The 55,989-nt window shown below is 41.2% G+C and carries 60 protein-coding genes, 4 tRNA genes and 3 pseudogenes (1 of these 67 only partly in view); 26 read left to right on the forward strand and 41 right to left on the reverse strand.

The features are described from left to right. Nucleotides 1-79: 79 nt before the first annotated feature. From RM049_RS25905 to RM049_RS25915, 3 genes are all read left to right on the forward strand, one after another. On the forward strand, nt 80-952 hold the full coding sequence (locus RM049_RS25905) for a bile acid:sodium symporter family protein (protein WP_322706190.1): 873 nt from the start codon (nt 80-82) through the stop codon (nt 950-952). A 112-nt stretch (nt 953-1,064) separates the two neighbouring features. Continuing rightward, nucleotides 1,065-1,946: a class I SAM-dependent methyltransferase gene (locus tag RM049_RS25910; protein WP_322706191.1), complete on the forward strand. Its 882-nt coding sequence runs from the start codon at nt 1,065-1,067 to the stop codon at nt 1,944-1,946. A 120-nt stretch (nt 1,947-2,066) separates the two neighbouring features. Next, nucleotides 2,067-2,756 (forward strand): SDR family NAD(P)-dependent oxidoreductase, encoded by a 690-nt coding sequence (locus RM049_RS25915; RefSeq protein ID WP_322706192.1) that lies wholly within the window; start codon nt 2,067-2,069, stop codon nt 2,754-2,756. A 42-nt stretch (nt 2,757-2,798) separates the two neighbouring features. On the opposite strand, the gene RM049_RS25920 is transcribed toward RM049_RS25915, so the two are convergent. From RM049_RS25920 to RM049_RS25950, 7 genes are all read right to left on the reverse strand, one after another. Continuing rightward, complete coding sequence (locus RM049_RS25920; protein WP_322706193.1) at nt 2,799-3,218, reverse strand: PIN domain-containing protein; 420 nt, start codon at nt 3,216-3,218, stop codon at nt 2,799-2,801. Beyond that, nucleotides 3,215-3,520, reverse strand: a complete 306-nt coding sequence (locus RM049_RS25925; RefSeq protein WP_322706194.1) for a hypothetical protein — start codon at nt 3,518-3,520, stop codon at nt 3,215-3,217. Before RM049_RS25925 ends, RM049_RS25920 begins: the two co-directional genes overlap by 4 nt. Nucleotides 3,521-3,635: 115 nt before the next feature. Continuing rightward, a complete protein-coding gene (locus RM049_RS25930; protein ID WP_322706195.1) occupies nt 3,636-5,921 on the reverse strand; it encodes an FAD/NAD(P)-binding protein in 2,286 nt (761 codons plus the stop codon). A gap of 409 nt (nt 5,922-6,330) precedes the next feature. Continuing rightward, complete coding sequence (locus RM049_RS25935; protein WP_322706196.1) at nt 6,331-6,675, reverse strand: type II toxin-antitoxin system PemK/MazF family toxin; 345 nt, start codon at nt 6,673-6,675, stop codon at nt 6,331-6,333. Further along, entirely contained in the window at nt 6,668-6,859 is a 192-nt protein-coding gene (locus RM049_RS25940; protein WP_322706197.1) for a hypothetical protein, read from the reverse strand. Before RM049_RS25940 ends, RM049_RS25935 begins: the two co-directional genes overlap by 8 nt. Before the next feature lie 224 nt (nt 6,860-7,083). After that, nucleotides 7,084-7,584, reverse strand: coding sequence for a hypothetical protein (locus RM049_RS25945; protein ID WP_322706198.1), 501 nt, complete (start codon nt 7,582-7,584; stop codon nt 7,084-7,086). A gap of 26 nt (nt 7,585-7,610) precedes the next feature. Then, on the reverse strand, nt 7,611-7,826 hold the full coding sequence (locus RM049_RS25950) for a hypothetical protein (RefSeq protein WP_322706199.1): 216 nt from the start codon (nt 7,824-7,826) through the stop codon (nt 7,611-7,613). A gap of 417 nt (nt 7,827-8,243) precedes the next feature. Between RM049_RS25950 and RM049_RS25955 the strand changes: the two genes are divergently transcribed. Beyond that, the gene (locus RM049_RS25955; protein WP_322706200.1) at nt 8,244-8,897 is read left to right on the forward strand and encodes a class I SAM-dependent methyltransferase family protein; all 654 of its coding nucleotides are present in this window, start codon (nt 8,244-8,246) and stop codon (nt 8,895-8,897) included. 3 nt (nt 8,898-8,900) lie between these two features. Then, nucleotides 8,901-10,124 (forward strand): glutathione S-transferase family protein, encoded by a 1,224-nt coding sequence (locus RM049_RS25960; RefSeq protein WP_322706201.1) that lies wholly within the window; start codon nt 8,901-8,903, stop codon nt 10,122-10,124. Between the two features lie 324 nt (nt 10,125-10,448). Here the strand turns inward: RM049_RS25960 and RM049_RS25965 are convergent, their stop codons facing one another. From RM049_RS25965 to RM049_RS25985, 5 genes are all read right to left on the reverse strand, one after another. Then, complete coding sequence (locus RM049_RS25965) at nt 10,449-11,246, reverse strand: class I SAM-dependent methyltransferase (protein WP_322706202.1); 798 nt, start codon at nt 11,244-11,246, stop codon at nt 10,449-10,451. Nucleotides 11,247-11,484: 238 nt separating this feature from the next. Further along, nucleotides 11,485-12,519: an aliphatic sulfonate ABC transporter substrate-binding protein gene (locus tag RM049_RS25970; RefSeq protein ID WP_322699985.1), complete on the reverse strand. Its 1,035-nt coding sequence runs from the start codon at nt 12,517-12,519 to the stop codon at nt 11,485-11,487. A 287-nt stretch (nt 12,520-12,806) separates the two neighbouring features. Further along, nucleotides 12,807-14,144, reverse strand: a complete 1,338-nt coding sequence (locus tag RM049_RS25975; protein WP_322706203.1) for an LLM class flavin-dependent oxidoreductase — start codon at nt 14,142-14,144, stop codon at nt 12,807-12,809. Beyond that, nucleotides 14,144-15,397 carry an MFS transporter gene (locus RM049_RS25980; RefSeq protein ID WP_322669631.1) on the reverse strand — a complete coding sequence of 418 codons (1,254 nt, stop codon included), beginning with the start codon at nt 15,395-15,397 and terminating at the stop codon, nt 14,144-14,146. The genes RM049_RS25975 and RM049_RS25980 overlap by 1 nt, the downstream gene beginning before the upstream one ends. A gap of 343 nt (nt 15,398-15,740) precedes the next feature. Next, nucleotides 15,741-17,729, reverse strand: coding sequence for a zinc metalloprotease HtpX (locus tag RM049_RS25985; protein ID WP_322706204.1), 1,989 nt, complete (start codon nt 17,727-17,729; stop codon nt 15,741-15,743). Nucleotides 17,730-18,135: 406 nt separating this feature from the next. Between RM049_RS25985 and RM049_RS25990 the strand changes: the two genes are divergently transcribed. Continuing rightward, nucleotides 18,136-19,443, forward strand: coding sequence for a glutamate-5-semialdehyde dehydrogenase (locus tag RM049_RS25990; RefSeq protein ID WP_322706205.1), 1,308 nt, complete (start codon nt 18,136-18,138; stop codon nt 19,441-19,443). A gap of 134 nt (nt 19,444-19,577) precedes the next feature. Here the strand turns inward: RM049_RS25990 and RM049_RS25995 are convergent, their stop codons facing one another. After that, the gene (locus tag RM049_RS25995) at nt 19,578-20,081 is read right to left on the reverse strand and encodes a GNAT family N-acetyltransferase (RefSeq protein WP_322684675.1); all 504 of its coding nucleotides are present in this window, start codon (nt 20,079-20,081) and stop codon (nt 19,578-19,580) included. Between the two features lie 101 nt (nt 20,082-20,182). Between RM049_RS25995 and RM049_RS26000 the strand changes: the two genes are divergently transcribed. Together RM049_RS26000 and RM049_RS26005 are read left to right on the forward strand one after the other, a co-directional pair. Next, a complete protein-coding gene (locus tag RM049_RS26000) occupies nt 20,183-20,470 on the forward strand; it encodes a hypothetical protein (protein ID WP_322706206.1) in 288 nt (95 codons plus the stop codon). After that, a complete protein-coding gene (locus tag RM049_RS26005; RefSeq protein WP_322706207.1) occupies nt 20,467-21,417 on the forward strand; it encodes an L-lactate dehydrogenase in 951 nt (316 codons plus the stop codon). The genes RM049_RS26000 and RM049_RS26005 overlap by 4 nt, the downstream gene beginning before the upstream one ends. A gap of 43 nt (nt 21,418-21,460) precedes the next feature. Here RM049_RS26005 and RM049_RS26010 read toward each other — a convergent pair. The 5 genes and pseudogenes from RM049_RS26010 to RM049_RS26035 form a co-directional block, all read right to left on the reverse strand. Further along, nucleotides 21,461-21,571, reverse strand: a pseudogene (locus tag RM049_RS26010) (chorismate-binding protein); the annotation flags it as partial. A 490-nt stretch (nt 21,572-22,061) separates the two neighbouring features. Next, a pseudogene (locus RM049_RS39405) lies at nt 22,062-22,172 on the reverse strand (chorismate-binding protein); the annotation flags it as partial. A 14-nt stretch (nt 22,173-22,186) separates the two neighbouring features. After that, a complete protein-coding gene (locus tag RM049_RS26025) occupies nt 22,187-22,522 on the reverse strand; it encodes a XisI protein (RefSeq protein WP_322684672.1) in 336 nt (111 codons plus the stop codon). Beyond that, nucleotides 22,510-22,926, reverse strand: a pseudogene (locus tag RM049_RS26030) (element excision factor XisH family protein). Before RM049_RS26030 ends, RM049_RS26025 begins: the two are co-directional and overlap by 13 nt. A 19-nt stretch (nt 22,927-22,945) precedes the next feature. Next, nucleotides 22,946-24,361, reverse strand: coding sequence for an isochorismate synthase MenF (locus RM049_RS26035; protein ID WP_322706210.1), 1,416 nt, complete (start codon nt 24,359-24,361; stop codon nt 22,946-22,948). Nucleotides 24,362-24,671: 310 nt separating this feature from the next. On the opposite strand from RM049_RS26035, the gene menA reads away from it, so the two are divergent. The 3 genes from menA to RM049_RS26050 are packed head-to-tail and all read left to right on the forward strand — an operon-like array spanning nt 24,672 to nt 28,004. After that, nucleotides 24,672-25,568, forward strand: coding sequence for a 2-carboxy-1,4-naphthoquinone phytyltransferase (menA, locus tag RM049_RS26040; RefSeq protein ID WP_322706211.1), 897 nt, complete (start codon nt 24,672-24,674; stop codon nt 25,566-25,568). 13 nt (nt 25,569-25,581) lie between these two features. Next, a complete protein-coding gene (locus RM049_RS26045) occupies nt 25,582-26,607 on the forward strand; it encodes an o-succinylbenzoate synthase (RefSeq protein ID WP_322706212.1) in 1,026 nt (341 codons plus the stop codon). After that, complete coding sequence (locus RM049_RS26050; RefSeq protein ID WP_322706213.1) at nt 26,592-28,004, forward strand: 2-succinylbenzoate--CoA ligase; 1,413 nt, start codon at nt 26,592-26,594, stop codon at nt 28,002-28,004. Before RM049_RS26045 ends, RM049_RS26050 begins: the two co-directional genes overlap by 16 nt. Here the strand turns inward: RM049_RS26050 and RM049_RS26055 are convergent. From RM049_RS26055 to RM049_RS26065, 3 genes are all read right to left on the reverse strand, one after another. After that, nucleotides 27,997-28,443 (reverse strand): thioesterase family protein, encoded by a 447-nt coding sequence (locus RM049_RS26055; protein ID WP_322706214.1) that lies wholly within the window; start codon nt 28,441-28,443, stop codon nt 27,997-27,999. The two genes, RM049_RS26050 and RM049_RS26055, sit on opposite strands and share 8 nt — an antisense overlap. A gap of 168 nt (nt 28,444-28,611) precedes the next feature. Continuing rightward, nucleotides 28,612-29,070: a type II toxin-antitoxin system VapC family toxin gene (locus RM049_RS26060; RefSeq protein WP_322706215.1), complete on the reverse strand. Its 459-nt coding sequence runs from the start codon at nt 29,068-29,070 to the stop codon at nt 28,612-28,614. Beyond that, on the reverse strand, nt 29,067-29,336 hold the full coding sequence (locus tag RM049_RS26065) for a hypothetical protein (protein WP_322706216.1): 270 nt from the start codon (nt 29,334-29,336) through the stop codon (nt 29,067-29,069). The genes RM049_RS26060 and RM049_RS26065 overlap by 4 nt, the downstream gene beginning before the upstream one ends. Before the next feature lie 3 nt (nt 29,337-29,339). Between RM049_RS26065 and RM049_RS26070 the strand changes: the two genes are divergently transcribed. The 4 genes from RM049_RS26070 to RM049_RS26085 all read left to right on the forward strand — a co-directional run bounded on the left by RM049_RS26070 (nt 29,340) and on the right by RM049_RS26085 (nt 31,924). Next, the gene (locus RM049_RS26070) at nt 29,340-29,570 is read left to right on the forward strand and encodes a hypothetical protein (protein ID WP_322706217.1); all 231 of its coding nucleotides are present in this window, start codon (nt 29,340-29,342) and stop codon (nt 29,568-29,570) included. A gap of 272 nt (nt 29,571-29,842) precedes the next feature. Beyond that, nucleotides 29,843-30,463 (forward strand): hypothetical protein, encoded by a 621-nt coding sequence (locus RM049_RS26075; RefSeq protein ID WP_322706218.1) that lies wholly within the window; start codon nt 29,843-29,845, stop codon nt 30,461-30,463. 73 nt (nt 30,464-30,536) lie between these two features. Then, nucleotides 30,537-31,502, forward strand: a complete 966-nt coding sequence (locus RM049_RS26080) for an NACHT domain-containing protein (RefSeq protein WP_322706219.1) — start codon at nt 30,537-30,539, stop codon at nt 31,500-31,502. A gap of 68 nt (nt 31,503-31,570) precedes the next feature. Then, nucleotides 31,571-31,924 carry a four helix bundle protein gene (locus tag RM049_RS26085; RefSeq protein WP_322706220.1) on the forward strand — a complete coding sequence of 118 codons (354 nt, stop codon included), beginning with the start codon at nt 31,571-31,573 and terminating at the stop codon, nt 31,922-31,924. A 51-nt stretch (nt 31,925-31,975) separates the two neighbouring features. Here the strand turns inward: RM049_RS26085 and RM049_RS26090 are convergent. Both RM049_RS26090 and RM049_RS26095 read right to left on the reverse strand, forming a co-directional pair. Further along, nucleotides 31,976-32,060 (reverse strand) — tRNA-Ser (locus RM049_RS26090). A 131-nt stretch (nt 32,061-32,191) separates the two neighbouring features. Beyond that, the gene (locus RM049_RS26095) at nt 32,192-33,112 is read right to left on the reverse strand and encodes a TIGR04168 family protein (protein ID WP_322706221.1); all 921 of its coding nucleotides are present in this window, start codon (nt 33,110-33,112) and stop codon (nt 32,192-32,194) included. A 149-nt stretch (nt 33,113-33,261) separates the two neighbouring features. On the opposite strand from RM049_RS26095, the gene nadA reads away from it, so the two are divergent. From nadA to RM049_RS26110, 3 genes are all read left to right on the forward strand, one after another. Beyond that, nucleotides 33,262-34,233 (forward strand): quinolinate synthase NadA, encoded by a 972-nt coding sequence (nadA, locus tag RM049_RS26100; RefSeq protein WP_322706222.1) that lies wholly within the window; start codon nt 33,262-33,264, stop codon nt 34,231-34,233. Between the two features lie 124 nt (nt 34,234-34,357). After that, nucleotides 34,358-34,443 (forward strand) — tRNA-Tyr (locus tag RM049_RS26105). 87 nt (nt 34,444-34,530) lie between these two features. Beyond that, nucleotides 34,531-34,602 (forward strand) — tRNA-Thr (locus tag RM049_RS26110). Nucleotides 34,603-34,775: 173 nt separating this feature from the next. On the opposite strand, the gene RM049_RS26115 is transcribed toward RM049_RS26110, so the two are convergent. The 8 genes from RM049_RS26115 to RM049_RS26150 all read right to left on the reverse strand — a co-directional run bounded on the left by RM049_RS26115 (nt 34,776) and on the right by RM049_RS26150 (nt 40,983). Further along, nucleotides 34,776-35,048: a hypothetical protein gene (locus tag RM049_RS26115; RefSeq protein WP_322706223.1), complete on the reverse strand. Its 273-nt coding sequence runs from the start codon at nt 35,046-35,048 to the stop codon at nt 34,776-34,778. A gap of 90 nt (nt 35,049-35,138) precedes the next feature. Then, nucleotides 35,139-35,294 carry a hypothetical protein gene (locus tag RM049_RS26120; RefSeq protein ID WP_322706224.1) on the reverse strand — a complete coding sequence of 52 codons (156 nt, stop codon included), beginning with the start codon at nt 35,292-35,294 and terminating at the stop codon, nt 35,139-35,141. A 186-nt stretch (nt 35,295-35,480) separates the two neighbouring features. After that, complete coding sequence (locus tag RM049_RS26125; RefSeq protein WP_322706225.1) at nt 35,481-36,569, reverse strand: site-specific integrase; 1,089 nt, start codon at nt 36,567-36,569, stop codon at nt 35,481-35,483. Between the two features lie 174 nt (nt 36,570-36,743). Then, entirely contained in the window at nt 36,744-36,965 is a 222-nt protein-coding gene (locus RM049_RS26130) for a hypothetical protein (protein WP_322706226.1), read from the reverse strand. 12 nt (nt 36,966-36,977) lie between these two features. Further along, on the reverse strand, nt 36,978-38,372 hold the full coding sequence (locus RM049_RS26135) for a hypothetical protein (RefSeq protein WP_322706227.1): 1,395 nt from the start codon (nt 38,370-38,372) through the stop codon (nt 36,978-36,980). 199 nt (nt 38,373-38,571) lie between these two features. Then, nucleotides 38,572-38,730 (reverse strand): hypothetical protein, encoded by a 159-nt coding sequence (locus RM049_RS26140; RefSeq protein WP_322706228.1) that lies wholly within the window; start codon nt 38,728-38,730, stop codon nt 38,572-38,574. Between the two features lie 70 nt (nt 38,731-38,800). Then, nucleotides 38,801-40,687, reverse strand: a complete 1,887-nt coding sequence (locus RM049_RS26145) for a hypothetical protein (protein WP_322706229.1) — start codon at nt 40,685-40,687, stop codon at nt 38,801-38,803. Nucleotides 40,688-40,740: 53 nt separating this feature from the next. Further along, the gene (locus RM049_RS26150) at nt 40,741-40,983 is read right to left on the reverse strand and encodes a hypothetical protein (protein WP_322706230.1); all 243 of its coding nucleotides are present in this window, start codon (nt 40,981-40,983) and stop codon (nt 40,741-40,743) included. 221 nt (nt 40,984-41,204) lie between these two features. Here RM049_RS26150 and RM049_RS26155 point away from each other — a divergent pair, with 221 nt between their 5' ends. Continuing rightward, the gene (locus tag RM049_RS26155) at nt 41,205-41,639 is read left to right on the forward strand and encodes a hypothetical protein (RefSeq protein WP_322706231.1); all 435 of its coding nucleotides are present in this window, start codon (nt 41,205-41,207) and stop codon (nt 41,637-41,639) included. A gap of 271 nt (nt 41,640-41,910) precedes the next feature. Here RM049_RS26155 and RM049_RS26160 read toward each other — a convergent pair whose 3' ends face one another. Both RM049_RS26160 and RM049_RS26165 read right to left on the reverse strand, forming a co-directional pair. Next, nucleotides 41,911-42,048, reverse strand: coding sequence for a hypothetical protein (locus tag RM049_RS26160; RefSeq protein WP_322706232.1), 138 nt, complete (start codon nt 42,046-42,048; stop codon nt 41,911-41,913). A gap of 83 nt (nt 42,049-42,131) precedes the next feature. Next, nucleotides 42,132-43,016 carry a hypothetical protein gene (locus RM049_RS26165; protein ID WP_322706233.1) on the reverse strand — a complete coding sequence of 295 codons (885 nt, stop codon included), beginning with the start codon at nt 43,014-43,016 and terminating at the stop codon, nt 42,132-42,134. Between the two features lie 346 nt (nt 43,017-43,362). On the opposite strand from RM049_RS26165, the gene RM049_RS26170 reads away from it, so the two are divergent. Further along, complete coding sequence (locus tag RM049_RS26170) at nt 43,363-43,563, forward strand: hypothetical protein (protein WP_322706234.1); 201 nt, start codon at nt 43,363-43,365, stop codon at nt 43,561-43,563. 305 nt (nt 43,564-43,868) lie between these two features. Continuing rightward, nucleotides 43,869-44,273 (forward strand): hypothetical protein, encoded by a 405-nt coding sequence (locus RM049_RS26175; protein ID WP_322706235.1) that lies wholly within the window; start codon nt 43,869-43,871, stop codon nt 44,271-44,273. Nucleotides 44,274-44,333: 60 nt separating this feature from the next. Here the strand turns inward: RM049_RS26175 and RM049_RS26180 are convergent, their stop codons facing one another. From RM049_RS26180 to RM049_RS26205, 6 genes are all read right to left on the reverse strand, one after another. Then, nucleotides 44,334-44,474 (reverse strand): hypothetical protein, encoded by a 141-nt coding sequence (locus RM049_RS26180; RefSeq protein ID WP_322706236.1) that lies wholly within the window; start codon nt 44,472-44,474, stop codon nt 44,334-44,336. A gap of 13 nt (nt 44,475-44,487) precedes the next feature. Further along, nucleotides 44,488-44,871 carry a hypothetical protein gene (locus RM049_RS26185; RefSeq protein ID WP_322706237.1) on the reverse strand — a complete coding sequence of 128 codons (384 nt, stop codon included), beginning with the start codon at nt 44,869-44,871 and terminating at the stop codon, nt 44,488-44,490. A gap of 85 nt (nt 44,872-44,956) precedes the next feature. Then, nucleotides 44,957-46,069 carry a site-specific integrase gene (locus RM049_RS26190; protein WP_322706238.1) on the reverse strand — a complete coding sequence of 371 codons (1,113 nt, stop codon included), beginning with the start codon at nt 46,067-46,069 and terminating at the stop codon, nt 44,957-44,959. Nucleotides 46,070-46,614: 545 nt separating this feature from the next. Continuing rightward, on the reverse strand, nt 46,615-47,010 hold the full coding sequence (locus RM049_RS26195; protein WP_322687629.1) for a hypothetical protein: 396 nt from the start codon (nt 47,008-47,010) through the stop codon (nt 46,615-46,617). Between the two features lie 24 nt (nt 47,011-47,034). Next, on the reverse strand, nt 47,035-47,721 hold the full coding sequence (locus RM049_RS26200; protein ID WP_322687630.1) for a group I intron-associated PD-(D/E)XK endonuclease: 687 nt from the start codon (nt 47,719-47,721) through the stop codon (nt 47,035-47,037). Between the two features lie 72 nt (nt 47,722-47,793). Further along, nucleotides 47,794-47,866: transfer RNA gene (locus RM049_RS26205), tRNA-Arg, on the reverse strand. 358 nt (nt 47,867-48,224) lie between these two features. Here RM049_RS26205 and RM049_RS26210 point away from each other — a divergent pair. From RM049_RS26210 to RM049_RS26220, 3 genes are all read left to right on the forward strand, one after another. After that, on the forward strand, nt 48,225-48,884 hold the full coding sequence (locus RM049_RS26210) for an Npun_F0813 family protein (protein WP_322669652.1): 660 nt from the start codon (nt 48,225-48,227) through the stop codon (nt 48,882-48,884). A 140-nt stretch (nt 48,885-49,024) separates the two neighbouring features. After that, nucleotides 49,025-49,876, forward strand: a complete 852-nt coding sequence (locus RM049_RS26215) for a hypothetical protein (protein ID WP_322706239.1) — start codon at nt 49,025-49,027, stop codon at nt 49,874-49,876. Nucleotides 49,877-49,897: 21 nt separating this feature from the next. Then, nucleotides 49,898-50,905: a transposase gene (locus RM049_RS26220; RefSeq protein ID WP_322669654.1), complete on the forward strand. Its 1,008-nt coding sequence runs from the start codon at nt 49,898-49,900 to the stop codon at nt 50,903-50,905. 75 nt (nt 50,906-50,980) lie between these two features. Here the strand turns inward: RM049_RS26220 and RM049_RS26225 are convergent, their stop codons facing one another. Further along, entirely contained in the window at nt 50,981-51,922 is a 942-nt protein-coding gene (locus tag RM049_RS26225) for an ADP-ribosylglycohydrolase family protein (protein ID WP_322706240.1), read from the reverse strand. Nucleotides 51,923-52,009: 87 nt separating this feature from the next. After that, entirely contained in the window at nt 52,010-52,951 is a 942-nt protein-coding gene (locus tag RM049_RS26230; protein WP_322706241.1) for an ADP-ribosylglycohydrolase family protein, read from the reverse strand. A 391-nt stretch (nt 52,952-53,342) separates the two neighbouring features. Here RM049_RS26230 and RM049_RS26235 point away from each other — a divergent pair, with 391 nt between their 5' ends. Next, nucleotides 53,343-53,882 (forward strand): outer membrane beta-barrel protein, encoded by a 540-nt coding sequence (locus RM049_RS26235; RefSeq protein WP_322706242.1) that lies wholly within the window; start codon nt 53,343-53,345, stop codon nt 53,880-53,882. 239 nt (nt 53,883-54,121) lie between these two features. Continuing rightward, nucleotides 54,122-55,989, forward strand: partial view of a sulfite reductase, ferredoxin dependent gene (gene sir / locus RM049_RS26240; RefSeq protein ID WP_322687633.1) — the 5' portion only. The gene runs 49 nt beyond the window's last position; the window shows 1,868 of its 1,917 coding nt (coding positions 1-1,868); it begins with the start codon at nt 54,122-54,124; the stop codon falls past the right edge of the window.

Consider the following 55,989-nt stretch of genomic DNA (forward strand, 5'->3'; position numbering starts at 1 on the left):
TCCCCTTGTCCCCTTGTCCCCTTGTCTCCCCTGCTCCCCTGCTCCCCTGCCCCTCCGCAACTCTGCGTGAAAAAAAATCATGAACGAAATCTTGTCACTAATCGATAAACTCGCACTTTTCACATTTATCGTGTTCACCATGCTGGGTGCAGGGTTAAGTCTAACCGTACAACAGATTTGGGAACCACTCCGCAACCTCCGCTTAGTTATCTCATCGCTGGTAACAAATTTTGTACTAGTGCCACTTTTTGTATATTTGTTACTACAAGTAGTACATTTAAGTGAACCACTAAGAGATGGCTTACTGATTATGGCAGTAGCATCAGGGCCTCCAGCATTACCGAAACTTGCCCACATAGTCAAAGGCAATATAGCTTTCTCAGTGGGATTAATGATGTTACTAATGCTAGGCACAATTTTTTATATGCCGATTGTACTACCAGTAGTGGTGGAAGGTGTACAAATTAACTCTTGGGACATTGCCAAACCCTTATTGTTAATGATGGTTAGCCCATTGATCGTTGGATTATTTATCAAAGCAAAATTGAGTGCGATCGCTCCCATTATCCAGCCAATTTTGTTCAAATTATCTAATGCTGGATTGCTTTTAGGTCTGGTAGTCAGGCTGATAGTTCACACTAACGATATCATTGGCTTATTACAAACAGGTGCAATTTTAGTTTGTGCCGTTTTCATAGTCTTCTCCTTCACCGTGGGTTATCTTTTGGGCGGCCCTGGTATCGATACCCAACGAGTGCTAGGAGTCGGAACAGCTCAACGCAATTTTGCCGCAGCATTATTAGTAGCTACAAGTAATTTTGAAGATCCCAGTGTAGTGAGCATCATCATGGTGACGAGTATTTTAATGATGATTGTAGTTCTGATCGCCGGGCCAAAGTTCATAGAACTAGACCAAGGAATGGGTGTAAAGATAGAGCAGGTAAAGGGTTGAAACTCTCCCTAAGAAATGTGCTTGGCAAATACGCTAAGTCAATGGTCTTACCGTATTATGTATTAGATACACAAATATTAGATCAGATAAAAAACTATATGTAAGGTAGCAGATGGTTCAATCACAAGCAAGCTCTTTTGATGCAATTAGTCCCACAGCTTTGATGGTAGCTTATACTAGGCAGTTTACTGATATCCCTTATGGCAAGGAATTAGCTCAATTAGTTAATGCCGAAAGCTTCATAGAACAACTGCAACAAAAAAATTTAAGTCAGCCGAGTGAAGTGTCTGTTCTTGTTGAGGCTCGTTACAAAGCTCTTAATCAAGTAATATCTCAACACTTGCAATTTGAGACTACCCAAATTATCGAGTTAGCATCTGGATTATTGCCTCGTGGTATGGCAATGTCTCAAAATCAAAATATCACTTTTGTTGAAAGTGATTTACCTGCAATGATTAGTCAGAAGCAGCAACTCGTAAAACGATTGATTGGAGAACGGCAGAATTTGTATTTTGAAGCAATTGACGCTACTAATCAACCTAGTCAGTTTCCTTTGAACGTAAATTATTTACATCAAAACCAACCTGTAGTTGTTTTATGCGAAGGATTGTTAACATACCTAACCTTAGCAGAAAAGCAAAAAGTGTTTGCTAATGTTCGTGAGATACTGCAAGTTTACGACGGTGTATGGATTACACCTGACCTAACCACTTTTGATGGCTTGAATCAACTACGGCAAATTAGTCCTGGGTTGCAAAGACTTAATCAAACTGCAAGTAATGTCTCAGGTCGAGCTATTAATAATTATCACTTTGAAAACATCGACCATGTGAAACAGTTCGCTTATGAACAAGGGTTTGATATTAAAGAATATAGTATGCTCGAAGTGATGAATCAAATTACTTGTTTAAAGCCTTTAGGGATTGAGCCAGAGGTTGTTAAATCAATGTTGGCTATTGGCTCTACTTTTGTTTTAACCCTTTGCAATTCTTGATGTCTTTACAGGTTTTTTTGTATGTACCCTCGAAAAGGGGGAATGTCCTAACTGCTTTTGAAGTATTTCGTGACCGTTTGGTCAAATTATGGTTCAAATCACAAGGGAGAACTTGAGGATATGACAAATATTGCATTGATTGTTGGGGCTGGTAGTGGACTCAGTGCCTCATTAGCCCGTTTATTAGCAAAAGAAGGCTTTACTATTGCTTTAGCAGCAAGACAAATTGATAAGCTCAAAGCATTGTCTGATGAAATTGGAGCCGTCAGTTTTACTGCTGATGCTTCTCAACTAGATGAAGTTGAACAACTATTTACAGATGTCGAACAAAAACTAGGAGTACCAACATTGGTTGTGTATAATCCTAGCTGGCGCGTTCGGGGTTCATTTGTGGAACTTGACCCAGCCGATGTTGCCAAAACACTAGAAATTACTGCGTATGGTGGCTTTTTAGTAGCACAAGCGGCGGCAAAACGGCAGTTAGCTGCGGGTGGGGGAGCGATCTTTTTTACAGGGGCTTCCGCCAGTGTTAAGGGTTATCCTCAGTCTGCACCATTTGCAATGGGTAAATTTGCTTTACGGGGTTTGGCTCAAAGCATTGCCCGTGAATTGGCTCCTCAGAATATCCATGTGGCGCATTTTGTGATTGATGGAGGAATTCGTTCTGCTACCTGCATAGAACCAGACGATCGGCCAGATAGTTTACTCGATCCAGATGCGATCGCTCAAACTTACCTGAGCATTCTCCGCCAACCTCGCAACGCTTGGACTTGGGAAGTGGAATTGCGTCCCTGGGTAGAAAAATTCTAATGAGTAAAACTGAAGTATTGGGCTGTTTACACTATAGAGAAACTACTCAATTGTCCCTAACTGTTGCAATACCTGATTTATCGACAGCACCGGAACCGAGGCGGTAAAAAAGTCAGCATCACGAGTAACGATCGCATCTAAGCCATAAACTAATGCACACGCAATCTGTACCGCATCTTCAAAATCTGATGTAGCCGATGCCAGAGCTATTTCTAATACAGATCGATCAACTGCACAATTTTCGATAGCTGCCAATGTAATTGCTACTGCTTGCCTTGCACATTCAATGTTTTGAGTATGTCGTCTTGCAATGTAAAAGATATCTGTTAGCGTTGTCGCAGTAGCATAACCAAGAATTTGTCTTGAGGCGATCGCCTGAAATAACAACTCTGCATCATGTAAAAACGGCTCTCTTTCTAGTAGAAAATCGAGAATGATATTCGTATCAACTAAAACTCTCATCGCAAATATTTTTCTACCAGTCGTTCCTCCAACATACCTTGGACTTCAGGATCTGTAGGAGCAGATTTATCTGTTTTTAAGAATCCGCGCATTCGACTAATTAAAGCTGTCCGTTCTTGTTCTGCACCTAACTTCCCCTTGATAGAACTGCCAGGAATATAAACAGAAGCTTGTTCTGTCTGTGTTTGGTTTGTTTGAAGACTTAGTTCAGCTTGGAGTGATTCAACAATGAAATTTACCAGAGCTAGTCGCTCATTGGGCGACAAATTGAAAGCTTGTTCTTTAACTTCTTGGAGTGACATAGGGGTATGTTAACTAAACTAATATCTAACATTCTAGAACTATTGCTCAAAAGATATAGTTTAACCCGAAAGCTAACAAGTTTCGATTAAGGTAAATTTATTACTAGAATTCATCTTAAATATACATAGCAAAGTAATCATTGTAGATTTCTGTATTAGTCATAACTGTGAGTTCTATTTGTTTCTGTTCTTCATCTGTTGCCGAACTCGTAGCCGAGTCTAAGCTTTCTTGAGGAATAAAATCACCACAGTATTCATTCGCAGGTACAGCTGCATTCATCTTTTGGGGATAACTTAATTTGAGATTATTCATGATGGTAATGAATTGACTACGACTGCGATCGCTAAATCTAGGATTAAGCCGCTTTTCTTCGCCAATGGTGGAAACTGTGCGTCCTTTATAGTCATGGGCAGGATATACCAAAGTATCATCTGGCAAGGTAAATAAGCGTTGTGTCACCACATCATATAAAGTTCCAGGATCGCCTCCCTGAAAATCTGTGCGTCCACAACCACGAATAAATAAGGCATCACCAGTTAACAGATGGGTTTTGTTCACCAAATATGCTATGTGACTGGCGGTGTGGCCTGGTGTGAAAATTGTTTCGATGATTACCGATCCCACCTCTAGAATTTCGCCACCGACAAGGGAGCGATCGGCTTTTGTCACAGCAGTATTCTGGGGAACGATTACTTGAGCGCCTGTTTTTTGCCTAAGTTTGCCAGCCCCTGTAATATGATCGGCATGGAGGTGAGTTTCTAGACAGTAGCGTAGCTTTAATCCCAATTCATCCAATGATTCCAAATCGCGGTCAACTTGCTCTAATACAGGATCGACTAGAACAGCATCTCCTGTCTGGCGATCGCCAATTAAATAAGTATAACTACTAGTTGCAGGGTCAAAAAATTGCCGAAATAGGAAAGTGGACTGCGGTATCTCTGCACTGCCATCGCTTAACAAAGGCATCGTCGGAATAGTCTGCACACGCATTGGTAGCGACTGCAACAACGCCTTGGATAGTTCCTGCGCCTGTCCCCGTAATTCTGGTACAGCGATAGTTTCCCACAAGTCACCCTTGCGCGGAGTTCCCAAGGTATAAAACAGCGTCGAAACATTACCGTCTGCTGCATATAATGCACCGTGGGTATCTGTATCTAATCCTAAACCGATGGTATTGGGGCGAATTAATTTCTGCGATCGCAAATCAGTAATCAAAGGATGAGGCGATCGGCGATAATCTGCTGCTACCCCTGTACAATTCACCACTCGGCGGACGTGCAAGATATTATTAGTTTGGGTTTTGCGCTGGCAGACGGTAACAGCTACACCATCCGGCAAAGCTTGATATTCCCGAATCCGCCCAGCAGAGATTGTGAGTTGACCAGAATCCAGCATTTGGGTTACAACATCCGCGACTTTTGGGGCAATGCGGTGACGATGCACATCCCAATAAGGTGTCAGATGACGCAAAAAACGCTGCTGTTCCCCAGTCGGTAGTTTTTGCCAGATTTTCTGAATCATGGGACGCAGAGAATCAATCACCGATCGCCAGTCGTAGCCTTGGGTAGCCGCAACTTCCACCTCGGCACGCAGCCGACGTAACCAACCACGTACACTTTTTGGTGAATTTTCTAGCGTCAAGAAGCAGGCATAAGGTTGAGCCGCTTGATGTTTTAGGGGAAATAATCCTCGTCGGGACACAGCATGAATTTTACCCCGATGTTGGCGATCGCTCAGAGATAAAACCATATCCACCATCGTCAGTCCCGTACCAATTAGCAACACAGGTGCATCAGCATCAAGGTCTGCTAAGGCATCGGCTGACCAAGCATTCCGTAGATAATCATCATTACTGTTTGCGTTTTGAATGGCGGGGGGTGCAGAAGGTGAGTTCCCCAATGCCAACACAACTCTGTCTGCGGCAAAACAGCGACCACTACGTAGAGAAATCATTGCGCCTTTTTCTTCAGGCTGTACCCCTACCACTTCATCGGTGAAGCGTTCTAGTCGCACATCACTAGGCGCTGTGGCTTCTGCTTCTGCTAAAACCGATTGAATGTATAAACCATAGACTTTACGAGGTATGAAGGTACTGGCATTGACTTCTTCTGAAAAAAATACTGTTAACTCATCGCGGTTGTGCTGAAGCCAACGTAACAAATGCCCTGGATCGTGAGCAAATGCACTCATATTGCCTGCCGATACATTCAGCAAATGACAGTTGGTATCTGTGCTGTAAGCGATTCCCTTGCCAATTTGATCGCTACGCTCAATCAGCTTAATGGTGAGGGGTTGACTGGCAGTTTTCAATAGGTGGGTAGCGACTAGAGAACCACTAAAACCTCCGCCAACAATAGCGATCGTGGTTGGAGTATGGGCAGTTAAAAAACTAGGGTTCATGGCAGTCTTAGTTAGAGTTAATAGTTACGCCTGTTTCATAAAGTCTATCTAACGGGACTAAACCCATTTCCCACCCTGCTAAAAGAATTAAGACTTTATTCCGTCTAAAGTCCTATAGTACCTGTTTTCAGGCATTAAATACATTTAATTGATAAATTAACCGTAGTTTTGAATTACGTGGTAATCATCCCTGAGCGGTAAACCAAATCAGCGATCGCCAAGATGAAATTAATGCTTATATTGAATGCGATCGCTAAACGAACAACTTTCAAGAACTGCTAAAATATACAACCAAAGCAGTAAAACCTTCCCAATGAACTACTACAAAAAACCTTGAAAGCTCACAGACAAACTCTTAGAGGTCAGGTGCATTGAGGTTGTTATGCTGTCGTCACAAGTAGTAGATTGACTAATCTTCGTCTTCTTTAGTATCAGCTTCTTCAAATCCTAACCAGAAAAGCAGCACCTTCTCAACTTCTACCATTTGCTCAGATGTCAAACTGCCCAATTTGCGTAAAAGCTTTGTATGAGGAATTGTGATGACGTTTTGCACGTCAAAGGCTCCTTCTCGAAGGAACTTCACTTTGATTTGCACCTCAAACCTTGAACCACGTGGACTTGTTGTATGTGGAATTAAACTTGCTAAGGCACGGTCTTGATTGAGGGCAGGAATACTGATTACTAAACACGGTCTGACTTTCGCTACATAACCCAAATCGACTAGCCAAACTTCACCACGTTCCGAGCTAATCATACAGGGCTTCCTGCTCGTCTAATTCTAAAAAAAGTTCCTCAGCGTTCAAAACTAAATTTTCATCCGACAACGGCGGAAAATCTAAGTCAACAGTCCGCTTTAGAATTTCTAGTACCAAATCTAATTGCTCCGCGTCTGTTAAGCGGTCGAAGGTATCTAAAAGTTCTTGTACTAAAGCAGTCATAGCTGTTTTTCTATACCTGCTGCTAGCATAACACAGGTTTAGCAAGGATCTCAGGCATCGCTAAGATGAAATTAATGCTTATATTGAACATAACCGAATCCCTGATGAATTGATTGATCCCTTGGTCGGGATTTATAAGTAACTTGTTTATTCGATTGTACTTAGATGAGAATTTTCTAAATTCTAAAGTTTTCCCTATAAAGGCTATGGCAAAGGTGAGCAATTTACATGGCAGCGATATATAAATATCCGTCCTGGTACTTCTTTTGTTTACTCTTCGTATACTTTGCTAGATAGTTACGTAACTCAATCACCTCTCTTAATCCTGAAATATCCGAGTTGATTTCCTCAGAAAGAAAATTATCTGGAGAAATCTTTGAGCAACATATCTGAAAATATTTTGTGAGTTCAGTGCAAAATTTTTCAAGAATCGCTTCATCTAGTTCTTTTGATTTGCAGATATATGCCTTACCAGAAAGTTCTTTCAAAGGAGGGTCTAAGGTAATTGACTTTGAATCAGATAGCTTCTGTTTATAAGCAACTTTAGTACCTTTATTTTCTTCCCGGATAGGTATTTTAGTGTTAGGTTTTTCAATAATGCCTACTTCATCACATGTTTCAATAAAATGCTCAAACATTATTACAATCTCAGGGACAGATATTTGAATTGGCTTTTCTGTAAATTCTTTCGAATTGTAAACAATAGATGAATTGTCCTGCTCCAACTTCAGCGCAAAATTTCAAGTGTATTTCATGAGTCTTGAGGAGTTTTTTCCCTGGCTACTATTGTGATTCTGATACTATACGAATCAACCGCTTCGTATATTGTTTTCGCGGCAGAACGACATCTAATAATAATTTCAGTTGCATCTGGGACGGCGCGAAGTTGAGCACCAACTATTTGATCCAACATTGGACGAGTTAGGTGGCGATCTTTGTACTCTAGAGCAATTTTCTGCCGAGCCATTAGTAGTCACCTTTGATAATAATATTTCTGACCCTAGTTGCTACATTGTTTGCACCTCTTTCGGTTTGAGCAACAATGTGGATCACGCAATCGATTCCACCATCCTTGCCAAAACGTTTTTTTATGCTCTCTGGTGTAAGTTGAATTAGAAATTTAAGATATACACGACATCCGAATTAGACAGGAAGATGATAAAAGTGACCTAGCTAAATATACTGTTTTTTATAAAAATAATTTGTATATATTTTATAAAATTTTACGTATAATTGCTATATTATTTAGAGTATTTGTACGGAGTAAGACTTGATTTTATATGAGTGTCTATGATAATCTGCCTTCATCCATAAATTACAGTTAGTTGATAAACTAACCGTAGTTTGTGATTACACAGTGTGCATCAAACGGGAATCACGCCTTATGCCAAAAGATTGGTATGAATGGCACGACCTATACGACACTGAGCCAAAATTGCAGCAGCGTCTAGAAATCGTGCAGGAATATATTGCTTACAGCTTGAATGCGTCGCCATCTGGAACTATCCGTGTCGTAAGTGTTTGCGCGGGTGATGGACGAGATTTATTAGGAACTTTAAAAAATCATCCCCGTGCGAAGGATGTTTCTGCACGACTGGTTGAAATAAATTCAAATCTAGTTGAGCGTGGACGAGCAACTATAGAGTCTTTGGGTTTAGCCAAGCAAATTGAGATTATCAATGGTGATGCAACTCTTGCCACTAACTATGTAGGAGCAGTACCAGCAGATATTGTGATTGTGTGTGGTGTCTTTGGCAATCTTGAGGAAGCTGAACTCAATCGCTTACTAGATAACCTGAGTTTTCTGAGTAAACCGGGTGCTTTTGTCATTTGGACTCGTGGACACTCCAACGGTATTACCTACTCTGACAATGTACGAAAAATTTTAAGTGCATCTGGATTTGAGGAAGTAAACTTCAAGCTTACGGCTACAGGAGATATGGGTGTTGGTCTTCATCGATACCTTGGTGAAAACTTGGCTGCACCTAAAGAGCAACAGTTATTTGTGTTTTCCGGCATTCCTAGTAAAGCGAGGTAAAAAATGTCTATTCAAAACACAGTGTCAACTTGGGAAGAAGTTTTAGAAACTGCTAGAAAAAATACCTCTGCGCGTAGGGTAAAGAGGACAGGACAATCTCCTTCTACTGCACCAATACCTAGCAGTTTAGATAAACTTCCGCCAAACACAGAACCGTCAGTCTTGCTTTATCGAGATACTAATTCCTGGTGTCCTTTCTGCGAACGAGTTTGGTTTGCTCTGGAAGAAAAGGAAATTCCCTTTGCAACGGAGTTTATTGATTTAAGTAATAAACCTAAATGGTACACTGACCTAGTTCCCACAACTCTTGTCCCAGCAGCCAAAATTGAGGGTAATTTAGTATATGAATCTAAAGATATTCTCTTAGCTTTAGAAGAAAGGTTTCCACATCCAGCATTATTGCCTGAGAATTCAGAGGAAAACGCTGTTGCTAGGCAGTTGGTTGAAGAAGCTGAGACTAACGGTTTTAGAGAGGTTGCTTACAAATTTCTGAGAGAAGCACCTGTAGATGCTGATGAATTGGCAAACTTCCAAACAGCATTTGAGGCGAAGTTAGATGAACTTGAGCAAGCTTTGGCTAAATACCCCGGCCCCTACTTTCTCAGTACATTTAGCTTAGTAGACATTCTGTATAGCCCCCATTTAGATAGATTGGCGGCTAATTTACCTGTGTATCGGGGATATCACCTTAAAGGAAATCCTCGCTTTCCTCGAATTAATGCTTGGTTTGATGCACTTAATCAGCGTCCTGCTTATCACAGGGTGAAGTCGGATAATATCACCAATAATTTACTGTTGCGTCGCAGATGGGGTGTAGAACCGATTGGAAATCCTTTACCTCTGGATGTGGCAGATAGTGAGAAAATTCAATATCGTGCCGAAGCGGCTGAGAGATTGAGCGATAATCGGGAAGTTGCGATCGCAGATATTATCAAAAATTCTGGAGTCCAAGCAATAGCCGCAGACGGTGATTTTACCACAGTTAAGGACGCTGTTGATTTTCACCTGCGACAACTAGCTGATTATCTCATTCATGGCAATGGTGCAACTTTACCAGGTGGAAGGACTGGTGGTAAAAATAGCAGCGTTGATTCCATCTTCGCTGCTGTGGGTGCTATTACTTTCGCATATTTAAGAAATCGCATCTGCGCTCCTCGTGATATGAGCGCTGGTGCAGCAACGGCGTTTCGGGCTGCGATCGATAAATTGTTGACTTCTGTTTATTAATTTTGTGGGCGTTGCTGAAGGCTGGATGCGATCGCCCTCACTTGCTCCTATAGCAATGAAATCGAACAGAGTTTGCAATTCCGACGAGTTAGCTGTGATAGGAGCCGAAAACTGAATATCCTACTCAAGGGGTTTAAAATCTCATATACAATAGGTGTTTGTGTTGGGCTAACAGTCCCCCTTACAAAACGTAACTGTTTAATCATATCTGCAAAATGATTTAGATAAGATTACAGGCGTTGCATAATTGCGGGATGATTTCGCAAGTTATAAAATCTCCCCCCCTGCCTGCCTAAATTCATCCCTCTGTTCTGCAACGCCAGATTACAATAAGTGGGCTACGTATAAAGTAGTTAAGTAACCTTTAGTAATTTGTCCATTGAACTTGGTATTAATTAATTCAGCGATCGCATCAAAAAAACGCGCTTTTGTAATGCGATCTAAATTTATATGACCGGAGTAAGTATTTAAGAGATTGAGATAACTTGCACTGTTGTATGTTGCATCCCATCGATAAGAGCGATAAATTACTTCACCAAACAAACCTGTTTGCTCAATCTCAGCTGTTTTATTAAAGACTTTCTGCTCGTGCAAAGGAGGCTCATCGTCTTTAACCAGTTGAGGAGCTAAAGTTTGATATAGCTCCTGTACTTCTTCAAAGAAGCCATTACTAGCATCACTATATACGTGTTCATTCCAAAATAGCGCGATCGCTCCTTCAGATGTGAGGGCAAGATCCGTTTTTTTGTAAGCAATACTTAGGTCAAGCCAGTGGAAAGCAGTCGCCGAAATCACTAAATCAAAAGCATTTTCTTGGATCGCCCAATCCTCAAAAGCGATGTTACGCACTTCTACTTGCGGATAAGCAGCCAGATTTTTTTGGGCAACCGTAGCAAGATTCTCACCCAACTCAATACAGAGTATACGATAACCTCGGCGGGCAAAGGGCACAGTTGCCTGACCAGTACCACAACCAATCTCTAATATCCTTCCGTTTGGAGTGATTTCTGAAAGAGACACCACATCGTCAAAAAGCGCTTCTGGATATCCTGGTCGAACTTGGTCATACAACAGTGCTACTCGATCGAAAGTGGTTCTTAACTGACTTCTTTCATCTGTCATTGAATTTTAGATTTTCATATTGATTCATAGTTAAGTAGGATGCGCTTATATAAATTAGCTCTAGTCACCACCAAGATTTGCGGTGCATAACGAGAACACCGATAATACACCCTACGAAACTGTTCCTCGTTTCCTTTTCCCCAATTACAAATTCCGCTTGAACTGGGGCAAAGTACAAGCTCCGTCTAGTGTCTTTCCCCCTGCCCCCTGCTCCCTTGCCTCTTTTGACTGCAAATGCTCAGGGCTTGATTTCTGCCGGGAGTATAGCAGCATATTCTTCAGGAGTAAGTGTTACATCCTTGACATTAATCTTTTTAGTGATGAATTTTTGCTTATAGAACAAGTCAGATATCTCTTGCTGTCCTGCTATAACCTTATCGGTAATCGGTCTGATGCCAAAACGCCGACGCTTGACTATTGTTTCTAAGGTTGGTAAATCAAGCTTGGTATCACGCCCGACAATTTCGGCAACTTCTCGCGTATTTGCTTTAGACCAATTGCCTAATTTGTAGACTTCTTCAAGGACAATTTTTATTAGCTCAGGGTTCTCTTTCACGAAGCTACGTGCAGCTATCCAATAGCCTCCTTGGGTTGAAAGTCCTTTAGCATTACGAAGAATCCGAACTTTTTCCGTTCTCTGAAATATAGCCAGGTGGGGGTCACTTAGCACAGCTGCATCAATGCTCTTACGCGATAATGCTGCACGAGTTTCTGGAGCTATCAGATTGAGATGTTTGACATCTTTTAGCTCTAGTCCTCCTTCTTGTAAAGCTTTAACCACAAAATATTGACTAGCAGTAGCTCTTTGAAAGGCAATTCCCTTACCTTTTAAATCAGCTATAGTTTTGATGGGGGAGTCTTCCGGTACTACGATCGCCGAACCTTCACCACTACCCGGTATAGTATTAGCAAGAAGAACAAAGGGAATACCAGTTGCTTGAGCAAATATAGGTGGAGTTTCACCAACAGCACCGACATCCAAACTGCCGACATTTATTGCTTCTAAAAGCTGTGGCCCAGCTGTAAATTGCGCCCACTGCACTTGAATACCCAAGGGATTCAAGCGTTTCTCTAAAACTTGTCTACTTTTGGTGATATCCGCAGCAGTAAAATAGCCAATTCTTAATAATTTTGTCTTAATGCCACTAGGAGCTGCAACTGCTGCCTTTTCTCGTGTATCTGGTGCTTTACAACTTACTAAAGTTGTGGAAAGAGTAAATATTCCAGCTACTAATAAAATTAGAAAGTTGCGTTTTCTAGATATTGCTACCATGATGTATTACCAATTTTCTGGGGTTTAAAATACAGGCTTTAATTAAAAAACTGATTTTGGAATGATGTAAAAGTTCAAGATGGGAAATTTTTTATTTTGCGGTTAGACTTTGTTTGCTAACTCTCTCATCTAAATAATCTACTGCAACCCGACCAAGTTACAGTAGATTATAATTGCACGAACTCTACCACAAGCTAATTTAAAAATCAAGCAGCGAGGATGACGGTGCTATTGATGCAAGTGGTAAAAAAAAGAAACAATAGGTGTGATACTAGCGCGATCGCAGCTTACACCAAACTAGTCTGGAAGAAGCGATTAGCAGGGCGTGCCAGTCCCAGATTTTCGCGCAGCGTCTTGCCCTCGTACTCTTGACGAAAAATCCCACGCTGTTGGAGTTCTGGCACAACCTTATCTACAAAATCGTTCAACCCTTCAGGAAGATAAGGGAACATGATGTTGAAACCGTCAGATCCTTCCTCTGTCAGCCATTGCTCCATCTCATCGGCGATGGTTTGGGGTGTACCAACGAAAGCCAGTCCGCCATAACTGCCAACACGTTGCGCCAGTTGTCGAATCGTCAAATTCTCGCGTTGCGCTAAGGCTATTACTCTTTCTCGTGAAGAGTGACCAGCGTTAGTCGGTGGGATTTCTGGCAAGGGGCCGTCTGGATCAAAACCTGAAACGTCGTAGCCAAGCGCACTATTTAAGCTGGAAATTCCACTGTCATAATGTACGAGGCTATCTAAATAAACACGCTTTGCCTGTGCCTCGGCAACGGTTTCCCCCACAACGACTAAAGCACCTGGAAGGATTTTTATACTGTCTGGGTCACGTCCAATTGTCCGCGCCCGTCCCTTAATGTCTGCAAATAAAGCTTTGCCAGCTTCCAGATTACCCGCAGGTGCAAACACAGCCTCGGCGGTTTCGGCGGCTAATTGCCGTCCGGCTTCGGATGCGCCTGCCTGAACGATTACCGGCCAGCCTTGGACAGGTCTGGCGATGTTCAATGGCCCTCGCACCGAGAGATATTTTCCCTGATGATTCAGAACGTGAAGCTTTGCAGGGTCAAAATAAATCCCGGCTTCCACATCTCGAATAAACGCATCGTCAGCAAAGGAATCCCAAAGACCCGTGACAACATCATAAAATTCTCTAGCCCGCCGATAGCGTTCATCATGCTCTATCTCTTCTTCTAATCCAAAGTTGAGCGCTGCATCTGGATTGGCTGTGGTGACGATGTTCCAGCCAGCGCGACCGCCACTAATATGGTCGAGAGACGCGAAGCGGCGAGCGATGTGGTAAGGCTGGTCATAGGTCGTGGAAGCGGTGGCTACTAGCCCAATGTGTTCGGTGACACTGGCGAGGGCAGAAAGCAGGGTAAAAGGTTCAAAGGATGTGACAGTATGGCTGCGCTTGAGTGCGTTGATTGGCATATTCAGCACCGCTAAGTGGTCAGCCATAAAGAATGCGTCAAACTTGCCTTGCTCTAATTTCTGGATGAATCGTTTCAGTGCTGGAAAGTTAAAATTAGCGTCAGGCAAAGCCCCAGGATAGCGCCAAGCGCCTGTGTGTATGCTTACTGGGCGCATAAAAGCACCTAGTTTTAATTGCTTCGATCTGCTCATCAGTCCTCCATATTAATGACATAGATTGGGTGCAATAAATTTTCAATTTCTGGTAACATATTGCAAAAAATAATTGAACCAAGAATACAACACAAGCCTCCAAAAATTAAAGCATTTGTTGCATTAAATATACTTGCTAATCCACTTATAAATAAATTGCCAAATGGAATGATTCCCATCACGGACATATTATATATACCCATGAGCCGACCTCTTTTTTCATTATCTGATATTATTTGTAAAACAGAATTACTAGATGAATACTCTAAAATATAGCTACAACCTATTATTGGAACTATCATTAAAGAAAACCAAAAGCTTCTCGACAATGAAAAGGTAATTAATGCTATACCAAATATAGCCGGAGCAAAGGCAATAATTTTACCAAGCCTAACTAAATTTGTTTGGGAACTTAAATAAATGCCACCACATAATGCCCCCAGTCCTGACGCTCCCGTTAATAAACCCAGAGTAGTGGAATCTCCTTGAAGAATTTGAATGGCAAAAACAGGCATAATTCTTAGATACGGCATTCCAAAAAAACTGAGTAATGCTATCAATAGTAAGATTGAGCGAATAGGCAAAAAATTATAAGCATATGTAAAACCTTCTTTTAAATTCCACCAAATGTTATTTTGATAATTCCGGCGTACTATTGTTAGTTTGTTAATTTTAATTGCTAATAAAGCTGTAATGATAGTAATGTAACTAATACCATCAATTAAAAAACAATGTCCAGGAGAAAGACTAGCAATTATAATTCCTGCGATCGCCGGAGCTATAATCCGCGAACCGCTAAGTAAAGAAGAATGGAGAGCGGTTGCATTACTAATGTCTTCTTTAGTTTCAATTATGTCCATTATGAAAGCATAGCGAGCAGGTATCTCAACGCTACTGAGTAAACCTTGTAATATACTTGCACAAATTATCTGCCAAATACTGATTATTCCTCTGAAAGCAAAAATTGCTAAAGCTAACGAGAGAATCATCATGATAAATTGCGCAGTAATTAAAATATTACGTCGATTAAACTGCTCTATCCAAATACCAGCTAAAGGGCTAACTATTAAATTAGGAACCTGGCTCAGAAAACCAATTAAGCCCAGTAAAGCTACTGATTCTGTTTGAGAATAAACTAGCCATGCACAGGTAGTTTCTGTCATAAAACTACCAATCATAGATAAACTTTGACCAGCAAAAAATAGACGGTAGTTTCTAGACTTAAAAGATTGCAAACTCTGGGTCACACTCATATTGAGTAGATACTTATAATATACCTAAGGACATCTTTGCTAAGACGACGGTATGAAATAGTAATGGCTTAACAGCTGCAATAATCTCGATAGAGTTTGTGGCTTCTGCCATCTATTTTTGCACCTAGAATAAATATACTGCAAATCGGTAGGCTTATAGTAGTAAACTATGAGATTTGCATAGGTGAGGATAAAAAACACTATGGTAAATCTATATATATCAGGGTTTTCGTGAATTGAATTTATAAGTGGCATTAAAAAAGGAGGCAGTTACTAACCACCTCCTGACAAATTAAAGCTTGGATGGACTGAGAAATGCTTTGACAGCAGCCTAGAAACTTTGCTAACTGCGGCTCAAAAACATAATCAAGACCACTCCCAGGATAATCGATCCACCGCCAAGGATGAATGACCAGAAGCGATGGTAACTGTTGACGATAGTGCCATTTTCGCTCTGGAGTTGAATTAAATCCATCCAAGGCGCAACACCTCGACGGAACCAACCTACAGCGCCAACTTGTTCGCCTATCAAGCTTTGGACTCGCTTCATCCCAAACAGGAAATTGCCGATAGGGCCAAAGCGTGAGGCGTAATGCAGATAAAGCATTCCGCTACGATCTTGAATTTTTAAATCGGAACCAAATTTATAACCAGCGTCGCCACGACCAATAAGTTGACCTTCAAGTTTTGCAGGTTGTCCGCGTAACGGACTGGCATAAGGGTCTGACATCAGGGTGAGAATATCGGTTTTTGGTGCTTGCTTGTAGTCGGGGAACATCACCAAAGCTTTGATGAGAATTCCGATTCCTAAGCCAATTAGTGGCGCACCCAATACTAAACCTGTGTTTGGCGAACTTGACAACAAAATCACACCTATTACTAAGCCAGCGAAGAAACCAATTGTTTCAGCACCGTACAATACAACATCTAAAAAGAAGTTGCCGTAAAGCCTACTTCTATTAAGAGTTTTTCCTTCTCCAATAACTCGCCCCATATCAAACTCAGTCGGTAAACCCAATTGTTCGGCATAGTTGCTCAATGCACGAACTCGTTTCCCTGTCAAGGGATGAGTGGAATTTAACTCCATCCACCAGCCCCAAGGGTTAAACATATCCCACAGAAAGACGCGACCGATTTTTTGGGTATCGGATGCAATGCGGTAGGCGGTTCCTGTGGAAGCGGCGGCTTTATGGTCATATATACCCAAGGCGCGAGTTCCTTCAATTAAACGGCTAGGTTCTTGTGTGCGCGAACCTTCTTCTAAAATTCCATAAGCAATCTTCACCAAAGCGCGGGACAATCCATTGGGATTACCCGTACTTTCGGCTGCAAAGTGGTCAGCAAAATATTCTCGTGTGCGGGAGAGGTACAGCACTAGATAAGTACCGACGACATAAAACACGTAGGCAACTAGGGCAGCAGTTTGCATCGCATCTTTGATTTTGCTATCACCACCACCACGCCCAAATCTTCTGGCTGTACTGTAAATCAGGTAACAAATTTGAACTAAAGTAGAAGCTACTGTCATCACTGCAAAGTCCCAGTGGACGATGTGCCCCAGTTCGTGAGCGTAGACGGTAGCAATTTCGTCGTCATCAAGGTATGTGAAAAGTCCCTGACTGACGACTAAACGGGCGCTGTTCGGTAATGAGCCATAAGTAAAAGCTGTGGGGTTTTGGTCGTCAATAATTCCCAAACGCGGCGTTTTCAGCTTTTTCTGCTCGCAGACTTGGCGAATAACTTTAGCTGTCTCTGGGCTGAGGGTTTCAACTTCTGCCAACTCTACCCAGCGAGTTTGGTAAAGCCAGCCTTGGGTTAAGTCCATGATGAATGGAGATATGAAAAAGGCGGCGATATTAAAAACTAGGGTAATACCAATAGCGATCGCTAATCCTTGGAGTGGATTATCGCTACCCAAAATAAATACTAAGCTCAAACCTAAAGCCAACACCATGCCAAACAGCAAGGTCATGGTGACACCAGAAGCTAACGCCAAACTACCACCCACTCCCCCCATCGCTAATTTCATCCCAGTCGTAGCAGCGCGACCAGCTTTTCGGCTAACGTTAGATGGTGTTTGGCCCAAGGATTGATTGGCTTGTTCTGCCCAACTGCGAACCTGGGGATTTTCGCTCATGATTAGCTTTTGACACACGGCCTTGGCTTTTTCGGTTTCGCCTATGGCTTGATAAGCTTTCATCAGCCACATCTGTGCTGAAAGATAATCTGAGGAATTGTGTTCAGCGCAATCGCGGCAGAATTGTTCGAGTAATTCAGCCGCTTCTTGATAACGTTTTTGGTTTAAGGCATTTAACGCAGATTGCAATGACATAGGATCTCCCTACTAAAGGAGTGGTATTTGATCTATCAATACTCAATAGATCCAGCGATGTCACTGCAATTTCGTAAAAATTTAATTAATAACAGTATAAAATATCTACTTAAGTAAAAGACTAGAGAAACATATATTACTATATCTCTCTAGCCTGGGGAACGCATAAATCATGTTTAAGACTTTCAAATAAAACCTGTAATAATACTTATAATATTTTTGCTGCGGTAAACTTACTACCTTTTTGTCCGTGTTGATATTTAGAGAATACATGTTTTCAACCCAGCCTTACTTCACCCGATTAGAGTAATTATTGATTACCCAAATGGTTCACCCGATTGGAGGAAGACGAATGATGAACATAACCTGAGATTGATAAGATGAGGAAAAAGTAAAGATTTGTACTATGACTATTTTTGATATTGCTTCTCCCCTAACTGCGATCGCCGGACAAACTCGCCAAGCTGCAAGTAAGCTAGCGATTCTCTCCACTGAGGCAAAAAATCAGGCACTTGTGGCGATCGCGCAAGCTTTAGAATCAGCTAGAGATGAAATTTTACAAGCAAATGTTGCTGATTGTAAAGCTGCTACTGCCGAAGGAATTCCTCAACCACTTTATAAGCGCTTGCAGTTGGATGAACATAAATTAAGAGATGCGATCGTTGGGGTACGAGATGTTGGTAAGCTAGCCGATCCAATTGGTAAAGTGCAGATTCACCGCGAACTTGACACTGGCTTAGTTCTGAAGCGTATCACCTGTTCTTTAGGTGTTTTGGGGATTATTTTTGAAGCCCGTCCAGAGGCAGCGATTCAAATTGCTTCCTTAGCAATCAAATCGGGAAATGGTGTGATTCTTAAATGCGGAAAGGAAGCAGTACGTTCTTGTGAAGCGATAGTTAAAGCTATTAAACAAGGATTATCGCAAACTGCTGTTAATCCAGATGCGGTACAGTTGCTCACAACTAGAGAAGAAACTCTAGAACTTTTGAAATTAGATAAATATGTAGATTTAATTATTCCTAGAGGTTCTAATTCCTTTGTCAGATTTGTACAGGAAAATACTCGGATTCCGGTACTAGGTCACGCCGACGGAATTTGTCATCTTTATATAGATAAAGCCGCCGATATTTCTAAAGCAGTTCCGATTACCGTCGATGCTAAAGCACAATATCCTGCTGTTTGTAATGCAATTGAAACTTTGCTAGTTCACCAATCAATTGCTACAGAATTTTTACCAAAAGTTGCTAAGGCTTTGGAAGAACGCCATGTAGAATTAAGAGGCGATCGACACACCTTGAAAATTTTACCTAACATCGTACCTGCAACAGAGATAGACTGGGAAACAGAATACAGCGATTTTATTTTATCGATAAAGATTGTAGACTCTATAGAAGATGCGATCGCACATATTAACGAATATGGTTCTCGTCATACCGATGCCATTATCTCTGAAGATTCAGTATCTGTTAAAACTTTCTTTGGACTGGTAAATTCAGCAAATATATTTCACAATTGTTCTACCCGCTTTGCTGATGGCTTCCGCTATGGTTTCGGCGCAGAAGTGGGAATTAGTACGCAACAAATGCCTCCCCGCGGCCCCGTTGGTTTAGAAGGATTAGTTACATATAAATATCAAATGACTGGCAATGGTCATATTGTAGCTACTTACACTGGGGCGAATGCTAAAGCTTTTACTCATCAGGATTTAGTGTAAAAGATTCTCCAAATTATGGGCTTTAGTAACGCTAAAAATACACCGATTTATCCGGTGTATTTTTATCGTTACTAGTTTATTTAAGTTATCAAAATTTTTAATTGAGACATGGCATCAATTATCATTTAAAAAAACTATCGTTTATGTGAGTTGTCAAACGTTTTAATTGGGCCATGCCATCGATCATCATTTAAGAAAACCTCTTTAAAGGCTCCATTAGTGTATTGACTAATTACTTTACCCCAAAAAGCTTGTGCGCCTAAGTTCAAAGCAGTCTGCCGTACTTCCCAACAGCCGGGAAACTGGTTGAAAATGTGAGTAGCTACCTGTTCACCAATACCCTGACTTCGATATTTTTTGAGGATAAAGAACTCAGCAATAGACATAGCATTGTTATCTTGATAAAGATAGGTGTGCTGATTAATAAGTATAAACCCTGCCAGTTTCTCGTCAACTTTAACTAGAAATGGATGTCGCTCAGGTTCTGTCCAATAGTAATCAAGATATTGATAACCAAACAAGCCGCAGCTATCTACATCTTTAGCTTCTATCTCACTCAGGTCATACTGGTATAGTTCCATTAAATTACACAGCACTGACTTCTGTTGTTGAGTAGCTTTTACCACTTCGATTTTCATAAAGCATCTACGATACTGAAACTAAAACATAATAAGCGCCAACGATTTGAACAATATCTCACATGCTAATTGGGAAGCATTGAAATCGATGTCAGATGTCGATGTTGATTATTCTGAATATTCCATTATTAAACGATGAGTTTTTCGAGAAGGCAATGTTGAGATTGCCAGCAACTGAAGCACAGAACTTAATTCAGATTGATCCAGATATGATAGCTTGGTTTCAATTCCAGGGTGTCGAACACAAAACACTTATCAATTCTCTCTTGCGTCAACATATCAAATCTTTGAGACGAAGCGATCGCTTCAAGAATCTTGACTCGAAACGGTTAGTTCTAGAGTTAACATTAACCTATCAGGCCAGTTACAAAAAAATAGATTTGGCATGAGTAGCAAAATATCCAAGGTCGGTATTATTGGTGCGGGTAATGTGGGTGCAAATGTAGCAAATGCTTTAGTGCTACTCGGTAAATGTGTAACAGTCGTCCTTTTTGACCGAACTTTATCAAAAGCTGAGGGGCAAGCATGGGATATTGAAGATACCATTCCTTTACTTAAAGACATGGAAATTATAGCGTCAAATCAGTATGAAGATTTAGCTGATTCTGATGTGATTGTCGTGACTGTTGGGGTGCGGCAAAAAGAAGGACAAAGCCGATTAGATATATTGAACGATAATGCAGAGATTGTGCGTTCGACGATGAAAGAATTGGATCGAGTTGCACCGAATTCAATCGTACTTATCGTTAGCAATCCAGTGGATGTACTAACACGGATTGCGATCGCCAGTTCTACTAGAGCAGAAAACCTAATTTTGGGTTCGGGAACCGTTCTTGATACTGCTAGACTAAGATATCAACTTGGTAAGCGACTGAACGTTAGTAAACAAGATGTTCGTGTTTATGTGATTGGAGAGCATGGAGACAGTGAGTTTGTCGTTTGGTCTAGTGCATTTATTGGGGGAATTTTGTTAGCTGAATTTCCCATACCACAAGGAGCAACGCTGGAAGAAATTCAGCAAGAGTACGCAGAGTTAACCCGTAAACGAGGTTATAACATTTCTAAACGTAAAGGAAATACTAGCTATGGCATATCAATAGTAGTTTGTCAGTTAGTTGATACCATTCTGCGAGATGAAAAGCAGATATTTCCAGTATCGGCCAGAGCAGATTTTAACTATGGAGTTGGCAGTGAAGTTGTTCTTGGACTTCCATGTATCATTAGCTCCCAAGGTATTGAGCGCCAACTGGTGTTACCAAGAAATGCTCATGAACAACGCTTATTAGAAGAGTCAGCCGCCAAACTGAATGAAGCCTACAATTCTTTGGATAATTAAAATCAACTTAAATAGTCTGTTTAAAAACTTCCTTTTTTGAATGTCAAACTAAGGCTTTAAGTAAAGCTTGAAGCTTAAGTTGCACCTCTGCAAACTCTTTGTCAGGATCGGAGCCAGCCACGATACCAGCACCAGCATACAATCTGGCGCGATCGCTAGATTTAAAGGTAAAAATGCGATCGCTCAGATACGTTTACTACGTGTTTCATAGTACCTTAAACTACGGACTCCGCCCCAAATCGCACCTAGAATGATTCCAGCCTGAATAAAACACACCCGAACAAAAAATAACTCTAGCCCCATCATCGCTAGACTTAGGCCACTCAGATCAGGATTTGAATACCTTGGATCAGTGAGTTTCCATTTATACCATAACCACCCCAGACAAAAGCCAGCAATAGCACCTAGTAAAGCAACAATAAATGACCACAAGAACGTTAATAATGCATATTCAATTGAGTCTAAACGCCATGTAGCAACAAAAAGAAATATTGCTGCTGTAAATGCTGCAACTATTACTGTTAATAAAATTATAATTAACATTAATGTTAAATTTACTTACTATTAAAGTGAGAATTCCTTAATATTTTAGCAGCGAATTTTGGTAAACATCTTTAGCTGGCATACAAGATTAGTAATTAACTTTAAACTAATGCTTTCAATAACGCCTGAAGCTTCATCTGCACCTCTGCAAATTCCTTATCAGGATCGGAACCAGCCACGATACCAGCACCAGCATACAATCTGGCGCGATCGCTAGATTTAAAATTTATGTAACAGCAAAATCAGTATACTTTCTTACTTCAGTAGGTTGAAAGGCTAGAACGATACGATCTCTAGGAATGCCGACACTGACGAATTCGTTAGCAATACCATCTTCAGTACCATCTCTTTGAATCCAAATTTTATCGTTGATAATATCAACGTGGACAAGGCACCCATGTACTCGTTGTTTGTTTTCCCAGCCAAGTGTGAGTAGTAGGTAATGGTTTGCATTTTCATCAATAATTAGCTGTCTTTCTAGTTCTCCATGAGCGTAAGGAAGTTGGGCATATTCAGTTAATATTTTTTCAATTATTTGGCGATAATTATCTAAGGTATCCATTTTAGAATCACCTCTAGTTCTGAATCGAAGACGAGTAAACAAAGACGCTGATTTTCTATCAATATCTTACCAATTGGTTCTTGAAATAATTCTAAGTATGTTTGTTGACGAATAGCAAGATACAAGCGGCGGTCTGGTTATAAGCGACTGAGAATATCGTAGTATAAAATATATTGTCCCAGAGCCTTTTCTAAATCGGTTACTGGAGAAGCACCGATAAAGCTTTTAACTTCTACTGCTATTTTCTGTCCGCTTTTCTCTGCTGCTATTAGCTTTTGGGCACCTAAATCAATATATAAATCTCTTGCACCCCATCTTAAGATAAATGGATCGTTGGTAATATGCCAACTCTCTTTTTCAAGAGCGTTTCTAACAGAATTGTAGTAAATATCTTTAGCTGGCATACAAGATTAGTAATTAACTTTAAACTAAGGCTTTCAGTAACGCCTGAAGCTTAAGCTGCACCTCTGCAAACTCTTTGTCAGGATCGGAACCAGCGACGATACCAGCACCAGCATACAATCTGGCGCGATCGCCATCAATCAATGCTGAACGAATTCCCACAATAAACTCACAGTTACCCTGAGAATCTATCCAACCCAGAGGTGCAGCATATAAACCTCTCTCGAAGCTTTCATAACGACGAATTTCGGCACAAGCTACATCTTGTGCTGCACCTGCAACGGCTGGCGTAGGATGCAATTGTCCGACAATCTTCAATGGGTGTATGTCAGCGGGAACCATAGCACTGATTGGTGTCCATAAATGCTGGATATTCGATAATTGTCGCAATCGGGGTGCTAATATTTGCGGTAATAAGCCTAGTTGGCATAGTCGTTGTGTAATGAAATTAAGCACTAGGGAATGTTCATGCTTTTCTTTTTCACTATTTAGTAAGCGATTGGCATTAGCTGCATCTTCAGCAGGGGTTTTACCTCGTGGTGCAGAACCAGCTAAAGCATCAGTGATTAACTGTTGATTATTAATACTAATTAATCTTTCTGGACTTGCACCAATAAAATTTTGTCCTTTGCCATTACTTGTAGAAAAAATATAACAATTAGGATGATTTTGTCTAAGATTATTTAAGGATTTAACTAGGCTAAAGTGGGTGCTTGATTTTACATCTAATATATCTGCTAATACAATTTTGCTTAAATGACTAGACTGAATTTTTTCTAAAGCAGATACTACTGAACGTTTAAATTGGGCAGCATTTGTGAGAGATTTTTTATATAAGTTTCTAGAAAAATAATCAATATTAGTAGAGTAATTTTCTAAAGTTTGGATAAATTCAATTTTATTTTGAATTTTCTCCAACAATCTTTCAATATTTACATTTTGATTGATAATTATATTTGTTACTAATATGCAACGCTGATTTTTTACGGCTACTTGCCAACGTGGAAGAAAAATGGTAGCAGATGGAAATGGATAATCTACTTGGGCGTTTTTATCAAAAAAGCTGAAATAGCAAAAAAAGTGAGGCCCAGAAAAAGGTTGGTTTGCGTTACCAAAATTAATTATATTTTTTAGACAAGATTTGATAAAATATTCTGCTTGATTAAAACGGTCTGAGCCATCAATCTGTAATTTTGCTACAGCATCAATTGCTGCGATCGCTTCTCCTTTACCTCTGTCCTCAAAGTAAAAATTTATTTCATTTGCTTGTGTAAGTTTATCTAATACAAGTAAAGGGTCAACTAAATCAATTTCTTGGGAAACACTGACAATTTGTCTGCAATTATTTTTGACGCACTTTTCTTGCACTGCTACCAGAAATTGATATAAATCTTTGTGCTTTACAAAGAAGTTGCTACGACATGGTAAAACTGTCATGGATTTAACGATAGTAAATTTTTTTTAAGTTAACTTCCTAAAGTGTAATTAATCGTGGTCGTATTTTTACAGGTAACATATTAAGTTGCTATTTCACCAGCGTAGGGTTTGCCTTATTTGTGGTGTTCTCAGACTATGATAAGACAGTTTCAGCCTGAGACTGCAACGTGAGGGTGAGTATTAACAACACCAGGTTAACAAGCCATAGTAAAAGTGACAGTTGTTTGTATATCACCCATATCTAGCGTCTCTTTAAACCATAAAATCTCAAGTGTGAGTAATATTCCGGTAATTTAATTAATCACAACTGATGACTACCAAGCAAATTTTATATCCCAACACTAAGTTATGGATGGCAGCGATTAAACCGCCAATGTATAGCGTTGCCATTATGCCCATTTGGGTAGGAACAGCAGTAGCATTTGCCGAAACTAAAACTTTCAATACTGTAGTATTTTCTACTTTTGTAGCTGCGGCAATCTTAATTCTTGCCTGGGAAAATATCAGTAATGATGTGTTTGATTCCGAAACAGGTATCGATCAAAATAAGCACCATTCTTTGGTGAATTTAACAGGCAATAAGCCATTAATATTTTGGATAGGAAATTTGTGTTTAGGTTTGGGATTGCTGGGCATACTAGCGATCGCCTTTTGGCAACATGACCTAACTGTTATCGGCATTATTTTACTATGCTGTGGTTTAGGCTATACGTACCAAGGCCCTCCCTTTCGCTTAGGATATCAGGGTTTAGGCGAGATTATTTGCTTTTTTGCCTTTGGCCCCTTAGCAGTGGAGGCAGCATATTACAGCCAAACGCAAGCTTGGTCAATGACAAGTTTAGCAGCCTCAGTGATTGTCGGGATTGCCACAACCTTAATTTTGTTTTGCTCGCACTTTCACCAAGTTAAGGATGACATAGCCGCAGGCAAGCGATCGCCTATCGTCCGTCTCGGAACAGCAAAAGGGGCCAAACTCCTAGTTTGGTTCACTGCTAGCATTTATCCTCTCACCTTGCTATTTGTGCTATTGGGGATTTTTCCAGTTTGGACGTTACTAAGTTGGGTAAGTTTACCCTTTGCCTTAAAATTATGCCGCCACGTCCAAGAAAATCACAATCAGCCGGACAAAGTTAGTAACTGTAAATTCATTGCCGTAGCCGTGCATTTCTGGGCTTGCTTGCTGCTTGGACTGGGATTTATACTTTAGCAATTACTAATTGATGCGTTATCAATTTAAATTTCGTCCATATCAGCGAAGATTTTTGCGATCGCTTACCACCAATCACGGTAAGTGGGAGATTCGTGAAGGTGTTATCCTTCGTCTCACCGATGAAACTCTTAAAGTTGGCTGGGGGGAAATCGCCCCCATTAGCTGGTTTGGTTCCGAAACCATAGAACAAGCCTTGGATTTTTGTCGCCAACTCCCAGGAGAAATCACAGACGAGATAATTTTCTCGATCCCAGATGAGTTACCTGCCTGTCAATTTGGCTTTGAGTCAGCCTACGAGATGAGGAGTTGGGAATCGGGAGTAGGCAATGTGAACTGGGGAAGTAAATTCTTTTCAATGCCCAATGCCCAATGCCCAATGCCCAATGCCCAATCTTTCAGTGCCTTATTACCATCTGGGAAAGCGGCTTTAAATCAATTGGAAACTCTATGGCAGCAAGGATATCGCACATTTAAGTGGAAAATTGGTGTGGATGCGATCGCTGATGAACTAGAAATTTTTGACTCACTGATACAAACCTTACCAGCCTTTACCAAACTGCGATTAGATGCCAACGGTGGACTCAGTTATGAGGAAGCAAACTTATGGCTGCGGACTTGCGACAATCTCAAGGAAAATCCAGAACTACCCCTAGAAATTGAATTTATCGAACAACCGCTACCCGTTGAGCAATTTCAGCAGATGTTGGAATTGAGTACGAGTTATGAAACTGCGATCGCAATAGATGAATCTGTCGCCACACTTGGACAACTCGCCGCCTGTCATCAGCAAGGTTGGCGAGGAATTTTTGTCATCAAGCCTGGGATCGTTGGATCGCCATCTCGTTTGAGAAAATTTTGCCAACAGCATGAAATTGATACTGTATTTTCATCAGTATTTGAAACTGCGATCGGTAGACTTGCAGCACTCCAACTAGCGGCGGAATTATCCCAAAACAACAGGGCAATTGGTTTTGGCATCGACCATTTTTTTGAACAAGAAGAAACCTGGCTTCAAAGTTTATGGAACGACCTTTAAACTGTCTTAATAAACTAGCTCAAAATGATTGGCTAATCGGTTATGATAGCCATCAATTTAATCAAATAGCTCAAGAATTATATTTAGAATTAACACATATTTCAGAATGTGGAACACCACCAAAAATAATCTTAGCTGAACGCGAACCATTACGATTTTTAGCAAGCTTTATTGCTGCTTGTGCTGCTAACTGTCCAGTTTTCCTTTGTAACCCCGATTGGGGAACACAAGAATGGCAACAAGTCTTTGATTTAGTACAGCCAGACATCATTTGGGGAGAACTACTCCACTCTCCCACTCCTCTAATCCCAAGTACAGACACGATTAATTGCGTCTCTCACTCAGCACTAAGCACTAAGCACTCAGCACTGATTATGATTCCCACAGGTGGTTCATCAGGGCGGATTAAATTTGCCATCCATACTTGGGAAACTCTTACAGCATCAGTACAAGGATTTACAGAATACTTTCAAATCAAGCAAGTCAATTCTTTTTGCATGTTACCCCTGTATCACGTGAGCGGTTTAATGCAATTTATGCGCTCCTTCACTACTGGAGGTAAACTAGCTATTCTACCCTTCAAAGCAGTAGAAACAGGAGAAATGTTCAATATTAAACAATCAGAATTTTTCATATCTTTAGTACCAACACAGTTACAACGTATTCTAGAAAATCCAGAATTAACTGAATGGTTATCCCAATTTAATACTGTACTTTTGGGAGGTGCGCCAGCATGGAACGAACTACTAGAAAAAGCCAGATTTCATCGCATCCGATTAGCACCTACCTATGGCATGACAGAAACCGCCTCTCAAATTGCTACCCTCAAACCAGATGATTTTCTAGGCGGTAAAATAAGCAGTGGTCAAATTCTTCCCCATGCAAAAGTAACTATTCGCAACCACAAATACGAAATTTTAAATTCCAATCAAATCGGAAATATTACCATTCATGCTCAATCTTTAGCCCGTGGTTACTATCCGATAACCAGAGAAAATCAAACTGATTTCCAAGTAGATGATTTAGGCTTTTTAGACGAACAAGGATATTTAAATATAGTCGGACGTAACAGCGACAAAATTATTACAGGTGGAGAAAATATTTATCCAGCAGAGATTGAATCAGCGATACAAGCCACTCAAATGGTTGCCGATATTTGTGTCATCGGCATCCCAGATAAACGGTGGGGACAAGCCTTAACAGCGATTTACATTCCCAAAAAATCAGATACCTCTGCCTTAAAAATCCAAACTCTACTCAAAGACAAACTCAGCAAATTTAAAATCCCTAAATATTGGATTCCCCAGCAAAACTTACCCCGTAACTCTCAAGGTAAGATTAACCGCCAACAATTACAACAAATAGCCACAGAATTCCTCCAAAATCCCATCACATAATCTCTCTCGACCTTCTTCTCTCTGCGCCCTCTGCGTCTCTGCGGTTCGTCTCCAACCACTGAACTATCTCATCAGGTAATTCCTGTTTACTTCGACTACTGGCATCAATACAAACATGGCGAGTAATAGCCTTTGCAACTACCACCTCAGCCACTGTTACTTCATAAGTAATTTCAAACTTATCAACACCTATTTTTTGGGGAATTAAACTAATCAGTAACTTGTCCCCACCAAACATAGGGCGCAAAAAATCAACACTAGCATGAACAATAGGGAAAGCTACAGATGGATTAGTAAAAAAATCTTTGAGATTAATACTTGATGCTTCTAAAGATTCTTCATAAGCTTCATGACAAATACTCAAAACATTAGCAAAATAGACTACCCCAGCAGCATCAGTATCTTGAAAGCGAACAGTGCGGTTATAAGTAAAAGGCATTTTTGACAATTGAATTTTAAAAAAACAGTAGGATTATTGCCTACTCTACAAACTAATTTTATTGCAACTAAGTAAATCGGTGAGAAAAATTCTATTCTCCCAATTCTGAGTTTGTATCGAGATGTTTCGTCTTATCTAATGCTTTGGGGTGAGGAAAGGCGATCGCTTTTACATTGACTCCAACGGCGGAACCTCGAAGTCATTAAACGAGGAAACATTGTAAGACGAAGCGGCTATTGCCTTCACCACCTTACCGTCGAGAGTCAGCAAACTAGCACCTACCTGCTGTGAAAGTGCGACATAAGAGCCATCGTAGGCGGAGATTCCATAACTCAAGCTTATAGTAACTGCATCCGCCATCAAATCAGCTGTTGAAACAACACGCAACGGAAAAGCTTTCAGAGTAGCTAAATCTGTCTGAACCTCAGCAGCAGTGTACATCCTTGCACGGACATACTTCCAGAACGTGTTAGCACACTCAATGTAAAAAAGGTCTGGAACAAAAATTTCTGTCTGTGGATTGGCGAGATGACCGAAAAGTTGATTAACTTTGGCAGTTAGTGGGTCAGCAATAAAATACTTGATGCACACACTGGTATCTACCACGCATCTAAGAGGATTGCTCATCTATCGCGGTCTTCTCGAATTAGTTCAGTACTATCAGGTAATCCAAAGTCTGCTGGATTCAAGCGGTGGCGACGGCGATTAATTTCCTCTAGGAGTTTTGGGACATTTTTTCGCCTTTCCTCTTCCGTTGGCTGTGTTTTTGCCTGCAAAGCGTTCTGCAAGATTGTAATAACTTGAGCATCAATTGAGTTATTTTCAGCTTTAGCTAAGTGTTGTAGTTGTTCGTATAACTCATCAGGTATATTGAGCGCATGAATGGTAGCCATTGATTGACCTCCCAAAAGAATTTATTGGTAATGAATGGTAGCACGATGGCAGCAGGGGGAGAGGTTAGGGCGCGATCGCCTTTGGTTTGTCGGTGTGATCGCTTTATTATCTCTACTACCCACCTGTTTCTTAATCCTTCTCCTCTGATTCCTCTGACAGAGATTTTAGTGATGTTTTTCGTAAAACCCAATCAAGATAAAGTACAAGAATCTGCATTTTTAGAAAGTTGTTAGCACTTTTGATATTGGCATCACTCAGCACCCATTTACAAAACTTTTCCAGCAGTATTCCAACAACGACTTCAACAGACTTATTTATAACCAAAGGGATTAGTGTTTCTAGCATTGCGATCGCCTCAGTAACTTGACTGAGTTCAATGTCGCAATTTTATTTTGTAGTTATTTATCTGACTTACCTTGACTTAGCCTGACTTACACTGATTTAATTCCATATTTTGATAAAAACTTTGGCTACACTGGCTTATAAGTAATTGTGGGAGTGGTCAATGTCTATACCAGAGGACTTTCTTAAGCAACTGGAGCAATACAGTGAATTGTCGCACCGACAGAAAGAAGTCTTTCTGGAAATGTTCGGTCGTAGTAAGAATCGAGTCCAGGTAACTCAAGAATTAAACATTTCTGAAAGTAACCTCGGCACTTGTCTTACAGGCATTTACAAAAAATTTTGCATCACTTGTAATGGTCCTGTTAAAGAAAGCCGCTTACGGGAGTATCTGAGCAAAAGGTATGCACAACAAAAACCCTCTGGGCATTTAACTACAGATGACGTAAATGATTCTATTGATACTTTAGTGCAAGAAATCCGCAAACAAATCAAACCCTACATCAAAGAAAAGTGCGGAACCATGAAGGTATTAGATATGCCTAAGCCAATTGAGTTAACAGGAAAACAAGGTATTTACACAAATGTCAATATTTTGGAGGAAATAACAGGACGAAGACGACTAAAAGTTGCGGAACTAATGCAAAGCTCTGATCATGATAACTTTGAGCGACTTGGACTTAGCCGAGTAAAACAGAAACGAGTCTCAGGATTAGAGGTTGTACAGCGCTATAGTAAGTTGATGGTTTTAGGTAAACCAGGAGCAGAAAGACTATTTTTTTAAGCAAAAAACGACTGAATCATACATTGCTGATTTCATCCGTAACTTACGTGATGCTGACACAGATCCAGAAGTCTTGAAACTCGATAGTGAAGCCGTTTTAAAGTCTATTGAAGCACAGCATGGGCTACTAGTAGAACGAGCAAAGGGTATCTATTCCTTTTCTCATCTAACGTTTCATGAATATTTTGCTGCCAGAGAAATAGTTACTAATTCTGCCTATGAAACTTTGGTTGTTCATCTCACAGAGAAACGGTGGCGAGAAGTATTTTTGCTAACTGCTAGTATGATGCGAAACGCTGATAATCTATTGCAGTTAATAAAGCAAAAAACTGATAGATTATTAGTTATAGATGAAAAGTTACAGCATTTTTTAATGTGGCTAAATCAAAAATCTCTTTTTATTACAGCTCCCTATAAACCATCAGCCATTAGAGCTTTTTATCTGCGGAATGAATTTGACTGTATAACACTCTCCGATGATTTTCTGAATATTGATAGTAGAATTGACCGTAATTTTGAATTTATCGAATATGCTGAATATGACTTTAGCAAACTCTCTAGTTATGAAATATGTTTTCCTCTTGATAGCGCTCTTAGTTCTATTTTGAATAAAGCTCATATACTTTCTTCTTTATTACATAATTTACTTAATATAAATAGTAAGTCTTTTAAAGAAAGTTATAGTTATTTTCGTGACTATCAGCTTGATGAATGTTTTAATTTTATTCGCGATCACAAACTACATGACGAAATAAGCAAACTTAAAGAGGAATTACCTACATTAAATTCTCGTACAATACATTGCTTAGAATGGTGGCAAAATTATGGTCATAATTGGACTGTAAAGTTAAGAAAATTGTTGATTAAACATCGTAATATTAGACATGACTGGCAGTTTACTGATAGGCATATTGAATTACTATGTCAGTATTACAATGGAAATAACTTACTAATAGATTGTCTCAATAGCGATTGTTATGTAAGCCGGAAAGTTAGGGAAGAAATTGAAAATACTTTGCTGTTACCAAATAAAAATTAAACATTTATTAGAAGTTGATAATACAGCTACAAGCAGATAAGTCAGCCAAAATATAGTTAAATTTACCTGTGAAAAAAGATATTTGCGATCGCACTTTTACTTTTTCAGTTCGCATAGTCAAATTGTGCCAGTTTTTAGATGACAAACCAGGAGTAGCGCGAACCCTTGCTCAACAGTTATTAAGGTCAGGAACATCGATAGGAGCTAATGTAGAAGAAGCACAAGCTGCTCAAAGCAAAGCAGATTTTATCAGCAAGCTCATGATTGCACTAAAAGAATCCCGTGAAACCCGGTATTGGTTAAGGTTGCTCATTGCTACCGAAATAGTACCTCAATCAAAAATTAGTCAACTCCAATCCGAAGCCGAAGAACTAACAAAAATTCTTGGTGCCATCATTATCTCCACCAAAAGCCCCACCTAACCTCATCCCCCTCAATTTTTAATTTTTAATTTTCAATTTTTAATTCCTAAACGGAGAGGGGGAGATTCGAACTCCCGGAGGTTTTAGCCTCATCCGATTTCAAGTCGGACGCAATCGACCACTCTGCCACCTCTCCAATAAATCTGTCAAACTTGTGCTGATCCTAGTTCCAGACGCTATTCAAGCGCTTTTGTTAGTTAGCACTAAAGCTGACAGATAATACTATATCGTATCATCTACGCAGATTGCACTACTGGATGCGAATATCTACGACACAATACGCGATCGCTCGTACAAGATTTCCTCCTTAGCCACCTGGAAATCATTCCCCACCCAAACTAGGGAAACTTGCGAAACCACACCCGCCTCTAGGGTGACAATGGAAAAATTACGCAGCTTCTCGCCGTCATTTTCCACAATCCTGGGGACACTAGCCGCATTTAAGTAAATTGTTCCCTCTGGACTTCTAAAGATGGGCTTGCGCTGCACCTTCTTGGTATGGCGTAAATCTCGGTGCATGTGACCAAATGTCACCAGAGGAATGGTTTTACCAGCAGTCAAGGCTTGAGAAATCGCCTCGCCCAAATCTGGATCGCCAAAGTCGCCGCCAATTGGATGCCAGTCTTTGCCGCAGGGGTCTTCGGGGCGATCGCCTAATCCGCTAGGGCCATTGTGACCCAAAAATATAATTGTCTCGTAGGCGGCGCTTTTAACTGCTTTCACGATGCGATCGGCGGATTCTTCTAAACTCGTCACACCGTAACGTTCTTTACAGATTTCCGCGAATTTCCACTCTGGGCCACCCCAAGTAAAGGGACGACCCCCTACTACAGTTAAATTCCAAGCGGGAAAATCCAACTTACCGTAACCAACATGGGACGAGCCTAATAAATCGAGTTGTTCCTGTACCCAGTCTTCCTTAGAGCGGTCATAAGGAGCCTTTTTGCGTCCCCATTCGGTGGCGGTGTACCAGGCATCATGGTTGCCCATCACGGCTGCTTTGGGAATATCGAGAGATGCGATCGCTCTGACCACTTCCACCGATTCGTTGCCAAAATCCCCGACAAACAGCACTAAGTCAACACCCAAATGCTTGAGTGCAACGCCATCTTCCACTTCCCATTGGTCGTGAATATCTCCAACTACAGCAATTTTGAGGTTTATCGATTGAGTTTTCTGACTGGTCATGCCACTTTCCTTGCCGTCTATCTCCAGGATATGAAACTCAGCCCGATTTGGACACAACCCGAAAATATCAACCGTCCACTATTTTTGGTAAAAACTACTATAATTGAATCCACAGGACATACATTTGCAACATAAAGCACCCCTAAACTGTGTTTACTACTGCACTAGCTCAACGAGAAAACACCCAACTGGGTGTACCACTAGATTTGTTTGCCGCGATTCAGAGTCTCAAAAAAGAACTCAACGCCGTTATTTTGGCACATTATTATCAAGAGCCAGATATTCAGGATATTGCAGACTTTATAGGTGATTCATTACAACTGGCAAGAGCCGCCGAAAAAACTAATGCGGATGTAATTGTCTTTGCTGGCGTTCACTTCATGGCAGAAACAGCAAAGATACTTAATCCCGATAAATTAGTACTTTTACCAGATTTGGATGCTGGTTGTTCTTTAGCAGACAGTTGTCCACCAGAGGAGTTTGCAGCTTTTAAAGCAGCGCATCCAGATCATTTGGTAGTGTCTTACATCAACTGTTCTGCTGATATCAAGGCGATAAGCGATATTATTTGTACTAGTTCCAACGCTGTAAAAATTGTGCAGCAGATACCGAAAGAACAGCCAATTATTTTTGCCCCAGATCGGAATTTGGGGCGGTATGTGATGGAACAGACAGGACGAGATTTGGTGCTATGGCAAGGTAGCTGTGTTGTCCATGAAACCTTTTCGGAAAAGAAAATTGTTCAGTTAAAAATTGCCCACCCAGAAGCAGAGGCGATCGCACATCCAGAATGTGAAAGTAGTGTATTGCGCCACGCCAGCTTTATTGGCTCCACAGCAGCTTTACTCAAATATTGTCAAAATAGCCCCACGAAAGAATTTATCGTTGCTACAGAGCCGGGAATCATTCACCAAATGCAAAAATTAGCTCCTGACAAGCATTTTATTCCTGCACCGCCGATGAATAATTGCGCTTGTAACGAATGTCCGTTTATGCGGTTAAACACCTTAGAAAAGCTCTACTGGGCAATGAAAAATCGTACTCCCGAAATTACCATGTCAGAGGATATTCGCCTTGCTGCACTGCGACCAATGCAACGAATGCTGGAGATGAGCGTGTAACCAGTATTTTTTATCTAGATGGTAGAGACGCAGTTTTGTTGCGATCTCTACCGACAAGTTATTTTTTCCAATCACTTGCAATTTCTAAAACATAGTGCTAAGATTTTAAATCGTGAGACAAATCGGGTCGGTGTCCGAGTGGTTAATGGAGACGGACTGTAAATCCGTTGGCTAGCGCCTACGCTGGTTCAAATCCAGCCCGGCCCACCACTTACGAAGTTATAAGTTATAATGACTGGGTTAAGAGCAAAGCTCCCAGCATTGTAACTTACAACTAAAAAACAGAAGTTATCTTTTGCCCGTGTGGCTCAGTGGTAGAGCACACCCTTGGTAAGGGTGAGGTCACGAGTTCAATCCTCGTCACGGGCTTTTTGCAGAAATACTTAGCAGTGCTAAACTGACTTAATCTGCCTTAAAACTGCCTTAAGCATAGGACATTTTAAGGCGCCTGGCAATCATTCAAAGCCTCTTGGGGTAGACTGAGTTTTACCAAAGCCTACCTCCAGAATCCATCAGATACCTAGTAAGGCGATCGCCAAGGGTTAGATGGCATAAATGTACATAACGTAGATTACTCTAGACCTCTTCTTAGGCGTCAGTTTACCCCAATCACCCCCAATCTCATTGGGGTTTGATCTGTAGAAGTCATCCACCGTGTTGATCGTACCGTCCCAGTCCCAGCCAGCCGCTTCCATAGCTTCTAAGATTCTGTCGAGAACCTTTTCAACTACTGGAATATAGGTCTTACAAGTAGCTGGGGTGGATGCTGAGGAGGTTACTTGGGTTCCTGGCGTAACTTGGGTAATCTGTGTCATAATAGAGATTCCTTGGTTTTGTGGACATTACTAAAGGATTTAGAGCGCTTTTCTGACTGCAATCAGAGGGCGCTTATTGTTTTACGGTCATTAAGGAGTATTTTTGACGTTAGGCGCGAGTAGCTTGATAATCATGTAGGTATTAAGGGGTATCAGTTCGCCCACTTCTTGGCAGTACTCAAAATGTAGTTTTTTAAGTTCCTCATACTCCAAATCTTTAAACCTAACTGTTATCCCCTTCGACATTTGTTTCCTCCTTTTGATATAACCAATATAACTAATATAACTAGTGGTTACAGCAGTAATATCACTGTATTTTAGACGTATCTTAATAACTTAGGAGTACTAAGTAGTCTTTTGATAGTCATAGAAAAATCTCTCAGGATTCCTGGGAGATTAAGCGGATACCACAATGGTTATATTTTTACCAGATCAGATGGGAATATCAGGCAAATCCGGTCTGTTAATCATGTGCCCATAAGTTTTCATTACCATTGTAGTATCCGTGTGCCCTAGTAAGTAGGCCAGTCCGGTTAAGGATATATGCTGCTCTATGGCATGAGATGCCATTGTATGTCTGGTAGTATACGGTTGCCTATAGGATATCCCCTGAGCTTCTAAGACTTTCAACCAACACCTTTCACGGAAGTTGTCGGCATCTATCGTGCCACCTCTAGGTGCTGTAAATACCAAGGTATCCGGGGTGTCCCCAGGCTTCTTAAGGGATAACAAAAGTCCTCGAAGACCCTCAGACATATTAAGATATCTTATATTTCCCGTTTTAGTCTCTTTACGGATTCGAGTGTAGCCGTTACCTAAAAGGTCTTTAGACAGACTTTCCTTTATTACGATTTCATTTCTGGTGAAGTCTATGTGTTTCCACTGCAACCCAATAGCCTCGGATGTCCTAACTCCAGTGGCTAACAGGAACCGTACAAATGGGCCATAGTGCGGACAAAGGCTATCAAAGCCCTCTAAGATTTTCTTAATCTCTTCATTATTAAAAGGTTGGATTTCCTTGGCGACTTTCCTGGGTGGCTTAATGCCGTAGTAGGGGTTAGCATCCAAATAGCCTTTAGCTACTCCCCAGTTACAACAAGCCCTAATCATTCCCAGGCGATCGCGGTGCGTCCTGGGGGATAAATCCCATTGTTTGACCCATTTAGTATCTAATACTTTAGGGTTAACCTTGGCTATCATCTGTCGCACGTAGCGATAATGATTAGCCAGTGTACGCTCTGGAAGACCTAAAAAGTCCACCCAAAGATCCCAGAGGTCTACTAAATATTCCACCTTTGGGGCTTTAGGGATCAACCTATAACGGTCTAAGGTTTTATCAAAGTTATCTGCCAGGATATCATTTTCTATTCGGGTAGCGATCGCCTGTGCTGTTTTAAAATCCCTTTTGTTTTTATAGTCGCCCCCAGGTATGGGATTAAAACTATAACGCTTACCAGAAAAACTAAACTTTAGCTGAATACTTCCATTATTGTCTATGGGGTTAATGTTAATGTCCCTCATAATCTTCTGAGTCCTAAGCGCTCTTAAGAATCTCCCAGCCCATTTTGTAAGCCTTACATATTTTTAGAATAACTGCTTTATCTCCTGCGATCGCAACAAAAGACCCAAGATTTTATCTAAGGTCTTTGAGTACTTGGTATTATTACTAATGTGCTTAGGTGTGCTGGATGATGTCTAGTCTGGCTCAACGGCTTGCCATAATATAGTCCTAGCATTGCCATCTGACTCTACATAATCGACTTCGTAAGTACTACCGTCTATTAAGTTGACTTCAAATACCTCTGCGTCCCTGTAATCGTCGTCATCTAAGGGTCGTACCTCAGCAATCTGTTCTAAAGACTGTATTTCTACTTTGGAGCCGTCAGTTAGTGTAAACGTTACGTCTAATGTTTTCATATAAAGTTAACCTTAGCTTCCTTGGCTCTTAGTATATTGTAACCGATATTTATTAGCCTTGTCCACCTTGTCTAGTCCTTCCCTGAATAGCTTCTGGGCTTCCTGATGGGTTACTTCTCCCTTGGCTACTCTACGGTTTAGTTCCCCCAAAATCACATAGGATTCCCTACGGTAGATTTCAGTCCATGAACCTGGACGAAAAGTATCAGAATGCCAACGTCTACCAGAATCACCAAACTCAGGTAATCTATAGCTCCTTAACTTGAACTCGCTAGCGTCTACATCAATACCCATAGGGTGATTAGCTAAGTACATCTTCCTGTTACTAATATCGTGTAGTCCCCCAGGCAGCACCACAAATGATCGCTGTCCCTTATCCGCAGGGTTTAATACCCAATCCTCAACAGTTCTACCCGATTTGGTCTTTTTGGTTTCCCTGCTTAGGATAGCCTGTGTCTGTGCCTTAGCCTCATCTAAGGTTATTTTGCCAGACTCATAATCTTTAACAACGGTGTCTAAAGGTACTTTAGCCCACTGATGGACGTGGTGTTGCTGCATCTTGCCATAGCCTTTAGGAGTTAGAGTCTTGTCCACTTTGCCGTGATATGTGGGGAGCCAGTCAGGTACAGTGCTATCCTTAGTCTCTACTTTGGTCATGTACTTAGCTAACCCGTCAGCTAGTTGCACGGGGGTCATAGAAGCCAGTCTGGGCGATAACGATGGAACACCATAAATCCTATCCCTCATATACTCGTGCATATTGGTGTTCCGGTTGAGAACTACCTGTTTACCATCTACTTCTACTGAGTATTCAAAGTCCTTAACTTTCTTGGTCTTAAAACCGCCTTGGGCCTTAGCTAGCTCTGGCTTACCATCCCAAATGGCTAATCTATTACCTTTGACGCTTAAGTGATCGGGATTAGCCGCTAAATACTTCCCAGCAGTATTAGTGTGCGATCGCTGGAGTCCCTTAGCTTCTTTCCGTGCCTGTAAGACCTCAGCAGCTTTTTTAGACCCCTGAAGAACCCTAGACTGCTTAATGACCTCAGTCTGCGTTAGCGATTTCTTAGATTTTCTTGGAGGTGCTTCGGGGGTTACAGTGGACTCTGACTGTGCTTTCCTAGCCTTTAAAACTTCTAGAAGCCTTTCCCGTTGCTCAGGATTAAGACCTCGGTAAAACTCTAATCGCTTCCTTTGTTCATCTGATAAGCCCTGATGAACCTTAAGGCGTTCTTGGTGAACCTCCGCAGCCTTTTTAGATGACTTGAGTACCCTTGATTGCCTCCGAGCATCCCCACGGGTAGCCCTGGGTGCGTCTGGGGTTTCTGTGAATCTCCCGTTTACCCCCCTTGGGTGCTTATAGGGACTGAAGCTTTTAACTCGACCTGATTTGATAATCTTAGCCATCTAGGGAAACATTGAGTTTCCTAGATTCAGTCAAACATTAGTTGACTTTTACGCTGTATTACCCATGTGCCCCTAGCTTCATCTGTTGGCTGTTTGGTTAACTTCAATACCCCTAAGTGGGACTTGTCTAATCCCTGTGGCTGTCTGAGCCTTCATAGAAGGATAGGCAACCCCCGAAGCTTCAAACCGTGCCTTCAGGTCAGACAGTAACCTTACCTTCAGCCTTGAGTAACTCAACACCTTCCCTAAGTAACGCCGAGGGTGTCTTACCAGTTATTAGGGATTCTTGCTCTAACCATTCCCAGGTAGCTTGGTCAAATCTAACTGCTGTTTGCTTGGTTTTTTTAGTCCTTTCCATTGGTAATGCCTCTGTCCTTATGACTTATTAAGTCAACCAAAGTCAAACAGCAATATTACAGGTATCTTGGTTAAGCTAAACTTCCCTCCTTAAACTTTCCGTAAGCCTCGTTGATCGCTCCCATTACAGCATTAGCGATTTCTTGGGGACTTTGCATCTGTGTGCCATTGATGATTACGTTAGGTGCTACAAATGCTTGCTTATTGGCGTCAGGAGTCTTGGGGATATTCAGAGGAACCCCAAGGGTATTACTAGGTATTCCAGAGGTCACAGGGGTACTAAAAGGAGTTGCTGTAGTCTCCGATGGCTTATTCAGCATTCCTCCGATGATTCCGCCTCCGTTTTTTAATGCTCCGACAACCCCGTTGTCACCTAAAGGGTTTAAACGACCCGCGATGCCGCCTAATACATTCCCAACAGCGCTTAGAGGATCTTTTTGTACTTGTTGGACAAAGTTGTTCATGGAGTCCCCTGGTTTCTTAAACGCAGTTAATAAACCATCAGCCCAAGACATAATAGTTTCCTTAACCCTATTGAATGCATCAGCCAGTTCTTTGAAGTTACCTTCAACGGCTCCCATGATGAAACTTAGGGTAAAGTCACCCAGACCTTGCAAACTTCGGATAAGTATTTGAGATATAGCGCCCCAGTCTGTCCTAGTGAAAATCTTAGTAAACCCGTCACCTATATAGACCCCTATTAGTTTACCTAAGCTACCCCAGTTAGTATTAGAAATGCCTTTAAGTCCCAGGTTTATTAAGTTGTTAAAACCCTCAAAGAACCCTGTAGTGGTATTGGTTAAAAATGAAGTTAAGGTACTACTATTTTCACCGTTTAGTACACCATTAATAGTTCCCGACAAATCACTGAACCAGTCCATTACTTTGATTACGCCAGCCATCGGGTCTAAGGTTAGCCCGTAGCGATTACCCATAGCCCCCAAGGACTCCAGTAAACCTTTAAAGGACATCATGGAACCTTGAACGCTATCAAGGGCTGACCGACCCCCCATTGACTCCAGACCTCTTAGGAACCCAAAGATACCTCGCCGTTCATCAAATAACGTTGACTTAGCCTCGGCAATCATTGAGTCCACCGTACCGCTAAAAGCCCCGATAGTATCATCAGAAACCGCACCCCTAGCGCCCTTTAGTAGTATCTTGGATCTCATGTCATTAGATAAACTTTTCCAGTCTTCAGTACTTTTACCAATGGCTTTAAGCTGATCTCTGACGCTACTTTGAAGCATTGGGTATTTCTGGAAAATATCGATCTGAAATACCTCGGATAACCCCATAGTTCCGGCTAACGCCCTATTGACTGCTGACCCTGATTGGTTAGCATCAAGCCCACGGATGGACGATAGAACCCCAAAGCGTTTGGTTAGCTCCATAGCATCTTCTTTGAACTTACCCAAATCACCCCTAGCGTTTCCTGCGACCGTAGCAGATATCTGAGAAAAGATAGCATTGTAATCAGCATTTTCCCCTGGTAATGCCTCAGCCATTTTGGATATCTCAATAGAGGTATCAGCAACTAACCCCTTGGCTTTTCCGAAGTTAACGCCTAACTGCGTTGCTAGGTTCCCGGCCAGCGCTAAATCATTTATTTGCATCCTAGCGGCTGACTGGATACTTCCGATCGCTGCCTGGATACCTGAACCAACCATTTGAATACCTTGGGCGATCGCTGTGGCTCCCAAAGAGCCAAATAGTGCAGCCCCCAGGAATCCTTGGGAACTATCTGGCGGGCTTAGATTAGCCCCTAGAGACTTAAAGGAATCCATACGGGACTTAAGGTTAGCTAAGTCGGATTGACCAAGATTACGGATGTCATTAAGCCCTACACGAATATTAGCCCTGGCTCCAATAGCATCAATACTATTTCTGATTTGTCCTAGCTGAGGTGATAGTAAATCACGGGCTGTTAGAGTGACTTGAATACGATTTTCTGCCATAAAAATATTAAAGTTTTAGGTAAATAGTTGTGGTTTTTTAGAATAATCAAAGCTTACATCTGAGACTCGATCGCGGTCTTGAGTAACTGTCTGACCAGATAGCTAGTAGAGACACCAAGGGAACTAGCAAAGCTATGGGCGGCTTCTAGTTCTTCATGGCTAATAGGAACCATTAGGCGCTTGTCCTTATGTAGCCTCGGTTGGTCATTGATGATACTGATGATGTTAGTTGCGGGTCTACATTTACCCTTGGCGGTTGCACCAACGTCTCTGGACATTTGAATCAGATTAGACATGTCAGTTATAGAAGTAAGTTCTATAAATAATCAGTCAAGTTATCTCTAAGCGCCCAAGGGACATCAAGTGGTGAAAAGTTTCCCCCAAGTGCGATCGCAGAATCATAAGGGGAATACGCATTTTTACCCTGTAGACACATGGGGTTAACCAGGCTAGTATTAAGTATATCAGAGTCAAAGTAAATACTTAACAAGCCTAAGTAAGGATATATTATCAAATCATGCAAGTTTATTTAAACGCCTTGCCAGTACTAGGAAAACCCAATACTAATGAGATCGTTTTACTGGATAACTTGAATAAAGAACAGATATTAGAAAAGCTTAGGGACGTTATAACATATCCCAATCGTAATGCTTTGGCTTTTGCCAAGAGTATATATCGGGAATCAGACAAGGAAGCCGCCAAGGATCTCCTGACCTTAAATGAGTATTTAGAAAGGGAAAATATTGTAGTTTCAAAGGGTGATTTTCACTTGCTGGCTATCCGTGTAGCCAAAGCATTCATAGAGGAATATGGTATTAAACCGCGTAGGGTTAACCGTAGGGGGCCAGCAGGAGATTACAAAAACAAAGCTTATGCTTATACGGATGAACAGTTACGCGTTATCGACCGCGTGTTGACCACCATACCGCATGTGAAAAACCCTAGAAGATAACTAAGTGACCTCTGGGATTACTGTGGATTCTAGGGCTACCGGGTTATGCATTAGTAAGTCTGTAGGATTACCTCTTGATCGCTGTTGGGCATCTTAGGCACGGATGGCGCGAGTTCTCTGACCATACTTAGCCGCTATGTTATCCATGCCCTTCTTACTGACTAAATACCCATAAGTAACTTATCGGCTATATTCAACGACTATTTTTAAATGCCTAGAACCCCTAGAGGATAATACCTTCTAGGGGTTTATTATTGGCTAATCTATGGGGCTATATTTTATTAAATAAGTTGGTTTTTAGTATTCTGACATCAACCTTTTTACCTGATTGGTTGAACACTTCCTTTACTAGCTGTCCTACTTGGTTGTAGTAGTAGGTTTCTTGTAGCATATCTGAGGTTTTAGGCATAACCCACCTAGCTATCGGGCTATGAGTGGGTAGATATTGGCCCTTAAAGGGGCTGGGCTGGGTGGCCCAATCCTGATTGTCCATTAGTTACCCCCTTTAGCCTTTGATGCGTAGTCAATGGTCTGGTAGTAACCTGTTTTACTCCACATACCCTCATAATCTTTAATGAAGTGCGTCCAGACTCCATCAATACAGAGGTCTAGTGTTCTCCGACTAAATAGTTCTTTGTAATCTATGCTAAAGGTTTTATGTAAATATTCTGAGGTGATGCCGGGAGTATAATCTTTTACAATCTCTGCATCTTCACCCCCTCTGTACTTATAGGGATCTTTACCTCTGCCACTGTTAACCTTAACTTCTTCTTCCTCTCTGGCCCAGGTTTCTTGGTCATAACCAAGGCTACCTAATGGGCTAATAAAGTGACCCTCTGGGCTAACTTGTAACTCCTCTACGTCAGTATCCATAATCCAAAAGGACATTCTACCTGTCTTTGTTTTGCCTTCTTTGGTTATAATACCTAGCTCATAGTGGTATCTGTACTTGTCTTTCCGCTTACCGCCGTCTTCACTCCAGTACTGCACATAACACTTACTGGATAGCAGCATATAAAACCTAACAGTGGACTGTTTAGTTACCTCATAACCTTCCTTAAACTGATGCTCTGGTTCCTCTTTCTTCTTGGTTAGTTCTTCCTTAATGGCTCTATTTTCTTCCTTAAGGTTATGTATTTGCGCTTGTAGCATATCTAAGGCGTTCTGAACATCTAAGGCTACCTCTGTGATAGGTCTGTTACCATCTAGCTGTTCTTTTACTTGCTGTGCTGCATCTAAGGACTGATAGACCTTTCCCGATAATGAGTCTTTAATCGCATCTATTATGAACTGGTGTTTACTTGCACCAGTAGTTTGTATAACTGCTTTGATCTGCTGTTCTAGTTCTTCAGTTAATCTTAGAGTCATGTTAGCCATTTTTTTCCTATCCCTCCCTCGATTTTGGTATGATACCATCATACCATTTTATCTATAGTCTGTCATATTTAAGACAATCGCTAAGATTAACTGTGAAACCCCTACTAGACTTAGATTTTTCTTTTATCCCCCTCATTAAAATGGTATGATACCGTGATACTAAAAAATAATAATCATAACAATATACTATGGATTTCATAGATTTTTATCTATGTTTTGTAGGTGGCTTACTAGTGTTTTTGTTTTATCTCCCTCTTGTGTTTGGTATGACACCAGATACCATAAGTTAGATACCAGAGAATAAAAATGACATTTAATAGATATAAGGATATATAGCTAAATAGTTATGAAAAAGTACGCAACTCTCCTAAGACTTCCAGAAGATATCAAAGGATTATTAGAATCCGCCAAGGCTATTACAGGGAAGTCTCAGCACCAGTTGATTATAGAGGCTATCCAACAAGCACTAGGGGAGTACCCAGCCGCCCAGTTATCCATACTAGATAGACTAGATAAAATAGAGGCTCAACTATACGTACCAGAGTAGGCTATAAGCATTAATACTTATTCCATCCCTCCTATTAACCCAGATAATACCTGGGTTTTATTTGGTATCACTTACCTGGTATCTGGTATGATACTACCACTAAGAGAGAGATAAAGATATTAGAGTTTAAAGGTATATAAGGTAATAAAATGGTTGCAATGGTATCTGGTATCATACCAAGATAATGTGGGGGATAAAATAGAAATCCTAGTAGAACCCCAAGTATCCCCAGGATAACTAGTAACGAATATAGCTGTATTAAGTAACAGTGTTACCATAGTAACTGCAAGTACTTAAAACTATTTATGATAACCAAGATAATCTCTGGGCTACTAGGGATGTCCATAGTGCTGTCTAGTTCCTCTGTGCTAGCCAGAAATATCCTAATGGGAGTAACTAAGGATGGGGCTAAACTGTACGCATTAACTAACTACCCTCCTAACTCTGAGGATGATGGTATGGAGGGGTGGACATCGTTCATTTATGCCATAGAGGATGCCAAGGGCTACAGAGAAGTAAAAGCATACACATCTTTCTGTAATGGTGGTAAGCTTCTGTCTCAGCCAGTTAAGGGTACTAAGGATACTCTGAAAGTTCCCGGTTGGCATTCTGAAACACCTAGCGGCCCTGTACGTGTGATAGCCGACAGTAAAGCCAGCCTAGACCTACTTAAATCAGTCTGCTACTTGGCATATAACCAGTACAGGTAAACCGATAACTCAAAAACTCCCTTAGAACGTTCAGGGGTTTCAGTTATTGGTCATCAGTTATTAGTTTATTGCTGTCTGTCTACTTTGGCTGATAAAGTACCGAACTTGGGCGGCCATAGAGAGTCCATTGTGGTTAGCTAAGTTCAGTAGTTGGCGGTAAAGTTCATCATTTAGGGTAATAAGTAATCTTTTGGTTTTCATAGCTGCCATCGCCTTATGCGTTTACTTTGGTTCTTCCGGTTTGACCGAGGCTATTAGTCCATCTGATGATCCAGTAACCTGCTTGATCGTATTCTTTACCCTTATGCGTCCAGCCCCGATAAACACTACCTGGCTGCCATTCCATGAACTCAGGGTCATCTAGTTCTGACTTAAAGGACTGGTCATAAATGGCATCCTCGAAACCCTGTTTATAAATCAAGAACTGGATTTCATTCTCAAAGGCTAAGGAGTCATGCAAGGGATAATCGCGGATACCATCATATTCCTGTTGCCCCAAGGTGTATAACTGAATGATTTGGGCTAACCTGGGGTCAAGGCTGTTAGTATCCGGTTCTGTAGGACTAGAAGGCGAATCCTTGGTCTTAGCTTTTGTCATTGTTTTGTATATCACAGTGATATACAAAGATAGTCAAGCTAACCCTTAAAACTCCGGTAGCACTATATTTTAACTAAAACCTATTTTAACCAAGAGGTATTTTAGGTAAATCTGGACGGTTAACCAGATGTCCATAGGTTTGCATAACCATTCGGGTGTCTTTATGCCCTAGTAAATATGCCACCCCAGTAACCGGGGTTCCTTGATCTATGGCATGACTAGCAGTAGTATGCCGAGTTGTATAGGGTCTTCGGTAATCTATGCCGACTTTAGTTAGTACCTTAACCCAGTACCTCTCTCGGAAGTTACCATCATCTATGGTTTTCCCTTGAACCGTAGTAAATATTAAGGAATCTTGGTCAGGTTTAGAAGGTTTGATTGACCATAATAGTAGCCGTAGCTCATCAGTCATTCCCAGATGTCTGCTACCGCCTGTTTTAGTCTCCTTTCTAACCCTCTGATACCCGTTACCGGCCCAGTCTCTAGAGAGACTTTCTTGGATGGTTATAAAACCTTGGTCAAAGTCCACATGACACCAACGTAACCCAATGGCTTCAGATGTCCTAACACCTGTAGCCAATAAAAACTTAACAAAGGGCGCGTAGTGTATGGCTGACTCTTCAAAACCCCGGATAATCACTTTTATCTCTCTGGAAGTAAAGGGTTTGATTGACTTAGCGTACACTCTACGGGTTTTTAGCTCGTCATAAGGGTTACTAGTTACCAGGGTTTTTGATACAGCCCAGCGATAGCACCTTCTCAAATACCCCAGGCGTTGATTAAAAGTCGATGCTGCTAAGTCGGACTGGGTTAACCATGTGGTGTCCATCAAGTCTGGGGTAGCTTTAATAATCTGCTGCCTAATCGCTTTGTAATGATGTTGTCTGGTAGCTACTGAAAGGTTAAGGCTGTCTACCCAGTAATCCCACAGTTCTAGAAGCGTTAGAGGTTTTGAAGCTTGGGTACTGGATTGTATAGGTTGCTTTGGAGTTAGTCGATAGCGGTCTAGTGTTTGGTCAAAGTTCTTAGCTAGGATGTCATTTTGTATTTGTGTGGCGATCGCTGAGGCTGTATCTAAATCTCTCTTGTTGTCAAATCTACCACCAGGGACAGGATTAAACCCATAACGTTTACCTTTAACACTGAATCTTAACTGAATACTTCCTTGGTTATTCCTGGATGGCTCTATTTTTCTCATTTGCCTTAAACCTGACTTAAGTTTCACGGTTAAGGCTTGTTAAGTCTTATCTAGGCTACATTATCAGCCGTTAGGCTACACCCTTGGTAAGGGTGAGGTCACGAGTTCAATCCTCGTCACGGGCTTTTTAAATTGATAAAATAATCAACGTAAAAGCAAGGGCTTCAAGCTTTTGAAGGAATTCAAATGTTAAAAAGCTAATTATCTTATTTGTATTTGTGACTATTTTGACTATCAGATCAGAATTTAGGATATCCAGGTTGTTTTTTTGGCTATGATTTGGCTATGATTTTGTAGGCTCAGTATAAGCCGCAGAGACATTTATCCTACTATTGAGCAACGCCCTTTTTTCACTTTCTCCTCTAAAGTCCTTGGATCTGATTACGAATTTCATTATCAATCTGTGATTCCTGAATTACCGAAAAATCATCCGAATCGTCATGTAATCCGTGAGAAGCGATAAATCTACTCCCATCTTCTACCTCAAGGAGTAATCCAATTTCATTTGCAATATCTGCGTATAGTGCGCTGCTGTAACTTCTTTTTCAAATAGTTATATTTGATATACGTTGCCCTACAAACCTAGCCCAAAAATTATTACTGTATACTGCATCTCTTGCATCTACTGGATAAAGCTCGTTATCTTCTTCAGCTAGTTCTTCACTTGTTTCACCAGCCTCGTTTTTCTCAACCCAGATAGTAACTGAGTTTTTTGATGGTTGACTTCCATATCCAATAACTAGCCCTGAGTCAAAGCTCATAATAAGACAGCCGGCTGTCAGTGAAAAAACTTCTTTTGCTTCAATGCCGTATTCCAGAACCGCCCTATCAGGTGGCTCCCAACTATATCTAGTCAAATTAAGTATCACAAGTCCCTTAAGGGAGTCTAAAACCTCACTCCGATTAGATGGAATATCTGATGTATATAAAAAAGTTTTCATTTATTTAGATTTTTTTGAGTAGACTCAATAAGTTTCAATCTTCGTCATGATTGTTAACTGTCCTTCTACTGTTCCATAAGCTTTCTTTACCCAATACCCTCTAGGTGGCTTTTCTATCCCATAAGCCTTACACCACTTTTCTACAGCCTTATCAGATACGCCAAAATCTTTCCCAATTTGCGCTGTTGGCTTTTTCCAAACTAGTTTTTCTAGTTCTTCTTTAGATGGCCTTTCTACTTTTCTGGTATGAATCCTAGAGTCTGGGTTAACCTTTCTAGTTGTTAAGTCAACGCCAAACTCCTTGTAGGTTCGCTTAAGTGCTACTTCAGTTAAATCTGTAAAATCTTCCCACCAATAAAAAGGATTAGGTGATTTAGGTGGCGTTGTCCTGATACCGCAACCGCCAAACGTGATTGATGGATATACTACTTTGTTTATATCTGGCAAATAAAGACCATAGAAATCAAAGTCATCAGATTTATATTTTTTCTCATGACAACCATTCTTGTCTGCCCAATTGCTTTTATTTTTCAATGTGCCATCACAACTGTACTTAGCTTGAATTCTGTAACATTTGCCATCTTTGTAGGCAATCAAATCAAAGGGTGCATGTTCAGTTACTACTGGTACAAAAACCGAATATTCTTTCTCGACTAAATCTGCTATCACTTTAGCAGCTGCTAGATCGCCTTTATCTTTTGTGTGGTGCATTTATATGAACTCTCAAGCCTATTTGGTAAATTAGCATGAAAAGGCTTTTTTAGGGTTCGTATTAAGTTAAAACGAGCGCGGCAGGGTTCGAACCTGCGACCAACGGATTAGAAATCCGTGGCTCTATCCACTGAGCTACGCGCCCAAAACAAAATAATGGCTCCCAAAAGAGTCATTTTAACTATTATATCGTTTCGACGTAACAAGAAGCAATCGAAAATTGCAGATTTACCACTAGCAAGGCTAAGATGCTAGTCGCTAGTTAGTGCAATCTACACTGAAAACGAAACAGATGGGGTATTGGTTTAGATATATTGTGTTGTCAAGGGGTTATTTGCCCGTTAGCGCTAACGTCCTCTGGGCGGCTACCTTCGGGAAGAATCTGGCGATCGCGAGGCTCATTCCTACAGTATGCTAGGTAATTTCAGCCTTGGCGATACTGCCAAATGCCATTATATATTCCATATTAAGAGTGCCCCTGTGAGGAGTTATTTGCTAGTGCCATGTTTATTCTCAAACGGCAGGATGTTGAAATATCAAGCATTCAGCATCCAAAAAAGGATCAGCAGGTGCCGATTCTTAGTTATCAAGGGCAGACTTTCCGCTTGATTAGTGTTTTCAAAGCTAGTCAAGAGGAAGAAGCTAGAGCCTTATGGAGAGAATTAACGGATAACCGAGGTAAAGCCTGTGTTTTGCTGGAGGAACCGGAACGCTTTAGTGTTTGGGGTAAAATCCGTTTAGAGCAACTAGATAGTGACACAGGTAATCATGGCAAAACGGCGATTTTAATCCAAGCCGGTATTTTGCTGTTGCAGGGTGTTTCTATCGACATTGAAGAGTTTTTAGGTGCTAGACAAGCTGCATTATTTGAAAAAGATATTGCGGAGGTGTTCAAGCAAAAACAATTTCCCCAAGCATCTTCTTTAGAAGCAGTGAAATATCTGGTATCTACTAATCCTTTGCCAACAGCTAAAATACCTGATTGGCAAGAAAACCATGTAGTTATCCTGTTACAAGAACTGCATAGATTAGGAAAAGCCTATTTTGGCAATGCTAATTTTACCAAACAAGTAATTTATAAGCTAGAAGATATGCCAGAAGCCGAGCGATCGCTGTTTATCACTTGGCTAAATCAATCGCCACTGGGTAAACTATGGCAGTAGCAGGGAAATTTTTTCACAAAATTCCTGCCACTGGCACTTGCTTTTGGTGTCCGATTGTGTATTACCTGATAGACACACTGCTAGATATACAGTCCTTTAACTCAAAATACTGCCAGAGTGCATCTACATAGTCAAGTCCTATGAGTAACTCTTACGAGAATTCGTTCCTTTCTAAATCAATTTTCACTACTCAGAACATTGTCTTAGCTAATATTGGCTGGGCCGTACTGGCACTGCTATACTTTTTGTTATTTAGTGCCAAAGTTCCTGGAGCCGATGGCATAGAAAGCCGAGCCGAGTGGTATGTGATTGGCACAAATATTTTTGAAGCTTTAGCTTATTTGGGTGCCAGTATCTTATGCTTGAGGAACTGGCTGAGTCCGCAAATCGTCAGTGGCCGGAATGTTTGGCTCTTAATTGGGCTAGGTATGCTTTCTTATTTCGTTGGAGGGATAATTTTCGGTTATACCGAAATAGTTTTAAAAGATGAACCGGATGTGTCTGTGGGCGATATATTTTTTGTACTGACTTATCTATTACTTGGCGCAGGCATGATTTTAGCTGTGGCTTCCAGGCGAATCAATCTGGAAAAATGGCAGTGGCTAATTGTATTAGCAATTGCAGTGTTCGGTAGTTTGTTGGCATGGTGGATTTCTATGCAACAAGAAACACCCTCAGAACTGCTAGTCGCTATTTTGAATTGGTTTTACGTAGTTAGCGATGTAGTTTTGTTAATTATTGCTACCACTCTGCTACTAGCCTTTTGGGGGGGAAGAGTTTCCCAGTCTTGGCGAATGATTGCAGCGGCGGCCTTTTCGCTCTACATTGCAGATATGTGGTTTAAATATGCCCAAGGCCCCAATTATCAAAGTGGAGAAATATTAGAAGTGTTTTGGGTGTTTAGTGGAGTGTTATTTGGTATGGGCGCTGCCTTAGAATATGACGCATCACTAAGACGAACGCGGCGTGCCAGCGGACGTAAACGAGCTTAGTAAAGATTTTTGGTATCTACCGTGAGAAAACTAACAGACTCTGACAAGCAAGAAATTCTTAAGTTATATCGAGAGACTGCTGAAACAACCTCAACTTTGGCAGACCGCTATGGTGTGAGTAATTCGACAATTAGTCGCCTGCTCAAAAGCACTTTGCCAGAAGATGAGTATGAATACTTAGTCTCCTTAAAGCGGGCTGCGAGAACTCCTGAAGGAAGGGCACAGGTGAGCTACGAGCAGTTACCACTGCTGAGTCAACCAGAACCAGAGCCGGAGATAGAAGTTCCACCCATCGAAAGCCAACCCTTGGAAGTGCCAAAGGTTGAGCCACTACCACGTAAGATAATTCGTGTAGAGCAGGAAGTGTACTCAGAGGAAACGGCGGAGTCAATCGCCGCTAGTAGACGGGTGCGGCGACGCCCTTCGGCTGCGGAAAAACCGAAACTCCGAGTCACAGCAGATAAATTAGAAACTCCAGAGCCAAAGCCGCCGGAAATAGTCAGCATCCCCATCCCACCCCTAAAGAATGAACATCCAGGAGCGGCTGTTATCGCGCACATGCTGGGCGAAGATTTGCTCGACGAATCCGAAGATTTGGATGATTTAGATGATGATGATTTAGAGGATGACGACTTTGAGGAAGAAGACTTTGATGATGATGACCTGGATGAGCAAAGACCTTTAGTTACAAGAAGAAGACCAGGTGAAGCATCAGTTGAAGTTTTACCACTGTCGATAGCCAATTTGCCCAAAACTTGCTATTTGGTAATTGACCGTTCCTCAGAATTAATTACCCGTCCTCTGAAAGACTTTGGTGATTTGGGACAAATTCCCAGCCTGGAAACCCAGCAAAGAACTCTGCCGGTGTTTGATAACCATCGCGTCGCCAAGCGTTTTTCTACTAAACGCGATCGCGTGATTAAAGTTCCTGATAGTAAAATGCTCCATAAGGCTCGGACTCATCTCCAAGCTAAGGGCATCACACGACTGCTAATTGATGGTCAGGTCTATTCTTTGTCTACGGTTTAAGAGTTAGAAGTTAGGAGTTAGGAGTTAGGAGTTTAGAGTTTCATAATTCTTAACTCTTAACTTTTAACTCCTAACCTAAGTGTAGACAGCCCTTGCAAAACGCTCTGCCAAGTAAATAATATCCTGTCTACGAGCAATTTGGTTCATCCATTGTTTGGGAATATTTTCCACCCCGTAGTAAATTCCTGCTAACCCACCAGTGACGGCGGCGGTAGTATCGGTATCTCCGCCTAAGTTGACAGCTTTCAGTACCGCTTCGGAATAAGATGAGCTATTTAACAAACACCACAGGGATGATTCTAAGGTATTAATTACATAGCCACCAGAATTAATCTCTTCTACTGGTATCTTGGCAATCTCACCACTGAAAACTCTACCAAAATGCGGCTTCTCTAACAAAAATTCCCGCACAGAATAAATTGTTTGAATGTCTTGTAGTCCTTGTAAATAAGCGGTTTGGGGGTCAGCCCCTTCTAAGAGCGCCACTGCAATACTAATATAAATGCCACAGGCCATTTGAGAACGGAGATGAGCGTGGGTAATGGAAGAAACTTGATGTACCCGTGCAATCAATTCATCCAGAGATAAACTTTTGTGACAATAAGCCATCGGCAAGATTCTCATTAAAGAACCATTACCATTACTATTTTCACTAGTACCACCTGCTTTCAGGGGTGGAGTTCCTTGTTTCCAGTTCACAATTGCTAAAAACGTGGTGTTACCGATATCAAATACTTCACCTTGAGCAGTCCAGTAACTTTCGTGATACCAGCGCCAGAAGGAATTAGCAATCGCATCCAGTGAAAATCCCTCACAAAGACATTCTGCCAAGCAAAAAGTCAGAGAACTGTCATCTGACCATGTACCAGCAGGAACATCCCAAGTTCCATAACCCAGCATCGATATGACTGGAGATTTTACTCTTTCAGCGCGGCTGGTGAATTCCACTGGCACACCCAATGCATCACCAACACATAAACCCATCAAACCAGACAACGTTTTTGCAGAGGTGAGCATTGTTCAACCAGTATGAAACTTTTCTACAACTGATTTTACTTGCGAAAAGCCGGTTATCAAACGCTTGGTATAATTTTTAATTCCAAACTAGCTGTAGACAGCCCTTGCAAAACGTTCTGCTAAGTAAATAATGTCCTGTCTACGAGCAATTTGATTTATCCATTGTTTGGGAATATTTTCCACCCCGTAGTAAATTCCCGCTAATCCACCAGTGACAGCAGCGGTAGTATCTGTATCTCCACCTAAGTTGACAGCTTTCAGTACAGCTTCAGAATAAGACGAGCTATTTAACAAACACCACAGGGATGATTCTAAAGTATCAATCACATAGCCACCAGAATTAATCTCTTCCACTGGTATCTTGGCAATCTCACCACTGAAAATTCTGCCAAAATGCGGCTTCTCTAATAAAAATTCTCGGACAGAATAAATTGTTTGGATATCTTGCAGTCCTTGTAAATAAGCTGTTTGGGGGTCAGCGCCTTCTAAGAGCGCCACTGCAATACTAATATAAATGCCACAGGCCATTTGCGATCGCGCATGAGCATGAGTAATCGCCGAAACATCATGCACCCGCGCCAGCAATTCGGCTAAAGTTAAGCTTCTGTGACAATAAGCCATCGGCAAGATTCTCATCAACGAACCATTGCCATTAGTATTTTCAACCTTACCACCGGCCTGATGGGGAACAACTCCCTGTTTCAGGCGCATAATTGCTGTATGGGTAGTTTGACCAATATCAAAGACATCGCCACGGGGAGTCCAGTAAGCCTCCTTATACCAGCGCCAGAAGGAATTGGCTATAGCATCCAACGAATACCCCCGACAAAGGCATTCTGCCAAGCAAAAGCTTAAGGAACTGTCATCTGACCAAGTTCCTGGTGGTTGATTCCATGTGCCATAACCTTGCATCGTTGTCACTGGAGATTTTACTCGTTCAGTACGGCTAGTAAACTCCACTGGCACACCCAACGCATCACCGACACATAAACCCATCAAACCAGATAACGTTTTTGTAGCGGTTAGCATTATTCAATCTCCACAAGAATTGCTCAAAATTAACTTTATAGATTCCCTCTATAGCTTGTTGCAACAGATGTTACAGCCTACTTCATCATCTGTGAAAAGGTAGGCAAAAATTATTAATCGGGTATTTTATTTACCATATCCCGACTTATTTTTAGTTCCAAATATTGTGACAGTTTTAAAAGCGTCTATTGGGGGAACAAACAGACAGAATGTAAAGACATTGAGATGTAATTATAACAGCTTATTTATCAATTTAAGGGATAGTTATCCTGTAAGCGTTATACATTAACCACAACAATTTTTATTAAAAAATTGGGAATTATTTGGAACATTATCACTTTATTTTCGACCTGGAATATACAAGTAAAAAATACAAATTTAGGTAAAAATTATGAAACGCTTACTCAAGTCTTTCGTGACAATTTCTGCATTGTCTTCCTTAATAGTTGCTCCTTTTGTTCTATCAGCTGGTCAAGCTTCTGCTGAAACTAAAAAGGGTACTGATGCTAGCTATGTTGGTGCTGGTGTTGCCGCTGGCATTACCAGTGGCGGACAAGGTATCAACGATGATGCCACATTTGGTGGTAATGTTACAGGTCGCGTGAAATTAGGAACTACGCCATTTTCTGCACGCGGTAATGTCCTCTGGAGTGATAAAACAAGTGCCATTATCCCAGAAGTTTCTGTGGATGTGCCTATCGCTAATAGAACTAATGCCTATTTAACTGGTGGTTATTCTTTTGTAGAGAAAGATGGCTCACCAACTCCTATAGGTAACAAAGATTCAGTAGTGGTAGGTGCTGGTGTTGAATCGGAAGTTGCTAATAACTTCCTCGTCTACACTAACGCTAAAGTAGGACTTGGTGCCTACCAAAATAGTGATGCTTCTGCTGTTACCATCAACGGTGGTCTTGGCTATCGCTTCAAATAAAAAATTATTGAGTCCTCAGTCAGTTTATACTTTACTTAGTACTTAGGACTCAGCACTTCTTCACTCACTACTCCAAAAAGCTGGTTTTGTTAAGTATTACATCACTGACAAAGCCAGCTTTTGCCGTGATAAAATTAAAATATTCCTCATTATTCCGGCCGGATTACCGGGGATAAACTAGCCGAAGGGTGCTGATTCGGCGTCTACTAATGCTTTATTGAGAATACTATACAAGTCTAATGGTTAAATCTGCTCCTTCCCCCATCGCTAGCCGTAAGCCTTCCAAAGTAGAAGGGATCAAGGAAAATAGTAATTTTTTGCGTGAACCTGTAGCAACTGAGATCCTTCAAGACACTACCCATTTTACTGAAAATGCGGTACAGCTTTTGAAGTATCACGGTTCTTACCAGCAGGATAACCGCGACAACCGCACCAAGGGACAGGAAAAAGATTACCAGTTTATGCTGCGGACAAAAAATCCGGGTGGTTTAGTACCGCCGCAGCTGTATCTGGCTTTAGATAAAATAGCTGATGAGTATGGCAACCACACGTTACGAGCAACTACGCGTCAAGGTTTCCAACTGCACGGAATTTTAAAGAAGAATCTTAAATCAGCAATTGCCACGATTGTCAAGAACCTGGGTTCGACTTTGGGAGCTTGCGGCGACATCAACCGCAACGTGATGGCACCACCAGCCCCTTTTAAGAATCGCCCAGAGTATCAGTATGCTTGGGACTATGCCCAGAATATCGCTGACTTGCTGACAGCACAGACAGGCGCTTATTACGAAATTTGGTTAGATGGCGAAAAAGCAATTAGTGCTGAAGAAGACCCAGAGGTGAAGGCGGCGCGACAACGCAATGGGAATGGGACAATTATCCATGACAACGAAGAACCGATTTATGGCACGTACTATATGCCCCGCAAGTTCAAAATTTGCGTGACGGTGCCAGGGGATAATTCGATTGATTTATATTCTCAAGACCTGACATTGGTAGTGATTACCAATAAAAAGAAGCAATTAGAAGGATTTAATATTTTTGCTGGTGGTGGTTTAGGTAGAACCCACGGTAAAGAAGAAACTTTCGCTAGGTTAGCAGACCCCATCGGTTATGTGGCGAAAGATGACGTTTACGACATTGTGAAAGCGATTGTTGCGACCCAGAGAGATTATGGCGATCGCACCGACCGTCGTCATGCCAGATTAAAATATTTAATTAACGATTGGGGCTTAGAAAAATTCCGCACTCAAGTTGAAGAATATTTCGGTAAATCAATTGAAGCCTTCAAACCACTGCCAGAGTTTAAATATTACGACTTCCTCGGCTGGAATGAACAAGGTGATGGCAAGCTATTCTTAGGAATTTCCATTGACAATGGTCGAATCAAAGATGAAGGTTCGTTTCAACTGAAAACCGCTTTGCGGGAAATTGTCGAGCAGTTCAACTTACACATCCGCCTGAGTGCCAACCACAACCTGATTTTTTACGATATCGAACCAGATAGCAAGCAAGCTATTCAAGACATTCTCAGCCGTCACGGTGTCGTAGACGACCCCAGTAAAATCGAACCTTTAGTACGGTATGCAATGGCTTGTCCGGCTTTGCCCACTTGCGGCTTGGCAATCACGGAATCAGAACGAGCAATACCGGGTATTTTGGAAAGAGTTCGCGCCCTTTTGGATAAAGTTGGTTTACAAAAAGAGCATTTTGTGGTAAGGATGACTGGATGCCCCAACGGTTGCGCTCGTCCCTACTTAGCAGAATTGGGCTTTGTCGGTAGCGCCCCAGAATCTTACCAATTATGGTTAGGGGGTTCGGCAAATCAAACTCGACTGGCGCAACCTTACATAGAAAAGCTGCACCATAATGACTTGGAAACCTTCTTAGAGCCGATTTTTGTCTACTTTAAGAAATCTCGCAAATCGAAAGAAAAGTTTGGTGATTTTTGCGATCGCGTTGGTTTTGATGCCATCCGCGAATTTGCTGCTAGCTACGAACCGCAAACAGCTAATGGTGCAAACAAATCGCGTCATCGAGTCAATTTGAAAGAAGAGGTTTATGGCAAGTTGAAAGAAGTAGCAGAAAGTCAAGGTAAGCCGATGAC

The sequence above is a fragment of the Nostoc sp. DedQUE04 genome, from assembly GCF_034530995.1.
In the GTDB taxonomy this organism is placed as follows: Bacteria; Cyanobacteriota; Cyanobacteriia; order Cyanobacteriales; family Nostocaceae; genus Nostoc.

What these genes read in the sequence shown, in the direction of transcription:
- RM049_RS25905 (WP_322706190.1), top strand. Translation starts at nt 80, where the DNA reads ATGAACGAAATCTTGTCACTAATCGATAAACTCGCACTTTTCACATTT.
- RM049_RS25910 (WP_322706191.1), top strand. Translation starts at nt 1,065, where the DNA reads ATGGTTCAATCACAAGCAAGCTCTTTTGATGCAATTAGTCCCACAGCT.
- RM049_RS25915 (WP_322706192.1), top strand. Translation starts at nt 2,067, where the DNA reads ATGACAAATATTGCATTGATTGTTGGGGCTGGTAGTGGACTCAGTGCC.
- RM049_RS25920 (WP_322706193.1), bottom strand. Translation starts at nt 3,218, where the DNA reads ATGAGAGTTTTAGTTGATACGAATATCATTCTCGATTTTCTACTAGAA.
- RM049_RS25925 (WP_322706194.1), bottom strand. Translation starts at nt 3,520, where the DNA reads ATGTCACTCCAAGAAGTTAAAGAACAAGCTTTCAATTTGTCGCCCAAT.
- RM049_RS25930 (WP_322706195.1), bottom strand. Translation starts at nt 5,921, where the DNA reads ATGAACCCTAGTTTTTTAACTGCCCATACTCCAACCACGATCGCTATT.
- RM049_RS25935 (WP_322706196.1), bottom strand. Translation starts at nt 6,675, where the DNA reads ATGATTAGCTCGGAACGTGGTGAAGTTTGGCTAGTCGATTTGGGTTAT.
- RM049_RS25940 (WP_322706197.1), bottom strand. Translation starts at nt 6,859, where the DNA reads ATGACTGCTTTAGTACAAGAACTTTTAGATACCTTCGACCGCTTAACA.
- RM049_RS25950 (WP_322706199.1), bottom strand. Translation starts at nt 7,826, where the DNA reads ATGGCTCGGCAGAAAATTGCTCTAGAGTACAAAGATCGCCACCTAACT.
- RM049_RS25955 (WP_322706200.1), top strand. Translation starts at nt 8,244, where the DNA reads ATGCCAAAAGATTGGTATGAATGGCACGACCTATACGACACTGAGCCA.
- RM049_RS25960 (WP_322706201.1), top strand. Translation starts at nt 8,901, where the DNA reads ATGTCTATTCAAAACACAGTGTCAACTTGGGAAGAAGTTTTAGAAACT.
- RM049_RS25965 (WP_322706202.1), bottom strand. Translation starts at nt 11,246, where the DNA reads ATGACAGATGAAAGAAGTCAGTTAAGAACCACTTTCGATCGAGTAGCA.
- RM049_RS25970 (WP_322699985.1), bottom strand. Translation starts at nt 12,519, where the DNA reads ATGGTAGCAATATCTAGAAAACGCAACTTTCTAATTTTATTAGTAGCT.
- RM049_RS25975 (WP_322706203.1), bottom strand. Translation starts at nt 14,144, where the DNA reads ATGAGCAGATCGAAGCAATTAAAACTAGGTGCTTTTATGCGCCCAGTA.
- RM049_RS25980 (WP_322669631.1), bottom strand. Translation starts at nt 15,397, where the DNA reads ATGAGTGTGACCCAGAGTTTGCAATCTTTTAAGTCTAGAAACTACCGT.
- RM049_RS25985 (WP_322706204.1), bottom strand. Translation starts at nt 17,729, where the DNA reads ATGTCATTGCAATCTGCGTTAAATGCCTTAAACCAAAAACGTTATCAA.
- RM049_RS25990 (WP_322706205.1), top strand. Translation starts at nt 18,136, where the DNA reads ATGACTATTTTTGATATTGCTTCTCCCCTAACTGCGATCGCCGGACAA.
- RM049_RS25995 (WP_322684675.1), bottom strand. Translation starts at nt 20,081, where the DNA reads ATGAAAATCGAAGTGGTAAAAGCTACTCAACAACAGAAGTCAGTGCTG.
- RM049_RS26000 (WP_322706206.1), top strand. Translation starts at nt 20,183, where the DNA reads ATGTTGATTATTCTGAATATTCCATTATTAAACGATGAGTTTTTCGAG.
- RM049_RS26005 (WP_322706207.1), top strand. Translation starts at nt 20,467, where the DNA reads ATGAGTAGCAAAATATCCAAGGTCGGTATTATTGGTGCGGGTAATGTG.
- RM049_RS26025 (WP_322684672.1), bottom strand. Translation starts at nt 22,522, where the DNA reads ATGGATACCTTAGATAATTATCGCCAAATAATTGAAAAAATATTAACT.
- RM049_RS26035 (WP_322706210.1), bottom strand. Translation starts at nt 24,361, where the DNA reads ATGACAGTTTTACCATGTCGTAGCAACTTCTTTGTAAAGCACAAAGAT.
- menA (WP_322706211.1), top strand. Translation starts at nt 24,672, where the DNA reads ATGACTACCAAGCAAATTTTATATCCCAACACTAAGTTATGGATGGCA.
- RM049_RS26045 (WP_322706212.1), top strand. Translation starts at nt 25,582, where the DNA reads ATGCGTTATCAATTTAAATTTCGTCCATATCAGCGAAGATTTTTGCGA.
- RM049_RS26050 (WP_322706213.1), top strand. Translation starts at nt 26,592, where the DNA reads ATGGAACGACCTTTAAACTGTCTTAATAAACTAGCTCAAAATGATTGG.
- RM049_RS26055 (WP_322706214.1), bottom strand. Translation starts at nt 28,443, where the DNA reads ATGCCTTTTACTTATAACCGCACTGTTCGCTTTCAAGATACTGATGCT.
- RM049_RS26060 (WP_322706215.1), bottom strand. Translation starts at nt 29,070, where the DNA reads ATGAGCAATCCTCTTAGATGCGTGGTAGATACCAGTGTGTGCATCAAG.
- RM049_RS26065 (WP_322706216.1), bottom strand. Translation starts at nt 29,336, where the DNA reads ATGGCTACCATTCATGCGCTCAATATACCTGATGAGTTATACGAACAA.
- RM049_RS26075 (WP_322706218.1), top strand. Translation starts at nt 29,843, where the DNA reads ATGTCTATACCAGAGGACTTTCTTAAGCAACTGGAGCAATACAGTGAA.
- RM049_RS26095 (WP_322706221.1), bottom strand. Translation starts at nt 33,112, where the DNA reads ATGACCAGTCAGAAAACTCAATCGATAAACCTCAAAATTGCTGTAGTT.
- RM049_RS26115 (WP_322706223.1), bottom strand. Translation starts at nt 35,048, where the DNA reads ATGACACAGATTACCCAAGTTACGCCAGGAACCCAAGTAACCTCCTCA.
- RM049_RS26120 (WP_322706224.1), bottom strand. Translation starts at nt 35,294, where the DNA reads ATGTCGAAGGGGATAACAGTTAGGTTTAAAGATTTGGAGTATGAGGAA.
- RM049_RS26125 (WP_322706225.1), bottom strand. Translation starts at nt 36,569, where the DNA reads ATGAGGGACATTAACATTAACCCCATAGACAATAATGGAAGTATTCAG.
- RM049_RS26130 (WP_322706226.1), bottom strand. Translation starts at nt 36,965, where the DNA reads ATGAAAACATTAGACGTAACGTTTACACTAACTGACGGCTCCAAAGTA.
- RM049_RS26135 (WP_322706227.1), bottom strand. Translation starts at nt 38,372, where the DNA reads ATGGCTAAGATTATCAAATCAGGTCGAGTTAAAAGCTTCAGTCCCTAT.
- RM049_RS26140 (WP_322706228.1), bottom strand. Translation starts at nt 38,730, where the DNA reads ATGGAAAGGACTAAAAAAACCAAGCAAACAGCAGTTAGATTTGACCAA.
- RM049_RS26145 (WP_322706229.1), bottom strand. Translation starts at nt 40,687, where the DNA reads ATGGCAGAAAATCGTATTCAAGTCACTCTAACAGCCCGTGATTTACTA.
- RM049_RS26150 (WP_322706230.1), bottom strand. Translation starts at nt 40,983, where the DNA reads ATGTCTAATCTGATTCAAATGTCCAGAGACGTTGGTGCAACCGCCAAG.
- RM049_RS26155 (WP_322706231.1), top strand. Translation starts at nt 41,205, where the DNA reads ATGCAAGTTTATTTAAACGCCTTGCCAGTACTAGGAAAACCCAATACT.
- RM049_RS26160 (WP_322706232.1), bottom strand. Translation starts at nt 42,048, where the DNA reads ATGCCTAAAACCTCAGATATGCTACAAGAAACCTACTACTACAACCAA.
- RM049_RS26165 (WP_322706233.1), bottom strand. Translation starts at nt 43,016, where the DNA reads ATGGCTAACATGACTCTAAGATTAACTGAAGAACTAGAACAGCAGATC.
- RM049_RS26170 (WP_322706234.1), top strand. Translation starts at nt 43,363, where the DNA reads ATGAAAAAGTACGCAACTCTCCTAAGACTTCCAGAAGATATCAAAGGA.
- RM049_RS26175 (WP_322706235.1), top strand. Translation starts at nt 43,869, where the DNA reads ATGATAACCAAGATAATCTCTGGGCTACTAGGGATGTCCATAGTGCTG.
- RM049_RS26180 (WP_322706236.1), bottom strand. Translation starts at nt 44,474, where the DNA reads ATGAAAACCAAAAGATTACTTATTACCCTAAATGATGAACTTTACCGC.
- RM049_RS26185 (WP_322706237.1), bottom strand. Translation starts at nt 44,871, where the DNA reads ATGACAAAAGCTAAGACCAAGGATTCGCCTTCTAGTCCTACAGAACCG.
- RM049_RS26190 (WP_322706238.1), bottom strand. Translation starts at nt 46,069, where the DNA reads ATGAGAAAAATAGAGCCATCCAGGAATAACCAAGGAAGTATTCAGTTA.
- RM049_RS26195 (WP_322687629.1), bottom strand. Translation starts at nt 47,010, where the DNA reads ATGAAAACTTTTTTATATACATCAGATATTCCATCTAATCGGAGTGAG.
- RM049_RS26200 (WP_322687630.1), bottom strand. Translation starts at nt 47,721, where the DNA reads ATGCACCACACAAAAGATAAAGGCGATCTAGCAGCTGCTAAAGTGATA.
- RM049_RS26210 (WP_322669652.1), top strand. Translation starts at nt 48,225, where the DNA reads ATGTTTATTCTCAAACGGCAGGATGTTGAAATATCAAGCATTCAGCAT.
- RM049_RS26215 (WP_322706239.1), top strand. Translation starts at nt 49,025, where the DNA reads ATGAGTAACTCTTACGAGAATTCGTTCCTTTCTAAATCAATTTTCACT.
- RM049_RS26225 (WP_322706240.1), bottom strand. Translation starts at nt 51,922, where the DNA reads ATGCTCACCTCTGCAAAAACGTTGTCTGGTTTGATGGGTTTATGTGTT.
- RM049_RS26230 (WP_322706241.1), bottom strand. Translation starts at nt 52,951, where the DNA reads ATGCTAACCGCTACAAAAACGTTATCTGGTTTGATGGGTTTATGTGTC.
- RM049_RS26235 (WP_322706242.1), top strand. Translation starts at nt 53,343, where the DNA reads ATGAAACGCTTACTCAAGTCTTTCGTGACAATTTCTGCATTGTCTTCC.